Raw genomic sequence first — 57,671 nt, forward strand, 5'->3', positions numbered from 1 at the left:
ATGCCGGGCAGCCAGGCCGGATGCGCCGGCGGAAAGGCGCGATCCTGACCGACTCAAGTTCTCCCCCAGCTTGGCGGAGCCCGATTACTCGATCACGAGACTTTCGTCGATGCCGTTCCTAAAACCATAGACAACCGTTCCCCTACCAGGGAAGATCGTCCACGACGTCGGCCGAACAGTGCTGCCGACGATTCGCGTGCCGGGGTTTCGCCGGCAAAGTCCGGGTAGCGCCCAATGCTCGCGCTTTCGGGAGCAGAGGCGCGGGAGGCAAGCGGTTGCCTCCCGACCGGGCATGCGCTGCATGCGCCGCTTTGAGTCTCTTCCGAACGCCCGCCCAGAACGACCACACATGCTTCGCTCGATTCCTCGCGGGTAGGACGAAGGTGACATAGCCGCCATTGCGGGTCGGCACGACGGCCTCCCGCACGGACGGGCGTTCGGATAGACCCAATCCTCTCCGGGCGATGGCGTAGGCCGCGCCCTGGTGAGAACCGATGCCGTGACGGCGCGCGTGGTTGACCGCGCCAATCACGGAAGTGTAGGCCGGGTTGACTTCGATCACCTCGACTCCGGCACGAAAGGAAGCCGCCTTGAGCATCGCGATCGTCTTGGCGTAGGCGAAAGAAGAGAGCGAGCGAGCCCGGACGGGATCGACCGACTCCGGCTCGGCCCTCCGCTTGCGAAGATCCAATCGCTCGATCACGAGCGGCTTGCCCGATTCGGCGCAGGCCCGGGCGATCTGCCGGCACGCATCGCCGATCGCGGCTTTCGCCTGCTCCTCGCTCTTCCCATAGAGATGCAATCCGATCCGGCGGATTTCCACGAGATTCCCGAAGCGATCCGTTTCGGCCAAGGCAAGATGATCCGGGTTGATGTCAACGCCGATCGCTCCGGCAAGGCGGCGTGTCGCCAGGGCAACCGGTTGCGCCTCGACGCTTGCGAATACCCGCCACCCCTTCCGGTCCCGCACGAAGCGGTAGCTCACGGCGGATCCCTCCCGCTTCCGTGCCAGCTTCCCTGTCTTAGTTGTCCCGGTAACGATGCGGCTCGCGGCCAGCGCCTGGAGGATCGCATCCTGGCCGTAGGCGAAGCGCACGCCCTCGAGCACCAGGTGTTTGCTCGTGCTTCCCAATCCGTTCGGCAGCCGCAACCGCAGCCGCAGGCCGCCGTCCGGAGCGACCGTGGCTTGGCAGGACTGGTTGCCCGATGTCTCGTCCTTCGATCCGAGCAGGAAGAACTGGCTGCTCCGCTCCGCCTGCCAATCCTTCTTCCATGCGGCATGGTCCGCATAGCCGTTCTCTTCCCGGGAAAACTGCTTGCGGAAGAGGCGTCGGGAACCGAAACAGAGCCGGACCCGGCCGGACTCCTGATCGGCCAGAAGCGCCTCGAGCTTCGCCCGCAGGACGGCAAGCCGCCGCTTTTTTTGGTGCACGACATTCGATCCCGGATGCTTCTCCTCCAGCCGGCCGACCGCCTCTTCCGCTTTCCGGATCCGCCATTTGGCTTCCTCGATCAACTCGGGCCGCCTTTCCCGGATCGAGGCGATCTTGCCTTCGAGCTCGACCCGAATGGCGTTGAACTTCCGGGAGGTGAGGCCGAATCGGCGCAGGAACGACCGCTTGAGCTCGTTTATGGAAACGCCCGCCCGCATCTTGGCAAAGAGGCTCCGCTGCGCCCGCCCGTAGAGTTCCGCATAGGCGTCAAGACACGAAGTCTGCTCATGCGTCAACCTCAACCGGGTCTGGTAGGTGAAAACAGGAAGCTTACTCATGGATCGCTTTGAGCGCCTTCTCGGCGCGGTTCCGGGCGGATCGCTTCCCGTAAAGCCTGGCACACATCGAAACGATGACCTCATGCAGGTCGCGCACGATATCGTCGGTCATCTCGTCCGGATCGACCACTAGAACCGATCGGCTCTGCGCGTACAGGAGCCGCTTCCACGTACTCCAAGCCGAAGCGCATCAGCCGGTCGCGATGCTCGACCAGGATGACGCCGATATTGGGATCACGGAGCAGCTCGATCAGGCCCTTCCGATGGCCGTTCATTCCGGAGCCGACCTCCTTGACGGCCTTGACGATCGGCAACCGTTTGCTTGAGCGCAAATTCGGTCAGCCGAGCCAATTGCCGGTCCAGATCCGCTTTCTGATCGGAGCTCGATACCCGTGCGTAAAGGGCGACCCCATTGGGTTGTGAGGGCTCCGCATGCACGATCACCGTTCCGGTCGGCAACTGCTCGGCCGGGACGGGCAAACGCCCTTCCTTCCACATCCGCCAAGCTGTCTTGTAGCAAATGCCCTGCCGCTTGGCCCAGACACTCAACTTCACTCGGACATACTGCCATTAAACTTGCTATGTGTCCATATATTTTTTAGCTGCTGGCAACCCTTCGCGCAGCTTGCGCACAAAGCGTTCGTCAACTGCCGCAACTCGGCTGCCGGTTTGTCGGAGGGAGGCTCCTCCTCGCTCCTCAGCGCTTGGCGGAGAATTTCTCGGTGCTCGGCCTCGGCGGAGCGGCCGTGGCGGGCAGCTCGGCGCTTCAATCGAGCGATCAGCTCCTCATCCGGATTGCGCACATGCAGGTTTCCAGGCATCCAGCCCTCCGTTCCGTGAGAGCAGCGATCTTATTTTAAGGCCTTTGCGTCGAGCACAGGGCTCATGCGGATCGCATGCCAGGGAAGCGGCCGTCGCGATCCGCTCTGCCCTTGCCCGTGCCGACGGCGCTCTCCGGCGGCTTGCGCGATCGAACTGTCGGAACCGGCCAAGGAACGGTGCCGATTCCGAGCGGAAGGGAAAAGAGCGGGAAGGTCGCCGGGGAAGCGCCGAAGGCCGGCAGATTCCTTCGCCGGAGGAGAAGGCTGGGGCGCCGGAGCAAAGCAAGCTGACCGATCCCGAGAGCCGGCTGATGCGCAGGCGGCCGTGGATGATGCGGGCGGGACTGGCTCGGTGCTTTCGGAAGCTCGACGGCGATACGAGTTCGGGCTCGCCGATCGTCGCCGGGAGAAGCCCGTGGAATCTACCGACCCGTGGAGACACAAGATGCGGGAAAAGCTCGCCGGCCCGGAAGGCCGCCGCCTCCACGCGCGACGCAAGCAGACGGTCGAGCCGGTCTTCGGGATCCGCAAATCGGCCATGGGCTTCCGGGCGTTTCGGCTCCGCAGGCAAGCCAAAGTCCGGGGCGAACGGTCGCCGGTCTGCTTGGCGTACGACTTCCAGCGCCTTTGGAAGCTAGCGGCCATTTCTCACAAGCTTTCTCCTACGGCTTGCAAAACGGGCTCCTCTGCTTCGCTCCCGCTTGGTTTTCCATCCTCGCAGTATGTCTTCATACAGCTCCGGTGGAAAACCTGCGCCCGCCTCGCACCCAAGCCCATTTGCGGCGCCTCGGCTACGAAATTTGTGAGAAATGGCCGCTAGTGAGCCCTCGCATTACTAGCTGGATCGAAGGCCGTCCTTCGCTTTCCTCGTGCTGCCACTGCCATGCAGGCGCTTGCGGAAACAGAGAAAGCGATTTGCCGTGCCTGGGCGGCGCCGGGGAACGTAATTAAGCATTTGTCCTGACCGTCGCGCCCGCCAAGGCGCGGCGTGCCGACTCGTTGGAGTCTCGTGCGCGTAGAAGCGATGGGAGATGTAAGGGAGAAAGGATGCCCACCCGGATGCCGCATGGGACGCATGTTCAGGCTCTGCTTCGTCTTCTTCCTCCTGCTCTGGATGGAACCCTGCGCCATTCTCGCAGATCCGGCCTTCTACCCCGGGGAAGAGATCGCCGCGCAAGACCTTGTGGAGACGATGAATGCGCAGGAAGTCGGGAAGGATTGGCTCGGAAGGTGGCGCAGGATGACCATCGAGACCCGCGCGAGGCAGACGCGCTGGCTGACCCCGCTCGTCACGGAAACGCCCCGCTTGGAGCAGCGCATCCGGTACGACATCTACGACGAAACGCTCCCCGACGGGAAGAAAAGGTGGAACTTCGGCAACCAGAAAGGTGTGAACGTGATCGTGGCTCCCACCCTGGAAGTGGCCGCCGCGCTCCCGAACTACCTCTACTATCCGGGAGCGGGCCAGAAAGATGGGTTCGGAGGCCAGGTTTTCATGGTGAAAAACCGGATCATGGCCTCTCCGGAGGCGCAGAAGAACTACGTGCTCAGCGTCATGCTCATCGCACTCACCCCGACGGGCACGCAGCCCGGAGTAGCGGAACACTGGGTTTGGACCCCTTTCGTCACCTTCGGCAAGGGGTGGGGCCGCTTCGACTTCATGGTGAATTTGGGAACTTCGTGGGCCGACGGGGACAACAAGCAGCTCGGGAGCCCGATCATCTGGAACGTGGCGCTCCAATATCGGTTCGGAGTCATCTGCCCGACGATCGAGCTCAACTCGCATCCGTCGATGAGCGAATTTTACTTTTTCGGCCAGCCGGGTCTCTTCGTCACTCCGGAAGTGTTGATCGGCCGTTTCCACTTCCGGGACGACTACAGCCTCTATTTCGGGATCGGTTACCAGATGGCGCTCGATGCGGCGACAGTGCAGGCCGACTACGCGAACGCGTTCGTTGTGAAATTCCACCTTCTTTTTTGAGGCCGTTCGGGGTGCGGCGGGCCCGAAAGGGCAGACTTGTGATTACCGGTACCGGAACGTAAGCTCGACCCAAGTCGGCGGATACTCCAAAAAGCTGTGGTCGAGCCTTCTCCTTCTACCTGCGGCAACAACCGGGAAGGCTCCGAACGGAAGCTCGCGCAGGCATTAAGGCTCCGCTAAGTTTACGGCCCCATGAAGTGGCGAACCCTAATTCATCGCTACGTCGTGGGTTCCCGGGGATATCCTTCCCGACAATCCCTCGATCCCGCAGCCGCGCTTCGGGCTTGCGAGGGACGGCGCCGTCGCCGTCGCGGCCGCCTCCGGAAAGGGGTGCGGGATCAGCCCGGAGTCGGAGGACGCGGAGCGCGGGGCGGGACAGGAGCATCCCGCAAAGCGGGCGGGGCTGCGCGTTCGCCGGCGCGATCCAGGAAACGCCGCCGAGTCCGGCTTGGGGCCTCCCGGGGCTCTATTCGCTGGGTTCTCTTTTTCCTCTTTTTTTTCCCGATCTTCGAAGGAAGCACCGCGCTGCGGGCGGACCCGGTCTTCTACCCGGGCGTGGAAGTCGCGGCCCAGGATCTTGTCGAAGCGATGAACGACCAGAGCCCCGGGAAGGATTGGCTCGGTCGCTGGCGCCGGATGACGATCGAGACGCGCGAAAAGCAGACGCATTGGCTGACGCCGATCGTCACCGAAACCCCCCGCCTGGAGCAGCGGATCCGGTATGATGTCTACGACGAGACATTGCCGACCGGAAACAAGAAGTGGAACATCGGGGCGGGGAAAGGAGTGAACGTAATCATCGCTCCTACGATGGAGGCTGCTATCTCGCTTCCGCAGTATCTCTACTTCCCCGGGCATGGGGCGAACGACGGGTTCCGCGGCGAAAGCTTCATGGTCAAGAACCGCATCATGGCTTCGCCGGAGACGGAGAAGAACTACGTCTTTTCCGTCATGCTCGAGGCTCTTTCGCCGACCGGAACGCAGCCGGGGATCGCCGAGCACTGGATCTGGACGCCGATAGTCACGTTCGGTAAGGGATGGGGAAAGTTCGACTTCATGGTGAACCTCGGGACGTCCTGGGCCGACGGCGATAACCGGCAGCTGGGGAGTCCCATCATTTGGAACCTGGCGCTTCAGTATCGCTTCGGCGTCATCTGCCCGACCATCGAGCTCAATTCGCATCCGTCGGTAACCGAGTTTTATTTTTTCGGCCAGCCGGGCCTCTTCGTGACCCCGGAGGTCTTGATCGGACGCTTCCATTTCCGCGATCACTACAGCCTCTATTTCGGGATCGGCTATCAGATAGCGCTGGACGCGGCGACCGTGCAGTCACAGTATGCCAATGCGGTCGTCGCCAAGTTCCATCTTCTTTTTTGATCTTCGCTCTCGCTCCGCCGCGATCCGAAAAACGCGTGCAACCGTCGATCGGTTCGCGTGTTCATAGCGGCCATGCATGTGCGCAGAGATAATAAAAGCCCGGACTCCTTTCCTGAGTCTCGCTTGCCGGAGCGGTAATCGTTGGAGCGAGGACTCTTGTTCTTCCACCGCTCCCCATCTCCTCCGCACGCGCGGAGGCTCCTCCGGGAAGCTCCCGGGTTGGGGGGGTAGGACTGGCGGCCGCTTGCTTCAGGGTCGTCATTGCATTCCTGTTTTTTGTTTGCTCCCCGCAGGGTCGAGCGGATTCGGTCTTTTATCCGGGCGAGGAGATCGCGGCCCAGGACCTTGTGGAGTCGTTGAACGATCGGGGGCCCGGCGCAAGCGGGTACGACAGCTGACAGCTGGCATCGGATGACCGCGGAGACCGAGGAGCGCCAGCCGAGCTGGATGAACCCGATCGTGACGACCCCATCCCGGATCGGGAACGCCGTCCGGTACGACGTCTACGACCAGACGGTGAGCAACGGGCGTAAGAAGTACGACTTCGGCGCGGGAAAAGGAGTGAGCCTGATCGTAATGCCGACGGATCAATTCAGCTTTCCCTTGCCGAACTATATCTACGAACCGGGAACGGCAGCCGGAACCGGCTGGCGGGGTGCGGCGCTTCAGTGGAGGCACCGGATCATGGCCTCGGCGGAAAATCAGAAGAATTATGTCTTCTCGGTCCAGCTGGCCGCGCTTTCGCCGACCGGCGACATCCCGAGCGTGGAGAACCATTGGGTCTGGACCCCCATGTTGCTCTTCGGAAAGGGGTGGGGAAACTTCGACTTCCTTGTAAACCTCCGGACCCAATGGGCGGATGGGGACGACCGCAAGCTGTCGTCCCCCATTATTTGGAATGCGGCCTTCGAATACCGGATCGGCTGTATCCCCCCCCTGCATCGAGTTCAGTTCCGAGGCCGCCGTGAGCGCATTCGAGGTCTTCGGGCCTCCCGGATTTTTTGTTCTGCCCGAGCTCCTCGTCGGGCTCTTCGACCTCCGGGAGGACCTGTCTTGCTCCTTTGGGCTCGGTTACCAAGTCGGATTGAATAAATCGACAATCGATACCAAGTACGGCAACGCCCTCATCGTTAAATGGAGCCTGTTGTTTTGATTGCCGGCGGGCTCCCTGCGCGCCGATCGAGGACACAGCCCCCGGCGGGCGCCTCTCGCAAAGCGGGAGAGCCGAGCTTATTTGAGCCGGTCGCGCCTCTTCGCCCCAGGAGGCCCGGATCGGGCGCTTTCGCTTCGGCGATCAGCAGAGTCCCTATTCCGGGAGCCACTATCCGATGGCGCCGGACGCCCGGCCGTGGAGGCAGAGCATCCCGATGCGATAGGGGCCGAGTCCCCCTTCTTTTTTACGATCCGCCCTCTCGCGCCGGACCGACCCGGAGAAAATGCATGCAACCATCGATCGGTTCCCGGGTTTATCCCGGAAATACATCCAGCAAACGGGAAAGGGACCCGCATCGTGTCGGAGGGTTCCGGACGAGAAGGCCGTAGCTCCCCGATGCCGCAGGGTGGGGAGACAGGCTGCGGACGGGAAAGCGAAAGACGGTTCGCCGCGATAAGACCCCTCTTGGTCTGGTTCCTGCTTTCCCAGCCGAAATCCTCCGAACAAGGATCCTTCCCGTTGACCTTTCCCGCACGCAACCCCTCTCCGTGGGGCCTTCCCTGGAACCCTGAGGGCCTAAAGGCGGGATTCGGGGTCGCTTTTCTCTGGGCCACGGCGATTGCGTTTTTTGCGTGTCCATGCCGGAGCCGAGCGGACCCGGTTTTCTACCCGGGGGAGGAGATCGCTGCTCAAGACCTTGTGGAGTCGATGAACGATCAGGAGCCCGGCACAAGCTGGTTCGACAAGTGGCACCGGATGACCGCGGAGACCAAGGAGCGTCAGACGAATTGGATGACCCCGCTGGTCACGACGACCTCCCGGCTGGAGCAGCGTATTCGCTATGACGTCTATGACGAGACACTGGGGAACGGCAATAAGAAGTATGACTTCGGCGCGGGAAAAGGGGTGAGCCTGATCGTGATGCCGACCGACCAATTTACTTTTTCCCTGCCGAACTATATCTACGAGCCAGGAGTCGCTGCTTCCACTGGATGGCGCGGCGAGGTCCTTCAGTGGAGGCACCGGATCATGGCCTCGCCGGAAAACCAGAAGAATTACGTCTTCTCGGTTCAGCTGGCCGCGCTTTCGCCTACCGGCGACATCCCGAGCGTGGAAAACCATTGGGTGTGGACCCCCATGCTGCTCTTCGGAAAGGGTTGGGGGAACTTCAACTTCATCGTGAACCTAGGGACCCAGTGGGCGGATGGAGACAACAGCAAGCTGTCGTCACCTATCATTTGGAATGCGGCCTTCGAATACCGGATCGGTCGTTTTACGCCTTGCGTCGAGTTTAATTCCCAGTCTTCCGTTACCCCTTACTTGGTCTTTGGACCGCCGGGGCTCTTCGTGACGCCCGAGCTTTTGATCGGCCGGTTCACCCTCAAGGAGGATCTTCGCTACTACTTCGGGATCGGCTACCAGATCGCCCTGGAGCATTCGACGATCGAGGAGAAATACGCCAATGCGCTCATCGCCAAATTTCACCTGCTTTTCTAGACGAAACCTCTAAGAAAGAAGGATCATGTCTGCGCGGTTGGCAGCGGCGGGGATCGGACTCGCGCTTTTCCTCCTGCCCTGGACGACCCCGGGCGGCGCGGCCGATCGCGCCGCCTTCGACCGCTGCTTGCGCGAGGGCGATCTCCTGGGAGCCTCCCAGGAGGCCCGGAACTTGCCTAAGCGCGATCCGAACGATGCTTTTGCCTGGAAAAAGCTGGGATGGTTCGAGCTCATGGAAAACCGGCTCCCGGAAGCCCGTGTCCACTTGCGGCGCGCGCTTACGCTCGATCCGTCGGACCGGGAGAGCAAAGCGCTCCTCTCGCTTGCCTGGTATCGGACGGGGGAGCTGAGCCAGTCCGCGGCGATTCAGGATGACCTCGGGTTCGCCGCTCTGGCCGAGCTGGTGGCGACGCTCGAGCCGGAAGCCTATGCGCTGGAAGGGTCGACTTCGGTCCGGCTCGGCCTGCTTCCCAACTCGCGGCGGCCGAAGTTCCCGGTGCGCGTCAACGGGAAGGAGGCCCAGTTCTTCCTTGATACGCGGGGAGGCATGAGCGCGGTCAATGACACCGTCGCGCGGGCGGCGAAGGTCGAACGGCTGCGGAACAATTTTCTCCAGTTTTGGTTTTGGGCCGCCGGAAAGTGGTCGGTCAAGAATCGTTTCGGACGGATCGATACGCTGGACTTGGGATCGATGCAGGTCCGCCGGGTCCCCGTGCTTCTGCCCAACTGGAAGGGGTTGGTGGACGGCCTGCTCGGAACCGATTTCCTCTCGCATTTCCAAACGACGATCGACTACCCCCGAAGGGAACTCTTTCTCCGTAGGGCCGACCGGGGACGGGCGGAAGCCCGGCGCGCGGAGGACAACCCGGGAACGCGACGTGTCGTGCTCCCGTTCTTTTGGACTCCCGGGGGGCAGATCGTGCTGCAAGGACGCGTCGACGGCACGGATGCGATCTTCCTGTTGGACACCCTTGCCGTGGGGCGGCCGGTTACCCTCTCACGCCGGCTGATCCACCGAGCGCATCTTCCCGCGCACGGCGGCTACATCATCAGCTTGCGGCGAGCGGGCCTCTTTCCGCGGGTCTACACGGAAGTCCGGGAGCTGCGGATCGGCCCCATCGTCCAAAGCGAGCAGAAGGCGGATATCGGCACGATGTACGATTTCCCCCCTGCCATCGACCATATGCAGGGGTTCCCGATCGACGGCATCCTGGGAGTCGCCTTCTTTCAAGGGTATCGGGTAACCTTGGATTTCCAGCACATGCGTGTCATTCTCGAGCCCTCGGAGAGCAAAGGCGCGACGGAAGGACCGGCGTGCGCTGCGAAGCCCGTCGCGGAGCGGTAGCTCGGAAGCCGAAAGTGGAGGAGGATGGCAGGCGAGGAAGCGGCCGAAACCCGGAATGTCCCATCGCGGGCGGACGCCTGGAAGTGGACGGCGCGAGCGGCGGTTTCCGCGATTCTCCTGGGATGGATCGCCACCCGGGTGGATTGGCGCCAGATCGGCAAGCTGGCGGCGGCCGTGAGGCCCTTCTGGCTCGGGATGTCCATCCTCTTTGCCGGGCTCTCGACTCCGATCACCTCCGTTCGCTGGCGCATCCTGCTTCAGGTGTTGGATCTTCCTCTGTCCTATTCGCAGGCTCTGGCCTTGGGCTTTATCGGGAAATTCTTCAATGCGATTCTGCCGGGCTCCACAAGCGGCGATCTTGTCCGGATCTACTATGCGACGCGGATGTTCCCCGGCAAGGGGGCGATGGCCGGCTTCTCGGTCCTCTACGACCGCTTTCTCGAAGGAGTCGTTCTTCTGGTTCTGGGTTCGTTGCTTGCGGCGGCCTTCTACCCGCAGCTGATGGCGCACGCCGTGCTTCGCAATGCGGCGGTGGCGCTCTTTCTCTTGACGCTTGCCACCCTGGCGGCGATCCCGATGCTCTTGCACGGCTTCGAGCGCGGGCATCTCCGGCTGCCGGGGCATTGGAAGATGGCCGCGCGCGCCCGAAAGGCCTTGGAAGAGATCCTCACGGCCGCCCGCCTCTATCGGATGGCCTCGCGGGCAAATTGGATCGCCGTCGGTCTCTCGGTCCTCTCTCACGGGAGCTCCGCCGCCTTGCTTTGGGCGCTCATGCAAGCGCTGCGCCTGGAGTTGCCTTTCTGGCTCCTGGTGACGACGATGGTGGTCGTGAACGTGGCGGTCGCCTTGCCGGTGAGTATTTCGGGCCTTGGGATCCGGGAGGGGGCGCTACTCTACCTTTTCGGCTCCTTCGGAGTGAGCCGGGAAGAGGCCGTGGCCTTCTCCCTCCTCCTGTTCGCCGTCGGCCTCGTCTGGAGCCTGGTCGGCGGAATCGTTTATCTCTATTATCGGGCGGGCCCTGTGGGCGCGGAATGCAGGAGATTGCACAATCGCTAAGCTTTTTTGGGCGCTAGGGTTGGCGATGGTCCTAGCCGGTTGTTCTTCGAAGGAGCCGCGGAGCGAGCCCGTGATCGGGTTGATCACCGACTTCGGGCTGCGCGATCCCTACGTGGCGGAAGTAAAAGGGGTGATCTATTCGATCCATCCCGGCGCCCGGGTCGTCGATCTGCTCCATCAGATCGAGCCGTTCCAAATCCAGCAGGCCGCCTATCTGGTCGAGGAGGCGGCGCGGGAGTTTCCCAAAGGATCGATCTTCGTCGCCGTCGTCGATCCGGGAGTGGGAACGCCGCGGGCGCCGATCCTGCTCGAGACCCGCTCGGGCAAGTTCTTCTTTGCGCCGGATAACGGACTGCTCTCGCTCGTGACCGAGCGCGAAGGCATGCGACGGGCTTGGAAGCTCGATAAGCCCACATTCCATCGAGCGGGAACGCCTTCCCGCACCTTTCACGGCCGGGATATCTTCGGCCCGGCAGCGGCCCATTTGGCGGCCGGGATCGATCCGGAGCAGCTCGGCTCCCGGATCGAGAAGGTGGAGTCGCTCAATTTGACCCCGGCCAGCGTCCTCGGGCAGGCGGTGCAAGGACAGGTCATCTCGATCGACCACTTCGGAAATGTGATCACCAATATCCCGAGGGATCTCACTCCCCGCCTGCAGGAAGGAATCCTGCTGAGGATCTCCATCGGGGAGCAGACCATTTCGGCGCCGCTCGTCGGCACCTACGCGGACATCCCTTCCGGGAAGATCGGAGCTCTCTTCAACAGCTCGGACTATCTGGAGCTCGGCATGAACAAGGCTTCGGCAGCCCGCCAGCTCAAGATCTCGGAAGGGGCCCGGATCCTCGTGAGGCCATAGCCGGCCGGGGGCGGAGGCGGCGGAACTTGTGCGGGGCGGGAGGCGCTGCTATCTTCCCTCTGCTCATGGCTCTGATAAGAAACATCGCGATCATCGCGCACGTCGATCACGGGAAGACGACTCTCGTCGACCAGCTCCTCCGCCAGTCCGGCACGTTCCGAACCAATCAAGCGGTCGCGGAGCGGGTCATGGACTCGATGGACCTGGAAAGGGAGAAGGGAATTACGATTCGGGCGAAGAACGCCTCCTTCCATTATAAGGGCTGCAAGATCAACTTGGTCGATACGCCCGGCCACGCCGACTTCGGCGGCGAGGTGGAGCGCAGCCTGCGCATGGTGGACGGAGTCCTCTTGCTCGTCGATGCGGTGGAAGGACCGCAGGCGCAGACGAAGTTCGTCCTGAAGAAGGCGCTGGCCGCCGGCCTGGCGCCGATCGTCCTGCTCAACAAGGTCGACCGGGAGAATGCCCGGCCCCACGAGGTCCTCGACCAAGTGTTCGAGCTTTTCCTCGAGCTCGAAGCGACCGACGAGCAGCTCGATTTCCCCGCTCTCTACGCCTCGGGCAAAGTCGGCTTCGCTACCCGCGAATGGCGCGGGATCGAGGAGGCGCAAAAGCACGGAATGGAGCCGCTCTTCGAAACGATCGTCGAAAAGGTTCCTCCGCCCAAAGCCGATGCCGGCGCCCACTTCTCGCTCCTGGTTGCCAATCTCGATTACAGCGATTATCTGGGCCAGCTGGCCATCGGGAAGATCTACGGAGGACGAATCCGGGTAGGGGATCCCGTCGTCTGCCTGTCGCGGGACGCCGGACCGCGGAAAGGACGCGTGACCCGGCTTCTGGGCTATCATGGCCTGGAACGCCGGGAGCTTCCCGAAGCCGCCGCCGGGGATATCGTGGCGGTGGCCGGGATCGAAGAGGTGGACATCGGGGATACCCTCTGCGACCAGGAGGATCGGCAACCGTTGCCGCGGATCGAGGTGGACCCGCCGACGGTGCGGATGCGCCTCCTCGTCAACAATTCCCCCTTGTCGGGCCGCGAGGGAAAGTTCCTTACGGCCCGCCATCTTCGGGAGCGCCTCTTCCGGGAAATCCGTACGAACGTGGGACTCCGGGTGGCGGACAACGGCACGGGCTCCTTTGAAGTGAGCGGCCGGGGACAGATGCAGATCGCCGTTCTGGTGGAGCAGATGCGCCGGGAAGGCTTCGAGCTCATGGTCTCGCGGCCCGAGGTGATCTACCGCAAGGACGAAAGCGGCCGCGTGCTCGAACCGCTGGAGACCTTGTATGTCGATCTCCCGCAGGCGTGCTTGGGCGCCCTCCTGGAGTCTCTGGCCCGGCGGGGTGCCGAGGTCCAAAACATGCGCCATCTGCGGGACACGGTTTTCGTGGAGGCGGTCATTCCCACCCGCGGACTGCTCGGCTTCGAGACGGAGCTGGTCAACCTGACCCGGGGGGAGGGGGTCGCCAGCCATCTTTTTTGCGGGTACGGTCCCAAGAAAGGGGAGATCGTCCTTCGCGGCAACGGGGTCCTGGTCTCCATGGAGAAAGGGACGACGACCGCGTTCGCCCTGGAAAACCTGCAGGAACGGGGCGTGCTTTTCGTGGGCCCCGGGGAAGAGGTCTATGAGGGGATGATCGTCGGCGAGAACGCGCGTCCGGGCGATCTACCCGTGAATCCCTGCAAAGCCAAGCATCTGACGAACATGCGCTCGCAGGGCGAGGGCAAGGGGATCCTTTTGGAGACGCCGAGGAAGCTGACCTTGGAGCAGGCGATCGAATTCATCGGTCCGGACGAGTATGTCGAAGTGACCCCGAGGAAGCTTCGCTTGCGGAAGAAGATCTTGAACGCCACCGAAAGACGGAGAGCCGAGGCGGTCGCTGGCGCATAGCCGCCGGCCTTCGGAGGGAAGTATGGAGGCCGTGATCGTGGTCGACATGCTCGTCGACTTCGTTCACGGAAAGCTGGCCGCCGCCCGGGCGGCCGCCCTGATCGATCCGTTGGCGCGCCTCTTGGGCGCGGCACGGGCGGCGGCCAAGCCCGTGATCTACGTGGGCGACGCCCATCTTCCCCACGATTTCGAGCTGCGGCTCTGGGGCGAGCACGCGATGCGCGGGAGCGACGGAGCCCGCGTCATCCCGGAACTGACGCCCCACAAGGACGACTATCTTTTCGAGAAGCGAAGCTACAGCGCCTTCTTCGAAACCGGGCTCGATTCGCTGCTCCGCTCCCGCAGCGTGGACACGCTTGTGCTTACCGGCCTCCACACGCATATCTGCGTCCGGCACACCGCCGCCGACGCGTTTTTCCGGGGTTACCGGATCGTCGTGCCCACCGATTGCGTTACCGCTTTTGCGGAGGCCGAACACGAATCGGGCTTGGAGTATCTGCATCGGATCTACGGGGCGGAATTGACCACGGGAAGGGACTTGGCGGACCGCTGGAGCCGGCGGATCTGAATCCGCCCGCCGGCGTGCCCCGCCCGACAATCCCGCTATTTCCCTACTTCCAGCAGAGAACGAGAAGCCCCAGGATCAGTGGCAGATAGGCGATCGAGGCGAAGAAGAGGGCGCGGGCCGTGGATCGATCGGGACGGTTATGGAACCGTATCGCTGCCCAGATGAAGAGGGCTCCGAGCCCCGCCGCTCCCGGACCGTAGGCAAGCGCAGCCGTTCCTGCCGCCGACGGCCAGAGGCTGACGAGAAGGAGCGCGATAGTGAAGAAAACCGTCTGCGAGGTCAGTTTCCGCCCGGTTGCATCGACTACGACCAGCATTCGGAAGCCGGCGCGTTCGTAATCGTTGCGGTAGAGCCAGGCGATGGCGAAAAAATGGGGCATCTGCCACAAAAAGAGCAGGGCCAGGAGAAAGAGGGCGGTTTGATCCACTTCGTTCCTGGCGCCCACATATCCGATGACGGGAGGCAGAGCCCCGGAGACCGCCCCTACCCAGGTGTTCCAGGGGCTGATCCGCTTGAGCGGAGTATAAATGCTAACATAGATGCCCAGAGTCACGGCGGCGACCAGCGCGGCGAGGACGTTCGCGAAGAACCCGAGATACGCGACTCCGGCCATGGCGGCGGCGACCGCGGCCGCCGCAGCCTGCGGTCCGGCCACGCGGCCTGCGGCAATCGGTCGGTTTTGCGTGCGGGTCATCCGGGCGTCCTGCTGCCGTTCGATCACCTCGTTGAGGATCGCAGCGGCGGCCGCCACGAGTGCGGTTCCTAGGACGGTGTGCAGAGCCTGTAGGCCGTCGATCGGACGGGCGGAGCCGAGGCAGAAGCCGACCAGGGTGGTCAGGAGAACGAGGAGGGTCAGCCGGAACTTGATGAGTTCCGAAAGCTCTTGCCACCAGCGAATAGGCGCCGGCGACCGCCGCAGCCCCGATGCGACGGCCGCGGACCGACCGCCGGTCGGGAGCCGGGAAGCGGAGGAATCGCGGAAGACGTGCTTCATCGGGTTGGAAACGCAATTCGCTTACCCGTGACATTCCCTTTCCGCGTCGCCCATGGGAGTCCTTCCGGGAGCCGGAGCCTCCCTGCCGGCAAGCCAGCGGTATCGGTAGGCGAACCCGGTGCTCAGGACCGCCAGGAGGAAGAGGATGGCGCCCAGCAGAACATGGAGCGACGTCGGGACGACGGATTTTCCGCTCCAGATTACAAACGCGCCTAATACAATCTGCGCACCGGTCAGAAGCAAGAACCAGACCGTCATGCGGCGCAGGGGAGCCGGCTTATCCTCGCCCCAGAGGCGGGAAGCGAGTACCAGGGCGAAGAAGAAGATCAGAAGCGCCAACCCACGATGGATGAGCTGCAAGTGGATTTGGAAGAGGGAAGTAGGCGCGATGCTCCGGGCCGCCCGCTGCGCATTGATTTGCGCGAGATCGGATTCGGTGAGGCGCGGCCACAATTGGCCGTAGGCCGTCGGGAAGTCGGGGATGGAGAGCCAGGCATGGGCGTGGCGCATGGCGGCGGCGACGAGAAGCTGCATATAGAGAATTAGGCAGAGGGTCAGAAAGGCGCCCGGAATCCAGGAAGGCAGGGTCGAGGAGCCGACGCTTCTCCCCGAGAAGCCCCCGCCGGCAGGAAGCCACAAGCGAGCCGAGGTGCCCAGCCAGACGATCGCGACCAGGGCGAGAAAGCCTTGGGCCAGAGCGGCATGGAGAATGCCCAGCCGATCGGCCACCCAGATGACGCGCAGCCCGCCGACCACTCCTTGGAGAATAACGAGAAGCAGAGCCGCAGCCGCGGCCCACCGCATCCAGGACCTGCGCTCCCGCAACCAGACCCAAACCGCCAACGCGATGGTCAGAAAGCCGACCGCGGACGCGGCCAAGCGGTGGCTGTGCTCGTAAAGCACCCCTCCCGCCCACCGGGCGAAGGGAAGAGAGAACATGTTGTAGCCGAAGCTCGTCGGCCAATCGGGAACGGACATGCCCGACTCGGTGCTTGTTACGAGCGCACCGACCCCGATCAGCACAAGGGTAGCCGCGACCAGAACGCCGGCAAACCGGTGCAGGGCCTTCGAGGGGAGAAGACGTGGCGTTTCCAAGGAAAGCGGTCCCAACCGGACAAACTAGCCTCATTTCCGGGGGCTGTCACGTCGCATTTCCTCGAGCGCTACCTTGCGGGAATGCCCGAAGCGGGAGACGGACATTCCCCGAAAGAGCAAACGCCCCGGGACGCCGGATGGGGATGGTTTCCGTGCCCCGGCTCTTAAAAAGAGCCTCGCGTTGGCGAAGGGGCTGCTGGCTATACTGACGGAGGTACGGATCATGATCGACGGACCGGAGTGGAGGCGCCGCATTTTCGAGGAAGTGCACAAGACCGTGCTCGGCCAGGATAGGATCATCGAGAGGCTCCTGATCGCTCTTCTTTGCGGTGGACATGTCCTGATCGAGGGCATGCCGGGATTGGCCAAGACGCTACTGGTCAAGAGCCTCTCGGCGGCGGTGGGGGTGCAGTTCGAGCGGATCCAGTTTACTCCGGATCTTCTCCCCAGCGACGTGGTCGGCACGATGGTTTTCCACCCGCAGGAGAGCCGGTTCTATCCTCATCTCGGCCCGATTTTCGCCAACATCGTCCTGGCCGACGAAATCAATCGCGCTCCGGCCAAGGTCCAGAGCGCGCTGCTGGAGGCGATGCAGGAAAGGCAGGTGACGCTGGGGGGCACCGCCCATCGACTCCCCGATCCGTTTCTTGTGCTGGCGACGCAGAACCCGATCGAGCAAGAGGGAACCTACCCGCTGCCGGAGGCGCAGGCGGACCGGTTCCTCTTCAAGGTCCTGGTGGATTATCCGTCGGAGGAGGAAGAGCGCTCGATGTTGCGCCTGTGGGGCAGGCTGACCGAAACGCCGCAGATTTCCGGAGTCTCCTCCGCGGAGGAGATCCGCCGGCTCCGTTCCCAGATCGATCAAGTCTACGTGAGCCCGGCGATCGAGCGCTACATCCTCGAGCTCGTGCGGGCGAGCCGCAGGGAGAAATTCCTCGGAGGACCGAAGCTGCTGGCCTATGGCGCTTCGCCGCGCGCGTCCTTGGCGCTCCTTCTGGCAGGCCGCACGCTGGCTTGGCTGCGGGGCTTGGATTACGTAACCCCCGCGCTCATCCGGGAAATCGTTCCCGATGTCCTCCGCCATCGGGTTGGATTGAGCTACGAAGCGGAGGCGCAGGGAATCGAGATCGGCCGGGTCCTGGAACAACTGGTGGAATCCACCGCGGTCCCTGAGCCCGATCAGGCGGGCGCGTAATGGGAGGAGCTTTCGCCGTGGATCCCAAGGATCTTTCCCGAATCGTCGCCGGCTGCGCGCTCTTGCGCGGCCTGCAGTGGCGGGTGCGCCGATCCTCGCGATCCCTCCGCGAAGGAGGCTACCGTTCGACCTTTCGCGGAAAGGGGATGGAGTTCGAGCAGACCGTTCGTTACGAGTTCGGCGATGACGTGCGGGACATCGATTGGAACGTCACGGCCCGCAAGGGGGAGCCATATCGCAAAAAGTACGTCGAAGAGCGGGAACTTTCTCTTCTCCTCCTGGTGGAGGACAGCCCCTCGCTCTGTTTCGGTTCCCAGGGCAGAACCAAGCGGGAGACGGCCTTGGAAGCAGCGGGCTTCCTGGCGGTCCTCTCCGCCGAGAATCGTGATCGCGTGGCGATCCTGCACGTCTATCCGGGCGGTTACAGGCTCTACCCCTCGAAGCGGCATCGCCGCGGAATCCTTGGTTCGCTCTTGCAGCTTTTGACGAGCCGCCCGCCGGACCGCTGGCCGCTGCCCCCCCTGGAGATTCCCTGGCGGGTGGTGCATTCGGCGCTGGTGCGCGGCGGGGTTCTGGTCTGGCTCGGAGACTTCGCCGGCGAGACCAAGCCGGCGGACTGGGAGCGATTGCGGTCGAGATTCGAATTGGTGGGGATTCGGATCGACGATCCTTGGGAGCAGCGGTTGCCGGAGATAGGCGTGATCGATGTTTTGGATCCTACCTCCGGAGAATTTCTCACCCTGGACACGTCGTCTCCGGGCGTCCGCCGGCGCCAGGAGGAGTGGGTCCGCGACCGCGAGCGGAGATGGAAGGAGCTCTTCCCATCTTCTCGATCGGCATGCGTGCTGAGGACCGACCTGCCGGTTGCCTCAGGACTCGCGCAATTCCTGCTTGCGCGCCGGCGGCAAATGTCCGTTGCTTAGCCTGGGCGTCTCGGACTCCGGCGGCGGTCGGAAACCTCCTCGCCCCAATGGACCATGGGTCATCTGCGACTAGGGCACCCTTTCTTCCTATTTCTCCTCGCTCTGGTCCCGCTCTTGATTTGGGCCAGACGCCGAAAGAAGCCCTCCGCTTGGCTGCTCCCCTTCGCCGGGCGATGGCAAAGCAAGGGCGGGAACCAGTGGGAGAAGATGGCGGTCGCTTGCGCGTACGGGGGACTCCTGCTGGCGATTCTTGCCTTGGCGCGGCCGCTCAGGGAGGCGGGATTCTTCCGGATTCCGCGCGAGGGCTACGACATCATGCTCGTTCTCGATCTCTCCGGAAGCATGCTGGCCGAGGATTATGAGCAGGGCGGCCGGACGGTGAGCCGGTTCGAAGCGGTGCAGAGCGTGGTGAAGTCGTTTTTGGAGAAGCGCGCCGGCGATCGGATCGGCTTGGTGGCTTTTTCCGGGAGGGCCTATACCGTGAGTCCCTTGACCTTCGACCACCGGTGGCTCGGTCGGCAGATCGATCGCTTAGAGGTGGGAATGATCGAGGATGGGACCGCGATCGGCGATGCGATCGGGCTGGCCTTGGTGCGCCTGACCGGAAAAGCCGCGGACGAAACGGGGAAAAGAAAGGGAAAATTTCTCATTCTGCTGACCGACGGAGGGAACAACTGCGGTACCCTCTCTCCGGACGAGGCGATCGAACTGGCGGCCAGGAAGAAGATTCCGATTTTCACGATCGGGGCCGGACGCCAGGCCGACGCCGCCTCTCTCCTAGGCGAAACGAGGCCGGGCGCGGGGGCGGAAACGGCGCCGTCGGATCTCGACGAAGCCCTGCTGCGCCGCATGGCGGAGCAGACCGGGGGACGCTACTTCCGGGCGATGGATGAGGGAACGATTCGGGAGGCCTTCGCGGCGATCGATGCCGAAAAGAAGATCTCCTTCTCCGATCGGCCCGGTCTGCTGACCGAAGACCTTTATCCCTATTTCCTGGCCCCCGCCGTCCTCTTGTGCGGCATGGCGCTCTTCCTGGCCCGCCGCCGCCTGCTGGCGTGACCGCGCCGCGCCGGGCTCTTCGGGCTACCGGACTGCGCCGGGAACTTCGGCGACGACCGGCCGCACCGCCGCCTTGGCGACCGCTCCTTCCGGGAGATAACCGCTCCAAACGACCCCCGGATGGACGAGGGATCCTCGGCCGAGGATGGATCCCGGATTGAGCACCGCGTTGCAGCCGACTTGGACGCCGTCGCCCAGGATCGCGCCGAACTTGCGCAGGCCGGTGGGAAAGACGGTCTGCCCGAAGCGGACGCGCACCTCGTCGCCGCGGAGACGGAGGTTCGAAAGGATCGCGCCGGCGCCCAAGTGGGCATGAGCTCCCAGGATGGAATCGCCTACGTAATTGAAATGGGGCACCTGGGCGGAATCGAAGAGGAGAGCGTTCTTGAACTCGCAGCAGTGGCCGAGGACACAGCCTCTTCCGGCGATGACGTTCTGCCGCAGATAGGCTCCCGGCCGAATCATGGAGTTTTCCCCGATCCAGGCCGGACCGAGGATGACCGCACCCGCTTCGACGACACAACCCTTTTCGATCCGGACGCGGGGACCTACCGTGGCCAGCGGAGAGACTTCCCCCAGGACAACCGGCTCCAGCCGCTCCTCGAGATAGCGGGCGAGACGCGGCAGCACTTCCCAAACGCGAGAGATCCCCTGAAACAAGGAGGCGTGGCTCGTCCGCGCAAGGTCGAGAAGCTTTTCAGGGGAAAAGGGGGAGATCTGCTCGGGCATGATCGCTCCCTTAAAAAAGATTCCTCCATCGGCTCGCAAGAAGATTCGCCCGGAACTTGCGCGGATCTCGGAAGCTCCCCGACAAAAAAAAACAGGGTGAAAATGGATTGACGGGTGGTAAGGAGTGGAGAAAAGTGGTGCAGAACGGGGGGGCGGATGCCCCGATGAACGCGACCTACACCGATGCCTTCGAGCACGCCTTCGATGACAAGGGGCGGATAACCATCCCCTCGGAGTGGAGGCAGGAGGGCTATGAGAGTCGGCTCTTCGCCTTCCCGTCCCGTTCGAAGTGCCTCAAGGTCTATCCGGAGAGCTGGCTGGGACGGCTCCGGGAGCGGGTTGCCGGCCTTTCCTTCCAAGACCCGTTGCGGCGGCAGCTCGAGGCGTTGGCCCGCATCGCCCAGATGGTGAGCTGGGACCAGCAGGGAAGGATCGGGATCAAAGAGCGCTTGCGCCGCCAGGCCGGCCTCCGCCGCGATGCGGTGCTGGCCGGCTGCTTCGATCATTTTGAGATTTGGAGCACGGAAGCGTGGCGGGCGTTGCAGCTCGGGCCGACGACCTTGGAAGATGTGTTGGAGAAGACGGGGTTTTAAATCAATGGCCGGCGGATCCTGGCTGGGAAGGACGGGAAGTCATGAGAGAGCTTCAGTCGGCGAAGGGAGTGACGGACCGGCGACAGCATGAGCCGGTCCTGCTGCGCGAGCTGCTGGCGGCGGCCGAGCCCGCAGAAGGGGAGCGTTGGATCGACGGCACCTTCGGGTTCGGCGGTCATGCCGCCGCCTTGCTGGAGCGCGGCTGCGTCGTCTTGGCGATTGATCGCGATCCCTCGGCGGCACCGAGGGCGGCGCTCCTTCAAGAGACCTGGAGGGATCGGCTCCGCTTCGTCCCCGGCAATTTCGCGGACATGGCGGAAGCCGCCCGCGCTGCGGGCTGGCAGTCGGTGGATGGCGTGCTCCTCGATCTGGGAATTTCGTCGGGGCAGCTGGACGACCCATCCCGGGGGTTCAGCTTCCGCTGGGACGCCCCGCTCGACATGCGCATGGACCCCTCGGACCCGCGGACCGCCGTCGACCTCCTGCACGAGCTCGACGAGTTGGATCTGGCGCGTCTCTTTGCGGTGACGACCCGCCCGGCCGAGAGCCGCCGCTTGGCCCGCGCCGTGGTGCGGGCCCGTGAACGGGGCCGGCTGCGGACGACCGGAGACCTGGTCGCGGCAATCGGAGCGGCTCGGCCTTCCCGGAGGCGCGTCCATCCGGCGACGAGGGCTTTTCTGGCTCTCCGGATCGCGGTCAACGACGAGCTGGGCTCGCTGGAGCGGGCCTTGCCGGCGGCCCTGCGTTTGTTGGCTCCCGGCGGGAGGCTTGCCGTGATCAGCTTCCAGTCGGAGGAGGACCGCCGCGTCAAACATTTCCTTCGGGAGCATCGGCAGCGGGGGTCCGGAGCCGAAAAGATCTCCGGGGCGCCGGGGGGGTTCGCGCGGGAGGCCCGGTTTCTCCCGTCCGGCGAGGAGATTGCGCGGAATCCGCGCTCGCGGAGCGCCCGCCTGCGCATCGGTTGGAAGGAAAGGACGGAGGAATTATGAGAGGAAGAAATCAAATGCGGCATCTCGAGCCGTTCCCGTTGACTACGCTGGGCGGGTGGCTGCTCGCGCTTCTGTTTCTAGCGGGAGTGGGCATCTGCTTTCTTTCTGTCAAGAATCGTGTCGCGCGGCTCTCCCTGGAAGTGGCGCGCGCCGAAAAGGATCTCAACCAGTGGAAAAAGCGGAACATGCGCGTGGCGGTGGGGATTGCGCGGGCGAGCTCCGCCGCGGAGCTGGAACGGAGGATCGCTGCCTGGCATCTGGGTCTGATCAAGACGAGCGAGCTCGAAGTGGTTCGCATGGAAGAAAACAAGCGCCCTGACGCCCTTGCGGAAACAACAGGGAAGGCGAGCCCGCCATTACCATGAAAACCCGTCAGCGCTCGCTTTGGGTCCTGGTCCTGCTCGCCTTCGGATTCACGGTGGTCTCGCACCGGCTCATCCAGCTCCAGCTCGTCGAGCACCCGAAGTACGCGCGCCTGGCGATGCTTAACCACTGCGCCCGTGTCGAACTGCCGGCGCATCGGGGGATGATCGTCGACGTTCATGGCACCCCGCTCGCCCAGAGTCAGGCTGTTTACGAGGTGCGGCTCGACGGAAAGAACCTTCTCGATCCGGAACGGGTCCTTCCGAGGCTCGAAAGCTTGCTCGGCCTGGAGCTGGGCACGCTTTCCCGCTCTTTCCGGCCGAGCGAGAGATATCGGCTGCTTGCCAAGCGGGTGGGCGAGGATGTCGTTCAGAAGCTGAACAGCTTCGAGCAAGAAAAGCTGCGGGAGTGGCGGGCGCAGGGCAAGAATCCGGAGCCCTTCCTCCTTTTCCACGAGGATTTTATCCGCGTTTATCCCAACGGGCGGGAGGCCGCGGCCGTCGTCGGACTGGTGGACGCGGAAGGAAAGGGAGTATCGGGTGTGGAGCGCGCCTTCGACCGGCAGCTTCGCGGCTCTCCGGGGGAGCGCTGGATCGAAAAGGATGTCCTCGGTAGGGAAATTCCGGTGTATCGTCGCTTCAACGTCAATCCCGTCGACGGTGCGACGGTTCGGCTGACCATCGATTTGACGATCCAGCACATTCTGGAACAAGGATTGGACGAGCTGGATCGCGAATACCGGCCCAAGGCGATCTGCTCGGTCGTGATGCGGCCGTCGACGGGCGAAGTGCTGGCCATGGGTGTCCGGCCGACCTTCGACCCGAACGACGGAGAGCACGTGCGGCCCGAGCTTTTGCGCAACCGGTGCTTGACCGACCCGGTGGAGCCCGGGTCGATCTTCAAGATCGTCACGCTCGCCGGGGTCCTCGAGGAAAAGCAGGTGACCCTCAACACGCTGATCGACTGCGAGAACGGAGCCTTTTCCTATGCCGGCTACCTCCTGCATGACAGCCATCCCTGCGGGACGCTCACCGTCCGTGAGGTGACAGCCAAGTCGAGCAACATCGGTTTCGCCAAGTTGGGAATCGCCCTGGGCCCGGCTCGGCTCTACCGCTTCGCGCGCGCCTTCGGAATCGGCTCCCCGACGGGGATATTGCCGTTGCAGGGCGAGTCGGCGGGCCTGCTCCGTCCTCCGTGGCAGTGGTCGAAGCTCTCGATCAGCCGCATCCCCATGGGACAGGAGGTGATGGTCACCCCGATCCAGATGGCGCAAGCGATGTCGGTGATCGCCAACGGCGGGATCTTCATGAAACCGATGCTCGTCCGCGGGTGGATTTCTCCCGAGGGAAAGCCGATCTCCTACGTCGCCCCCCAGCAGGTGCGGCGCGTCATCTCGGAAAGGACGGCGCGCTGGGTGTCGCTGGCGCTGGCCAGCGTGGTAGCAAAAGGGGGTACCGGAACGAAGGCGGCCGTGCCCGGATACACGGTGGCGGGAAAGACGGGGACCGCGCAGAAGGCGGTCGGCGGGAGCTACGGGCACAACCGGTACGTCTCTTCCTTCGTCGGCTACATGCCGGAGGAGGATCCCCAGTTCGTGCTGCTGATCATGGTAGATGAACCCAAAGGGAGCCACTACTATGGCGGCGAGGTCGCCGCGCCGGCGTTCCGTTCGATGGCCTCGCAAATCGCCGAAGCCTTGGGCATGGTGCCGAGGAGCGCCCCGGCAAGGGCGGCACACGGAGGATCGTTGTGAAGCTCTGGAATCTGCTGGCCGCCGTCGAGGCCCGTGAGGTGTCGGGGGAAGGAGACCCCTTGGTGCTCGGGCTCTGCTACGATTCGCGGCTTGTAAAGCCGGGGGATCTCTTCTTCGCCTGGCACGGCGCCAAAGTCGACGGGCATCGGTTCGTGCCGGAGGCCGTCGGCAAGGGAGCCGTCGCGGTCGTAGGCGAGAAGGAACCAAAGCGGGTCTCGGCCCCGGTCCCTTATGTCCGCGTGGATAACGCCCGCGCGGCGCTGGCTAGGATGGCCGACCGGTTCTTCGACCACCCGAGCGGCTCGATGGACATCGTCGGGGTCACGGGGACCAATGGGAAGACGACGACCTCTTTCCTCCTCCACCACATTCTCGAGCGGTCGGGCCGGAAGTGCGGCCTCGTCGGCACGGTGCGCTATTCGCTCGGGGGGCGGACACTTCCCGCGTCCCGCACGACCCCCGAGGGGAGCGATCTGCAAAAGCTGCTCTCCGAAATGCGGGAAGGCGGCTGCCGCGCCGCCGTCCTGGAGGTCTCTTCGCACGCGCTGGCTCAGGGGAGAGTGGAGGGAATCGATTTCACGGTCGGAGTCTTCACCAACTTGACCTCGGATCATCTCGATTTCCATGGAAGCCGGGAACGTTATGCGGCCGCCAAGGCGTTGCTTTTCGAGCGCGTCGCCTCTTCGGAGAAGCGCGAGGGCGGGGCCGCGGTGCTCAATGCGGACGACTCCGCCTGGCGGGCTCTCGACGCGGTTCCACGACGGCCGAAGACGGTCCTCCTCTACAGCGCGCAGGGAGTGCCCGGCGCCGATTTTCGAGCCGAGGAAGTCCGCAAGGACGCTTCCGGAAGCTCGTTCCGCTTGCGGTATCCCGGCGGATCCCTGCCTGTCCGCGTCCCTCTGCTGGGATCCTTCAACGTGGAAAACGTGCTGGCCGCCTTCGCCGCCGCCTCCGCTCTCGGCATCTCCCCTCCGGAGACCGCCGGGGCCCTTGCGGACTTTCCCGGGGTGCCGGGTAGGATGGAACGCTTCGGCTCCCGCGACGGGGTTATCGCGGTGGTCGACTACGCCCACACGGAGGATGCTCTGCGGAAGACACTGGAGGCCCTGCGGGAGCTGGCGCCGAAAAGGCTCGCTGTGGTCGTCGGCTGCGGAGGGGACCGCGACCGGACTAAGAGGCCGAAGATGGCCGCGGCGGCCTGCGAGCTGGCCGACCGGGTCGTTTTCACCTCCGACAATCCCCGAAGCGAATCGATCGAACGGATCTTCGCGGACATGGCCGAAGGCGTGCCTGCGGACCGGCGGCCCGCGTGGATTCCGGATCGCCGGCTCGCGATCGAGCTGGCTTTGCGGGATGCCCAGCCGGGGGAGCTGATCTGCATCGCCGGGAAGGGACATGAAACGACGCAGGAAGTCCATGGCGTCTTTCACCCCTTCGACGACCGAACCATCGTAAGCCGGATCCTGGCGGAGAGGCACTAGAAGAATATGGAGCCGTGTTCTCTCGAGAGAATCGAGGAGTGGAGCGGAGGACGTCGCGAGCGCGGAGACCCCGGAATCCGGATTTCCCGGGTCCATACCGATTCACGGACCGTCCAGCCCGGCGACTGCTTCTGGGCCCTTTCGGGACCGAACTTCGACGGCCACGATTTCCTCGAGGAGGCGTTCCGGCGCGGCGCCCGGGCGGCGGTCGTCGCCCGGTCCCCGGACCGGCTTTCCTTGCCCGCTGACGCGGGTATGGTGGTCGTCGCCGACACGCTCGCCGCCCTGCAGGAATTCGCCCGTCACTACCGCCGCACGCTTCCTGCAAAAATCGTGGCGGTGACGGGGAGCAGCGGAAAGACGACGACCAAGGAGTTGATCCTGGCGGTCCTGCGGAGCCGCTTTCCGGTTCTCGGGAATGCGGGCAATCGGAACAATCAGATCGGATTGCCTCTGGCGATTCTGGATTTCTCCGCGGGGATCGCCTTCGGAGTCCTCGAGATGGGAACCAACCATCCCGGCGAGATCGCGCGTCTTGCCGCCGTCGCCTCTCCCGATATCGGTGTCCTCACCAATATCGGGCTAGCCCATGTCGGTTACTTCGGAAGCCAAAAAGCGATCGCCGAGGAAAAGGCGGCCCTTTTGGCCGCGCTCCCCCCGGACGGTTGGGCCGTTCTTCCGGACGAGGACGAATGGATTCGTCGGGTGGCCGATCGCTGCCGGGGTAGAATAGCCTGGGTCGGCTCCGGTTCCGAAGCGCTCTGGCGGGCACGGCGGATCGAGATGCGGGAAGGCGGGATCCACTTTCTGCTCCAAGGGGAAGAGGGAGAGCTGCCGGTCCAGCTGCGGACGGCCTCGCGAGCGGTCGTCACCGACGCCTTGCTGGCCGCGGGAGTGGGCAAGCTTGCCGGAGTGCCCGCGCGGGAGATTGTTGCGGCGCTGGAGCGGGCCGCCTATCCGGCGCACCGGATGGAGATCCACTCCCTGGCGGACGGATGGGTCATCGACGACAGCTACAACGCCAACCCGGATTCGGCGCTGGCGGCGCTGCGTGCCCTTCTCGAGTTCCCCAAGGGCGGAAGGAGAGGGGTCGTGCTCGGTTCGATGGGGGAGCTCGGGGAACAATCTCAGGCCCTGCATGAACGCTTGGGACGGAGCGCCGGTGCGTTGCCGATCGGCTTTTTGATCGTCGTAGGTCCGGAAGCGGATAGCTTGGCCCGGGGAGCGGCGGCCGGCGGCCTTCCGGAGGAAAGGATACGCCGGTGCGCCACCGCCGACGAGGCGATGCGCGCGTTGGACGGCTTGCGGCGATCCGGAGATGTGATCCTGGTAAAAGGCTCCCGATTTCTCGGGCTGGACCGCTTGGTGCGCGCTCTGAGGTAGCGGCGGCGAGCAAAACGATGGCGAGGCGCAGGGAGAAGGCCGGGAAGAGGTGAAAGGAGTTGCACGGTGCTCTACTACCTACATTGGCTCTCAGGAAGCTTTATCGGATTTAACGTATTCCGCTACATCACGTTCCGATCGACGGCGGCGGCGCTGACCGCTCTCTTCATCTCTTGGATCTTCGGGCCGCCCATGATCGCCATGCTGCGGCGCCTGAAGATGGGCCAGCCGATTCGCGGCAAGGAAGAGGTGAGACATCTGGCCGACCTCCACGGGGGCAAGGCCGGCACGCCCACGATGGGGGGGCTGTTGATTCTTTCGGCCCTCGTCGGCAGTTGCCTGCTGTGGGCGGTGCCGACGAACCGGTTTCTCTGGATCTGCCTGGGCGGGACCCTGGCGCTCGGAGCCCTCGGCTTCTGGGATGATTATCTCAAGGTTGTGCAGAAAAAATCGGCGGGCATTCCGGGGCGCATCAAACTGCTGGTCCAGGCCGCGGTCGCCCTGATCGCCGGAGTGCTTCTCCTCGGAAATTCCGAAAGCGGAAGGGAAGCGAGCAAGGTGGCGGTGCCGTTTTTAAAATCGATCTCCCGGATCGAGCTCGGATGGGCGGCCCTTCCGTTCTTTCTGCTGGTGGTGATGGGCTCGTCGAACGCGGTCAACCTCACCGACGGCCTCGACGGATTGGCGATCGGCTGCTCGATCGGCGTGGCGCTGGTTTTCGCGATTTTCGCGTACGTGGCGGGCCGTCCCGATTGGAGCGCCTATCTGTACGTGCCGCACGTGCGGGGCGCGGACGAACTGGCCGTCTTTTGCGCGGCGCTTCTTGGGGCCAGCATCGGCTTTCTCTGGTACAATTGCCATCCGGCCGAAGTGTTCATGGGAGATACCGGATCCTTGGCCCTCGGGGGGGCTTTCGGCCTGGTCTCGATTTCCATCGGTCAGGAGCTCCTCCTGGTCGTCGCGGGAGGCATCTTCGTCGTCGAAGCCCTTTCGGTCATGATCCAAGTCGCCTCGTTTCGGCTGACGGGAAAGAGGGTGTTCGCCATGGCGCCCCTGCACCACCATTTCGAGCTGAAGGGCTGGGGGGAATCGAGAGTGACGGTCCGTTTCTGGATCTTGAGCCTGCTTTGCGGCCTCTTGGCTCTTTCGAGCCTCAAGCTCCGATGAGGACGTGCGAAGAAAAAAAGGGCAGCGGATGAGAAGAAAAATACGGTCGTCGGCGAAAGTGCTGCGCTGGAAGCCATCCGGTGCCCCTGTCCCGAGCGGAGCGACGGATTCCTCTCCGAGTTCTACGGACCTCGTGCAGCAAGAGCTCCCGCTGAAGGAAGGAACGGCCGGGCTGCGGGTGATCACGGTCATCCTGGCCGTAATGCTCCTTCACGTGCTCTTCATCGGCGGCGTCGCGCTCTATCACCTTTTGCGCGGCGAAGGGAAACTGGCTGCGGGCGGGAGCGCGGCAGCCAAGGCCCCGGCGGCGGTCGCCGCCGATGCCTCCCGGGCTCGCCCGGGAGGGAGGCCGGAAGAAGGATCGCCGAAAGCGGCCTCGGCCGCGCCCGCTTCAGCTTTGGCCCGGGAAGCGGCGAAGGGGCAGACCGATGCCCCGGCGCTGTCGATTGCCCGGGATTCGGAAAGAAAAAAGGGGGGCGGGAAGCGGCTTCGGCGGGCCTCCTTCCAAGGAAACGGAGAGGCCGATACTTCGGCGGCGGCTTCCGCCAACGGGCTGCGGGCCGAAGCGGCCGCGCCCCGGGTCTATCGGGTTGTGCGGGGTGACAGCCTCTGGCGGATCGCTCGTCGATTCCACGTCGGACTCGACGACCTGATGAAGGCGAATCAACTGACTCCGGCGAGCAAGCTGCAGATCGGACAGGAGCTTCGGATTCCTGCGGAGAAGGCAAATCGCGGCCGCCGGAGCGGCGGCCTGGCCGGGGGATAAGCCGGATCGGGAAGCGAAGGAAAGGGTTGCAAGGGTGAGGGAAAGGCAGCTTCACCGCTGGGCCGCTTACGCGCTCGTTTTCATCGCGTTCGCGCTCATAGGGTTGGGATTGATCGCGCTCTACAGCGTGGCCGGCCGGTTCGTGGGCGAGAAGGATGCTTCTCTTCTTCCGCTGGTCGAGCGGCAGCTCTGCTGGATCGGGATCGGCATCGGAGCGGGTGTGGCTCTGGCGCGCATCGACTATCACTGGTTCCTGCGGCGTTCCACGGCGCTGCTCGGCTTGGGACTCTTCCTGCTCCTGCTCTGCTTCCTTCCCGGAATCGGCCACCGGGTGCACGGTTCTGCGCGCTGGATCGGCCTCGGGCCGTTGGTTTTGCAACCCTCGGAGCCCCTCAAGTGGTGCCTCTGCCTCTTCGCCGCATCCCAGTTGGGAAGCCCGCCAACCCGGCGGGCGGAGCAATGGCGGCGGTACGCGACGGTTCTCGCCGTGACGCTCGTCCTCGCCGGCATTCTGGTTTTTGCTCGCGATCTCGGAAGCGCCGCCCTCTACCTGACCCTGGCCGCCGTCATCCTGGTGATCGCCGGAGTGCCGCTCTGGCTGATCGGACCGGGCTGCTTGGCGGCCGCCGGCGGTATTCTCGGAGTGGCTCTGAGCATTCCCGAGCGTAGGGCCAGGTTGCTCGCCTTTTGGGACATGGAAAGCGATAAGCAGGGCAAGGCCTATCAGGTCTGGCAGGCTCTTGTCGCCCTCGGTTCCGGAGGAGTCACCGGCCTGGGATTGGGGAACAGCCGGCAGAAGATGTACTATCTGCCTGAAGCCACGACCGATTTCATCTTTCCCATCCTTGGGGAGGAGCTCGGTCTTTGGGTGACCTTGGGCGTGGTGTTGGCCTATCTGGCGTTCACCCTATGCGGCGGCTGGATCGCGCTTTTCGCTCCCGACGCAGAGGGATTGCTGCTCGGCATGGCACTGATCGTCCTCATCTCGATCCAGGCCATCGCCAACCTGGGAGTGGTCACGGGTCTCCTGCCGAACAAAGGATTGCCTTTGCCTTTCATCAGCTATGGAGGCTCGAATATGTTGTTCTGCCTGATGGCCCTAGGCACTCTTCTCAACATCCATCGGCAGGGAGGCAAGGGGTCGGCGTTTTCTGTCGAGTCCCGCGGCGCGCAGCGCAGCGTGCGGCTATGAGCGAGCGGAGCGTCGTCATCGCCTGCGGAGGCACGGGCGGGCATTTGCTGCCCGGAATCGCCGTCGCCGAGGAGCTGCGGCGGAGAGGCAAAGAGATTCTCCTGCTCCTTTCCGAGAAGCAGATCGACCGGACGGCATTGGAGGGAGAGGAGAAGTTCCCGTGGGAAACCCTCCCCGCCATCGGCTGGCCTGGGGGCCTTTCCGGGAAGACCCCGGCATTTTTCTGGAGGCTCGGATCCAGCTGGCGGAAGTGCGGGAGCCTCTTCCGCCGCTTGGCTCCCGGGGCGGTTCTCGGGATGGGGGGGTTTATCAGCGCCGCACCGCTTCTCGTCGCCAAGAGACGGCAAATTCCGACGCTGCTTCACGAGTCGAATGCCGTCCCCGGCCTGGTGACGCGCATCCTGAGCCACAAGGTCGATCGCGTCCTTCTCGGCTTCCCGGAATGCAAGAAGCGTCTGCCGGGAATTCCGTCGATCGTGACAGGGACTCCGCTCCGCGCCCGGCTTCGGAGGGTCCCGCGCGACGAGGCGGCCAAGGCGCTCGGTGCGGCCCCCGATCGCTCGACGATACTGGTCCTGGGCGGCAGCCAGGGGGCGCATGCCTTGAACCGGCTTTTAGGGGACGCCGCGCCCGCGCTCGCGCGAGGGGGGAGCCCGGTCCAAGTGCTCCATCTATCCGGTCCGGCGGATCGGGAGGCTTGCGCGGCCGCCTATCGGGCGCAGGGAATTCCCGCCGTGGTCGAGAGCTTTTCCCATAGGATGGATCTCTTCTACAGCCTGGCCGATGTGGCGGTCGCCCGCGCCGGGGCCGCCACCCTGGCGGAAGTCGCCTTCTATGCATTGCCGGCTATCCTGGTCCCTTTTCCGTTTGCCGCCGACGACCATCAGCGTATCAATGCGAAAGCTTTCGTGGCGGCGGGAGCGGGCCTGGCCTACGATCAGGCTGCCTTGTCCGGAGAAATCCTGGCGGAAAGGCTTCTGGAAATCCTGCGCGACGAGAGGCGGCGGCGGGCGATGGCTGCAGCGGCGGCCGGCTTGGCTCGGCCGGAGGCGGCGAAGGCGGTCGCGGATGAGGTGGAAAAATGCATGCAACATTGACCGGTTCCTGGAACGGCCTTCTCAGTCGGCCCTGTCGCATCCACCTTGTCGGAGTAGCAGGCTCCGGTGTCGGTCCCCTCGCCCGCCTCCTGCTGCTCCAAGGGCATCAGGTATCCGGATCGGACCTGCGCCGGACACCCGCCGTCGCCGAGCTCGAGCGGATGGGGCTGCGCTTCTTTCTCGGACACGACGGCGATCTGCCCGAAGGGGTGGAGCTTCTGGTCTATTCGTCAGCCGTCCGCGAGGACAACCCGGAGCGCCGGATCGCCGCGGCACGGGGGATTCCGAGCGTGCGGAGGGCCGACTTGCTCCGGGAGCTTTGCCGGACCAAGAAGTCGGTCGTCGTCGCGGGGATGCACGGAAAGACGACGACGACGGCCCTCCTCGCCCATATCCTCCGGCGGAGCGGTTGGGAGCCTTCCTACTACGTCGGTGGGGATGCGCCGGTGCTCGGCGCGAGCGCGGACTGGGGCAAAGGGGACTACATGGTTGTCGAAGGCGACGAGAGCGACGGCACGCTGGCTTTGTTTGAACCCTCCCACGCGGTCCTCTTGAACGTGGAGGAGGAGCATCTGGATTTCTATCCGGGCATGGAGGCGATCCTCGAGGTCTTTGCCGCCTTTCTGGACCGGTGCACGGGCAAGATCGTCTATTGCGCGGATGATCGGCATGCCTCGCTGCTCAATGCGGGGCGAAGCAATGCGGTAGGCTATGGATTTGGCCCGGCGGGCCGGTACCGAGCCGAGCGGGTCGAGCTGGGGCCGTTCGAGAGCACGTTTCTGCTGGTTGCCGGGGGAGAGCCCCTCGGGAAGGTTCGAGTACCGCTGCCCGGAAGGCAAAACGTCCAGAATGCCTTGGCCGGAATCGCCATGAGCCTGGAGCTGGGGCTGCCTTTCGCCGATGTCGCTCCGGCCACGGCGAGCTTCCGGGCGGTCAAGCGACGCTTCGAGGTACTCTTTTCCGGGCCGTCTTTCCTGATCATCGACGACTACGCGCATCATCCCACCGAGATTCGGGCGACCTTGGCCACCGCCGCGATAGCGCGCCGGGAGCGGGTTGTGGCACTTTTCCAGCCGCATCGCTATTCGCGCGCCCGCGGGCTGGAAAAGGACTTCGCAACGGCCTTCGGCGAAGCGGATCTGGTGTTGGTGACGGACATCTACGGAGCGGGTGAGTGTCCCATCGAGGGCGTGAGCCCGGAACGGCTGGCGCAAAAGATCGCCGAAGGGAGCGGGGTCAAAACCCTTTTCGCCCGCAGCATCGCGGAAGCGAAGAAGCTGGCGGCTGCCAACTTGCGGCCGGGAGATCTTTTGCTGGCGCTGGGGGCCGGAGACGTGCACCGTGTCGCCCGGGCGCTGGCTGCGCAATGCGCCCTCTACGAGGAGCTGCGCCGATCTCTGTCGTCCTCGGCGGTTCTCTCCCTTGAGGAAAACCTGGGGTCCCATACCTCGTCCGGCCTGGGGGGCGCGGCGGAATTCTGGTGCGAGCCCGCCTGCCGGGAGGACCTCCGCCGGCTGATCGAAATCGCCGCTCGCGAGAAGCTGCCTCTGACGGTTCTCGGCAGCGGCGCGGGCAGCTTGATCCGGGACGGAGGCGTCCGCGGCGTCTGTGTGAGCCTCCGCCATCCCGCCTTTTGCCGGGTGGAGTCGGACGGCGGTCGAATCGCCGCCGGCGGCGGAGTGCTTCTTGACCGGCTGGCCGCAGAAACCGCCCGCTGCGGAATCGACGGGTTTTCTTTCCTTTCCGGTCTTCCCGGCACGCTCGGTGCATGGCTGGCGGCCGGCACGGGAGCCGGGAGGCGGCGGCTCGTCAACAGGCTGGAAGAGGTGGTCCTGATCGATCGAACCGGCAGGTGGCACACCCTCGACCGGGCGGAGATCGAATCCTGGCCGGATGAGGGGCCCGGGTGCCCGCCCGGCATCATTGTCGGCGTACGCTTGCGGAGCACTCCCTTCCGGGCGGACGAAGCTTTTTGGTCGCCGGCGGCGGATGGCGCCGGGGACGGAGGCTCCCCGCGGAACGGTCGGCGGCTCGACGGGGTTTTGCGGTTTCCGCCGGGGGCGGACGTCCGGCGGCTTTGGAAAGGATTGGGCCCGGATTCCCTTGCCGTCGGGGGAGCTTGGATCGATCCCCGGTTCCCGAATCGGATCTGGTTGCGGGAGGGAGCTAGATCGGCGGACGTGGTCGCGCTCCTGGAAACAATCCGGAAGCGGCTGGGTGAGGAAATGGGTGTCGAGCCGGCTTTCGGCCTCGTCCTTGTCGGAGAAGAGGAGAGTTCGTGAACGGGAAGCTACGGGTGGTTGTTCTTGCGGGAGGCCCTTCGCGGGAAAGGGACGTTTCGGTGCAAACGGGACGGGCGGTGACGGCGGCTCTGCGGGGATTGGGCTATCCGGTCGAAGAGGTCGATCCGAAAGACGGCGACGTCTCGATTCCCGACGGAACCGACATCGTGTTTCTCTGCCTGCATGGAACCTTCGGGGAGGACGGGCAGATCCAGAGGCTGCTTCTGCGGAGGGGAGTCCCGTTCACGGGGAGCGGAGCCGACGCGAGCGAGCGGGCTTTCGACAAGTCGTGGAGCAAGGAGATTTTCCGTAAAGCGGGCGTGCCGACCCCGAGCTGGACGCTGGTACGGTCCGCCGAGAAGCTCCCGCTTCCGCTTCCCTTCGTGCTCAAGCCCGCGCGGCAGGGCTCGAGCATCGGAATCAGCTGCGTCTTCGACGAGAAGGACTTTCCGGAAGCCTTCGCCCGGGCGGCGAGGGAAGATCATCTCGTCGTGGCGGAAGCCTATGTCGAAGGAAGAGAGCTGACCGTGGGGATCTTGGGGGAAGACATCCTGCCGATCGTGGAGATCCGCCCGAAGGCCGGCTTTTATGACTACCGCAACAAATACACCGCGGGGGCCAGCGAATATCTCTGCCCGGCGCCGCTTCCGGCCGGCCTGTCCGCATCGGTTGCCGCCGTCGCCCGCTCCGCGTATCGATCGCTCGGTTGCACGGTCTACGGGAGAGTCGATTTGCTTCTGGATCGTTCCGGGAATCCCTGGGTTCTGGAGGTGAACACGATTCCGGGCATGACGGAAACAAGCCTACTCCCGAAAGCTGCTCAGGCGGCCGGGATCGCCTTCCCGCAGCTCTGCGAACAGATCCTCCTGCTTTCGTGGAACGGCTGGAATCGGGAGTGAGATGAACCGCATCCGCAAGCCCAACCGGAGAAAGCGCCGACCGGCCCGAACCGTGCTCCAGGCCCGATTGGGGCCGAAGCAGCGGAAGCGGCTCATCCTGCGGCGGATCGCTTCCGTTCTGCTGATCCTCGCGGGCATTGGCGCGGTGGGAGGCGCGGGCTACTATGCAGGGACGCGGCTGGCTCTCCCGTTTTTGTCTGCGGATTCGCGCTATGCGTTGCGGGACATTGTGGTCGATGGAACCGGGCGCCTTCCTCGCAAGGAGATCATAACGGCCTCCGGACTACGCGTGGGTCAAAACCTACTGGGGGTCTCGCTTCCGGAGGTCTACAAGGCGGTTTCGTCGTTGCCTTATGTGCAGCGGGCTTCGGTCCGCCGCGTGCTTCCCGATCGCATCGAGATCCGCGTGGAGGAGCGGGTTCCGCTCGCCAGGGTCGTGACCAAGGCGAAACGGTTTTCCGGCCGGAACTTGTGCGTCGACTACCAGGGAGTCGTCTTCGTGGCGCGCAAGGGTGAAGTCCTCTCCCTTCTGCCGGAGCTCGAGGGGGTGCCGTCCGATGATCTGGAGATCGGGAACCGGTTAGCCACCCCGGAATGCCGGGCGGCCCTCCGGCTGCTCGGCTTGCTGCAGGAGAACCCTTCCATGCGCAATCTCTTGGATCCGGCGGTCGTCGACGTGTCCGGCCGCTTATGCCTCAAGGTCGTCAGCCGCGACGGGGTAGGCATCGTCTTGCGCCTGGACCACTTGGAGAGGCAAATGAGGAGGCTGCAGAAGATCTACGCTTTTTCCCAGAGCCGGGGCCGCAAGGTCGCCTCCGTGGATCTGACCCCGGAACAGAACGTGCCGGTGATCTTCGAATACTAGGGAATGCCAGGGGACACAAGGTGAACTTCGATGTTCGGCAGCAAATCTAGGACGATCCTTGTCGGGTTGGAGGCGGGAACCAGCAAGATCAAAGTAGCCGTTGCCGAGCTCGACGCCCAAGGATCGCTGATCCTTCTCGGAGTAGCCGAGAGCCCTTCGACGCATATCCGCAAATGCGAGATCACCGACTTCGAGATGGCCCAGAAGGCGATTCATCAAGCGATCCTGGACGCGGAAGCGAAAATGGACGTTTCGATCGGGGAGGTCTACCTGGCCATTTCGGGCGCGCACATTCGATCGTTCCATAGCCGTCTCGCTCTCGACCTGGGAGAGGAAGGGGCGATGATCGAGGAGGGCCACCTGCGGGAGCTGCGGAATCTGGTCCGGCAGCAGGCCCTACCGCCGGGCCAGATCCTCCTTCACGATCTTCTGCAAACCTATATTCTCGATGACGGAACGGCGACTGCAAATCCCGTCGGGCTCTTCTCCCGCCGGCTCACGGCCGATTATCACTTGATTTCCGGGATCGCCACACGTCTCCAGACCACCGTTCACTGCGTGAAGGAGCTCTCTCTGCAAGTGAAGGGATACGCCTTGTCGAGCTATGCGACCGCCCAGGCTGTCCTCACTCCGGAGCAGAAGAGCTTCGGAGCGGTCGTCATCAATTGCGGAGCCGGGATCACCGATTATATCGTCTACCGGAGCGGCTTCGTAGCCCATTCGGGGACCCTCGGGGTCGGGGGGGACCACCTTACGAACGATTTGGCCTTCGCCGTGAAGATTCCCTTCCCCAGGGCGGAGGATCTCAAGAAGACCTATGGCGCGGTGGACTCGCGGAAAGAGGCGGCATACCGCCGCGTGGAATTGGCGGCCGAGGGGACTTACGAGCCGCGGTTCATTCCGATGTCGTTAATCGTGGAGGTGCTCCAAGCGCGGCAGGCGGAGATTTTCGAGATCATCCGGGAACAGTTGGAGGAGCAGCCGTTCTGGAGCGAGTTTTCCGGCACGATTTTTTTGACGGGCGGAGGGTCCCGGCTCGAGGGCATCCAGAAACTGGCGGAGAAGATTTTTGATCGGCCGGTGGAACCGGCCAGGCTGATCCCCTTCGACGGAGAGGTGTCCTGCGAGGGGAGGCAGGATTGGATGACCGTATTGGGGCTGCTCCGGTATGCGCGGATCCTGGAGATGCAGGAGCACGGAAGAGGGCGCTGGGACCGCGTGGGCCGGTCGCTGCGGCGCTTCTTTTCCGGGTTCCGGTTCGTTTGTTAGCCGAGAGGCCTCGCACGGGAAACCAGACAGGCGGCATGAGCATTCGCATCGTGGGGGCGGGAGGAGCAGGAATTCAGGTCCTCGACGAATGGATCCTTCTCTCGGATCGCCAGCAGGGGAGCGTCGCCTGCGACGGAGAGGCCTGTGCGGTCGAAGGGTCGCTGGCGTCCGAAAAGCTCCTCCTCGCCCCCGACCTCGCCGGAGGCCTCGGCTGCTTCGGCAGCCGCGACCTCGCGTGGCGGATGGTAGGACAGGAGAACCGGCGGCTGGATGCGCTTCTGAAGGATTGCTCCGGTTTGTTGATCGTGATCGGGCTTGCGGGCGCGACGGGCGCGACCGTCGCGGAAGCTCTTTCCCTCAAGGCGGTGGAACGCGAGATTCCGACCACCGTTTTTGCTTTTCCTCCCTTTCCTTTCGAGCCGGCGCAGCGGCGGGAGTCGGCGGAAGCGACCCGTGCTGCTCTTCCGGCCGAAGTCTCTCTCTTTCTTTTTCCGCCCCCGGCCTTTTTTGAAGATCCGCTTCCGGGTGTAGCCGCGGTTCGCCGCGGGTTGCGCGAGTTCCACGGCGCTCTCGCACAATGGATCGGAGTCTGGGAGGGCGTGGCGAACGGTGCGGTCCGCCCAATCCTTCGTGGCGGCGGAGCGGAAGATTCCCCGTTTGCCCGGGGCGGAAGGATCGACGGTTGCCGCCTCTTCGGAGTGGCGGCTGCGCACCTCGACTTCGCGTCGCCTGGGTTGCTGGACGGGGCCGAGTTCCGGGAAGCGGCCGAGAAAGCCGATCGATGCCTCGCCTACGTGGAGGGTGGCGACGGCCTTTCCGGGTCGTGCGGGGAGCTGGGGCGGAAGCTGCAGGAGCAGCTCGCCCAGGGAACGGACCTCTGGCTTCTGCAGCGGACGGAGGAAGCTCCGGCGGAAAACCGGCTCTTGCTTCTCGTAGGTCGGGCCGCCTCCCGGCATCATCGCGTATCGGAATGCCCGGAGGAGGGCCGGGGCAAGCCGGAGGAGCCGGCCGCCCCCGCCCGCGCCGCTCCGGAACCGGAAGGGGTGGCCGCCTTTCCTGCTTTGGAGGCCACCCCGTTTGCGAAAACCGCAGCTACCATGTACAAAGGGGTCAATCTCGATATTCCGGCCTTTCGGCGGAGGAGAGGAAGCCGGTTTGCAAAGGAGAGGCCGGCCGAGCCGGGAGAAGCCTAAAGGGAGTCGCGGGCCGCCGGGGACGCGGCTTGCCGCGGATCGGATATGGCGAGCGATCGTCGGCAGGAGGAAGGGAGGCAAGCGCGAATGCCGGCCTGGGATAGGCCCGTCCGCCGGAGGCGGATCGAGAAGGGTCTCTCGCAAAAGGAAGTGGCCAGCCGGGTGGGAATCACCCGACAGGCTCTCCATGCCATAGAGACCGGGCGGTACATTCCGAACACTCTGGTTGCGATCCGCCTTGCCCGGGCGCTCGGCAGCCGTGTCGAAGAGCTCTTCCCCTGTTGGGAAGAAGTCGATCCTCCTCTGTCGCCCGGTCCGTTCCCCTGGGTGCGAGGCAGCAGGCGCCTGATCTTGGCGGACGTGCGCGGCCGCCTGATCCCCTACCCGGTGGAGCGGTTGGAAGAGGGCTCCGGCGTCTTCGCGGCAGCCGACGCCCTCCTCCCGGCCGGCGATCGGCGCGGAGAGTGGACCCTCCTCTCCTCGGCGGCCGTCATTCAACGCAGCGCGTTCTTTCTCGGCTGCGATCCGGGCATCGGCCTGCTGGTCGAAAGAATCGCGGCCTTAAGCCCGAACCGGCTCCGTTGGATCTCCTGCTCGAGCGAAAAGGCGGCGGCTGCGCTCCGCGCAGGCCAGACACACCTGGCCGGCTGTCATCTGCCGACCGGGGAGCCGCGCAACAACCGCGTGCTCGCCCGAGAGGCGTTGCAGGGAGTCGGTGGAGCCTTGATCCGCTTCGCGCAGTGGGAGGAGGGAGTGGCCGTCGCGCGGGGAAATCCGTTCGGCATCCGCTCGGTGGAAGATCTGGCCAATCCGGGCCTCCGGTTCCTGAATCGGGACCCGGGATCCGGAAGCCGTGCGCTTCTCGACGAGCTGCTTCGCAGGCAAGGGATTCCGGCAGAACGGATCCCGGGGTACGAGAGAACGGCGGGCAGCCCGGTTGCCGCCGCACGGGCCGTGGCTTTCGGGATAGCCGACGCCGCATGGACGAACCGCCCTTGCGCGCAGGCGCAGGACGTCGAGTTCCTCCCCTTGGGCGTCAGTGAGTTCGATTGGATCGTTCCCCGAGACCTCCTCGATCATCCAACCGTCGCCCTCGTGCTCGATCTCCTCTCCGATGCGCGGATGCGGGCCGAATTCGACGCGCTTCCCGGATATGAGGTCAGCCGGATGGGAACGGTCGCGGCGAGATTCGGCCCGAAGGGCGAGATCTCCGGCTAGAGATCCCCCCCGCCCTCTTGCGCTCTCCAAAGCATCCAGTAGATCCCTTTGCGGGCCAGGAGATCGCCGTGCCGGCCGGATTCGCAAATGCGCCCTTGCCGCAATACGTAGATCCAATCCATCCGGCTGGCTAAACGAAGCCTATGGGTGACCAGCAGAGTCGTCCGGCGGGCGGAGAGAAGCAGCAGGCTCTTGAGGATTTCCTCCTCGGCCGAGGGGTCGAGGGATCCGGTCGGCTCGTCGAGCAGGAGAATCGGGGCCTGCCGCAGGAACGCGCGGGCGATGCCGATGCGTTGCCGCTGCCCGCCGCTCAAGCTCAGTCCATGCTCTCCGACGAGCGTCTGATACTGCTGCGGCAGCCGCTCGATGAACTCGTGGGCTTGCGCCGCCCGCGCTGCGTTCTGGATTTCCGCAAACGAGGCGGATGGCCGCCCCAAGGCGATGTTTTCCAGAATCGTGCCTTGGAAGAGAGCGGTATCCTGGAGGACGATCGCAAGATTATCCCGGAGAGACTTCTTCTTTACCGTCCGGATGTCGATGCCGTCGATCCGGATCGTGCCGCTGGAAGGCTCGAAGAAGCGCGGGATCAGGGCGAGTACGGTGCTTTTGCCGCTGCCGGTCGGACCGACGATGGCGACGCGCCGGCCCGGAGCGATGTGGAAGGAGAGGTCTTGGAGGACGGGCGAGCCGCGCTCATACGAAAAACAGACCTGTTGGAAGACGATCTCTCCTCGCAGGCGCGGGAGGTCGACGGCCTGCGGCGGGTCCGGGATCGGGTCGCCCGTTTGGAGCACCTCGAAGACACGGGCCAGGCGCGCCGCGGCGTCCTCCAGAGCCCACGCCGTGTACGAGAGCTGTTCGAGCGGTTGGTAGAGAAGGGCGAGATAGCTCAGGAAAATCCAGAGCTCGCCCACCGTCAGGCGGCCCAGAGGGACTTGCTGCGCGCCGACGAAGAGAACCAGCGCGGCTCCGAGGGCGGTGATCACGGTCGCCACCAAGGCGGAGAGGCTGTTGGTCCAAAGAAACCGGAGGTTTGCTTCGCAGCTTGCCTCGACATGCCGGCGGAAGGTCGCCAGGGCGTTCTCTTCGCTGCCGTAGGCTTGGAGCAGCTGAATGTTCGCCAGGCCCTCCGACACCTGGCCGAGGACCCGGCTCTCCCTGTCTTGGAGCTCTCCGCTTTGCCGGCGGATCTGCTCCGCGAAACGGCCGACGACGAGCCAGAGGAAGGGAAGGACCCCGAGAGAGCAGGATGCCAAGAGAGGGTTCATCCGGAAGAGGACGACCGCGGCGCCGATCAGCGTGGCGCTCGATCCGAGGATGGTGCCGATCCCCCTTTGGAAGAGGGTCTGAATCGCCTGGGCGTCATAGGCGACCCGGTAGGCCAAGTCCGCTTGGACGCGGCTCCGGTGGTAGGGAAGAGGAAGGCTTTGCAGGTAGCCAAAAAGATCGGTGCGCAGAAGCGCCAGGGCACGGAGTCCGCAACGGTGCAAGAGGAAGTTGGCCCAGAGGTTGAGCCCTCCGTGAAGGAAGGCGAATCCGACGAGGGCCGCGGCGGCGCCGAGCGCGGCTTCCGGCGGCGAAACCGTCCTTCCGAGGAGACGGCTCCCCCCGGGCCGGGGAAGGAGGACGTGGTCGATGAGCCACTGCACGGGCCAAGGCCGCAGGAGGCTTGCCGCGACGGTAAGAAGAACCAGGCAGGAAGCGAGCAGGGCCTGTCCGGTGACTCCGGAGAAGTAGGGGAGGCAGCTGCGGTAGGTCGACCAACGTCCCTTCTTTTTCTCTTGGGGTCGGCTGGGGATCTCCGGATCCTGTGAGGACGAGCCCGGGTCGGCCGGAATAGGGATCATGAGCTATTCGTCCCGGGGTGGAAGGATAGAGGAGGAGGGGATTCGCGAGCCGAAGGGCCTCCAGGAAACCGGATGGAGGTCGAGCCGCCGGCCCGCATCGGCCACGAGCTCGGCGAGCCTGCGCTGCAGGCAAAGGCCGTGTCGGGCCCAGGCGACGCCCGCCGCCGCTCCGGCGGCCGGCAGCACCAGAGCCGACGGGCCGAAGGCGGCGCAAGCCGCCGCCAAGGCGAGGCAGCTGCCGATCGCGCAAAGAACGGCAAGCGGGCTCGGACAGAGCAAAACGGCGGTCCGGATCAGCCTCCTTTGTTGCGGGTAGACCTCCGTCAAGGTGCGAAGCCGTACATTCCACCAGGCTCCCGCGAAGACGTGGATATCCCAGCGGCTCCAGCCGGTGTCGAGGGCATACGAGAAGCCGTTCTCCGTCAGGACGGACTGGATCCGGCCGAGCAGCTCCATGCGTTCGACCCCGGAATCGCTCCAGAGCGCGACCCCCTCCCGGCAGAAGGTCGTGCCGAGCGCAGATGGGGCATGCGAGGAGCGGGGGGAACGGGGAATCGGCTTCCCCCGCAGCCAGACCAGCCACCGGGGAATGCCGCGGGCGAGCGGTTGGAGGAAGGCCAGGACGGAGACAAGGAGCCGATTGGTACAGGTGGCGAAAGGTCGTGGGATCTCCCTGTGCAGCCCGTAGGCTGCGGCGGGGACCAGGCTGGCCGAAAACAGGAGAGCCGGGAGGAGAAACGCGGGCCAGGTGTGGCAGAAAGGCAGCGTGGAAAGCACCAGAACCATCCATTCGACGCTGGAGACGACGGCCGCCCAAGAAGGCTCCGCACGGGGATAGAGGCACTGGAAGAGCCCGCCGGCGAAGGGGCCGCGATAAATCGGCGGGGAGGAAAGGGCAAGGGATGGTGCTCCCGGAGAATAGATCCGCCCCCGCCAGGATGCGGCGCCGCCGGAGCGGAAGCGGTCGAGGTGGCGGAAGCGCAGGAGGGCTTCGGCCTTTCCGTAGCCGGCCTGCTGCCGCAGGTAGTCCGAGAAGGTCGAGCGCCGGTGGTGCCAGACGAGGGCGCCGGGCGCAAAGCCCAGACGGTCTCCGCGGTCGAGGAGCCTCCAGCAGAGGTCGACGTCATCGCCGGCCACACGGAATTCCGGAAGAAACCCTCCCACTGCTTCCAAGGCGGCCCGCCGAAAGGCCATGTTGCATCCGGGAAGATGCTCGGCGAGCTTGTCCGCGAGCAGGACATGGGTCGGGGCACCGGGGGCCGCCGCGACGGCGGCTTCGATCGCCGCGGTCGGCGGAGGGGCGACGTTGGGGCCTCCGACACCGGCCAACTCGCCGCATTGAAAGGCGGCGGCCAGAAAGTAGAGCCAGTCCTGGTCGGCGACGCAGTCCGCGTCGGTGAAGGCGACGATCTCTCCATCGGCGGCGGCGATGCCCCGGTTTCGGGCGGCCGCCAAGCCGAGATTCTCCTGGTAAAGGATGCGGATCCTTCCCTGAAAGGATTCGAGCACCCGGCGGGAGCCGTCGGTGGAGCCGTCGTCAACCACGATGATCTCGAAGGCCGGATAGTGGAGCCGCTGGAGCGAGCGGAGGCAGCTGCCGAGGAATCGCCCGCCGTTGAAGTTGCAGACCACGACGGAGAACTTAGGGGCGTAGGGAAGCGGAAAGCGCCGGAACAAGGGCTCTTTCCGGGACTGGAAGAGAGCCTGCACTCGGTGGAAGCTCAGCTTCGGGCTCCGGTCCCTCCGGACCAATCCGAACGCCCAGTCGCTGATCTCCGAGCCTCCCGTGAACCACTCATCGGTCCAGGAGAAGAGGACGGTTCCGGCCGCGCCGGACCGGAAAACCGTTTCCACGTGGGCGGCGAGAAGATCGGCCTGCTCGGTCTCCGAATGTCGTAGGGTATCCATGCCGAACTCGGTGATCAGCAGCGGCTTCTCGCCTGAAAGATTCTGGAGGCGCGCCAGATAGGAGCTCAGATCCGCGGGCCGGTGAAGATACAGGTTGAAGGCGAGGAAGTCGACGGAAGGCGGGTGGAGATATTCGGTCGGGGGATAGTTCGCATAGCTGACCAGAACTCCAGGGTCCTCCTCCCGGACGATCTCGATCAAGCTGCCGATATGACGCTCGATCCTCCCGGTCCCGGCCCACCGGACGAGATCCGGAGGGATCTCGTTGTCGACCAGATAGGCGAAGATTGCCGGATGCCGGGCTCTCTCCCGAACCGAGCGGCGGACATGGTCGCGGATTTTCCGGAGAAGCCGCCGGTCTTTCCAGAAAAGCGTGCGCTCGACCCACGGGATCGTGATCAGAACCCGCAGCCCGTGATCGAGGGCGGCGTCGAGCAGGTCGAGAGGAGGAATATGGTAGACCCGGAGAAGATTGCAGCCGCACTCCTTCATCCGTGCGAGGTCGTCCCGGATCCCCGCCGGGTCGGGAAAAGGGGCTCCATCGAGCGGACGCGGAGAGAACGGGCCGTAGGTCACCCCTTGGATGGGAAATTTCTCTTCCTCTTCGAAAAAAAACTTCCCACGGATCTGGATACGGGCGACCCCCATACGAGGCAGGAACGGCGCACCATGAATGCGCAGGGCCGGAAGCCGGCTCCGGCGCGGATCCTAGCGGTTCGGCGGGAAGCTTGGCAAGGCCGCGGAGCTCCGCCCGGGAACGATGCCCCTCCTTTACGAGAGGAATCCCGACAGAGTAAACAGGGAGGATGCCGAACGAAAGCGACATGGCCCGGTTGGGGCTCCGGCTCGTACACCGAGGCAAGGTGCGGGATCTCTATTCCTGGCGGGACGAGCTTTGGCTCGTCGCCTCGGACCGGATCTCGGCCTTCGACTGCATCTTGCCCACGCCGATACCCGGCAAGGGGAGGATCCTTACCCAGATGAGCCGCGGCTGGTTTTCTCTCCTGGCCTCTCTTTGCCCTCATCATGTCTTGGGGTACGACCTCCCGCCGGAAATTCCCTTTCGGGAATGGCGGGGACGCCTGACCCGGGCCAAGCCCTGCCGCCCGCTTCCGATCGAGTGCATCGTCCGCGGCTACCTGGCGGGCTCCGCCTGGAAGGAGTACGCAAGTACCGGAAAGGTAGCCGGCTGTCCGCTTCCTCCAGGGCTGCGCGAGGGGGATCCCCTTCCGGAAGTGCTCTTTACGCCGACCACGAAGGCGGAGGCCGGCCATGATCTGCCGCTATCTCCTTCCGAAGCGGAGCAGCGGATCGGAGCGGAGCTTTACGCCCGGGTCTCCCGGCTCTCCCTTTCGCTCTACGAGGCGGGTAGGAAATATGCGGCGGAGCGGGGGATCCTCGTCGCCGACACGAAGTTCGAGTTCGGGATGCGAGGAGAAGAGCTTCTCTTGATCGATGAGGTGCTGACCCCCGACAGCTCGCGGTTTTGGCCCCTTTCGGAATACCGCCCCGGAGGGAAGCAGCCCAGCTTCGACAAGCAGTTTGTCCGCGACTACCTCGACTCCCTGCCTTGGGATCGCCGCCCGCCCGCCCCGCCGCTGCCGGAAGCGATCGTCGCCCGGACCCAGGAGAAGTACCGGGAAGCGCTGCGGCGGCTTTTCCCGGAGATCGAAAAGGAGCTCGATGCGACGTGCGCGGATCTTGGATAGGGCGGCCGGGAAGCCGGTCGGTTGCGCACCGCCGGCCCCGGCGTGCCGGAAACGGATCCATTCCTTCCGAATCCCGACGAGCCCTGCTGCGCTTTCGTTGACACCGGGTGGCGCATCGAGAGAATAGCGGCCGGAGCGCAACAATTCGGCAGCCGGCCGGTTGAATCCATTGACCGGCTTCCTGGGGCGAAGTGCCGGCTGTGACGGGCGGGAATCCTTCCGGGCGGTCTAGAGAGAGTGAAAAACATCAAGGCGGCTTCCAGACGGTCGCGCCGGGGTGCCGCGGCGCTCGCCGGGATGGTGCTTTTTGCGATTCCGGCGGCCGGGGCGGTGCGCGCGCAGATCGAGCCGAAGGCGGAAAAGGCGGATTCCGCTCACCCCTCCCGGGCGCTGCCGCCCTATGAGCAGCCCGTGCAGGGGCGTCCGGCGCCGAGCAATGCCCCTGCACTCGAAACGCTTTTGGCGGCGGTATCGCCGATCGCCGCGAAACGATCCGATCCGACAGCCCTCGATCTGGCCGCCTGCTACCGGATGGCCGCCATCCGCTGGGATCAGCTCAAGATCGACTACCAGACCCTCCGTGCCCAACAGGCGGTCGTGACACAAACCTTGTCGGCCTTCTTTCCGCAATTTTCCTGGGAAAATTTTCAGAGCTTTCAGAACACGACGGGGGTCATCCCCACCGTAAGTGGCGTGGCTGTGGGGACCTCCAGCGGCTACTTCTCGTTCAACTCGATCAACACCACCTGGCTTCTCTTCGACAGCCTCCGACAGCAGAACCGCGTCGCCGCGGCCCGGGCGGACGCCGCTGCCCAGTCCTATCGGCTCCAGCGGGATTACCAGCTGCTCTACCTCAACGTGGCGCAGGCGTTTTACCAGGAGCTCAACTATGAAGGGAGTGTCTCGATCCTCGAAGATCAGATCGCCGCTCTCCAAGGGCTCGTGAGCGAGCTCGAATATCGCCTTAAGATCGGGAGATCCCGCCCGGCCGACGTCTTCCAAGGGCAGGCGAATCTCGCTGCGGCCGTCGCGCAGCGGGAAGGGTATATCGGCCTGATGAATCAGTACAAGGCGACGCTCAACTACTACCTGGGCATCGGTCCAGAGAGGATCAACCTGAAGGAGACGCAGCCTTTTCCCGGTTCCCAGGCCCTGGAAGACTACCTGGTTCACGTCGGCACTCGGCCGGATATCCTGGCGCAGCTCCAGCTCCTGCGCGCGCAGAAGGCGCAGCTGGCCGTCGCCATCGGGAATTTCGGTCCGCGCGCGGGAATTTCGGGTAGCTACTTCCTGAGCCACCAGCCGGATTCGCCGATCTTCTGGACCGTCAACATCGTCACTACGATGCCCCTCTTCACCGGGGGCCTTCTCACCGCGACGGTCCGGGAGGAGCAAGCGCTTGTCCACGTCGCCGAACTCCAAGTGGAGAACTTGAAGCGCACGGCCGACCAGACCCTGCGCATCGCCTTCGCCCTCTTCAATGCCGCCGTGGCCCAGGTCCTCCAGTACCGGGAGCAGGTCGAGGTTTCGGCGCTCTACTACGCAGCGCAGCGGGACGACTTCCAGCGCGGGGTCGCCCAGCTCCTCGACGTCCTGGTGGCCCTGAACACCTACCAGCAGGCGCGCCTCGCGCTGCATCAGAATGAGATGAACGCCCGCTACCAGCTGGTTAATCTTTTCGTCCAGGCAGGCTTGACCCCCACGAATATCGAGGCCACGGGCCTTCCCGTGTCGAACGTCCTTCGCGCCGGTCCCCCGGTCGGGCCGGGCAATCCGCCGGCGCTCAAGGCTTTGATTCCGTAACGGTGTGCCGAGGGGAGGGAGGATGGACCTTAGGAAGCGCCGGAGGAGGAAGCGGCAGGGTGGGGCCCGCCGGCGGGCGGCTTTCGCGGTCGGAGCCCTTTGCCTGCTGGCTCTCTCTCCCCGGCCGGGTGCGGCTCAGCCGCCGGGAAAGGCCGAAGAGCCTCATGCCTCGCGGCCCCTGCGCGCCCTGCCGGCCCAGGCGCAACCGGTGCCCGCCCGCCCCGCTCCGTCGAGCCTGCCTTCCTTGGACGCTCTGCTGCAAACGGCTTCACCGATCGCCGTCAAGCGATCGGATCCCCAGGCGATCGACCTGGCGGAATGCTACCGGTTGGCGGCGATCCGTTGGGATCAGCTGAAAATCGATTATCAGACCGTGCGGGCGCAGCAGGCGGTGGTGGCGCAAGCGCAATCCGCGTTCCTGCCGCAATTTTCCTGGGAGAACATGCAGAGCTTTCAGAACACGACGGGAGTCATTCCGACCGTCGGCGGCGTCGCGGTGGGAACTTCCGCTCCCAACGGCTACTTTTCCTTCAACGCGATCAACTCGACCTGGCTCCTCTTCGACAGCCTGCGGCAACAGAACCGGATCGCAGCGGCCAGGGCGACTGCGGGCGCGCAGGCCTACACCATGGCATGGGATTATCAGAATCTCTATTTGAACGTCGCCCAGGCCTTCTATCAGGTGCTCAACTACGAGGGCAGCGTCTTCATCCTCGATGACCAGATCGCGGCCCTCCGAGGCCTGGTGAACGAGCTGCAGTATCGGTGGAAGGTCGGCCGATCCCGGCCGGCCGACGTCTATCAAGGGCAGGCGAACCTTGCGGCCGCCGTTGCCGCGCGGGAAGGCTACATCGGCTTGATGAACCAGTACAAGGCGACGCTCAATTACTACTTGGGCATCGGCCCGGAGAACATCGATCTTAAGGAGACCCAACCGTTTCCGGGCCCCCAAGCCCTGGAAGAGTACCTGGTGCACGTCGGAAGCCGGCCCGACGTGCTTGCCCAGGTGCAGCTCTTGCGCGCCCAGAAAGCGTCGCTTGCAGTCGCCATCGGGGAGTTCGGCCCGCGCACGGCGCTCACCGGCACCTATTTTCTCAGCCATCAACCGGATTCCCCTGTTCTTTGGAACACCAATATCGTCACCACCATGCCGCTCTTTACCGGCGGCCTCAACACCGGGTACGTCCGCCAGGAGCAGGCGCTGGTGCATTCGGCCGAGCTCCAGGTGGAAAATCTGAAGCGCACCGCAGACCAGAACCTGCGCATCGCCTTTGCGCTCTTCAACGCCGCCGTGGGACAGGTTCTCCAGTATCGCGAGCAGGTCGAGGTTTCGGCGCTCTACTATGAGGCGCAGCGAAACGATTTTCAGCGCGGGGTGGCGCAGCTCCTCGATGTGCTCACCGCGTTAAACGTCTACCAGCAGGCGAGGCTTTCGCTCCATCAGACCGAGATGAACGCCCGCTATCAACTGGTGAATCTCTTCGTCCAGGCGGGCCTGGCCGACGGAAACTTGAAACACACGGGCCTTCCGCTTCAGGATATGCTGCAAACCAGTTCACCCTCCGGCCCGGGGACTCCTCCGGCGATGCCGGTCTCGGCTCGGCCGTGAGCGTCTTCCCTGTTTGGGGAAGACGGAAGAACCAGCGGATGCCGCTGTTTTGCGGGGCGGCCTGAGCCGCTGCCGATCCAGGAAGGGAGTCCGAAACGAAACGTGGCGGCGGAAGAATCGGAAGATGCCGAGCTCATGGCGCAGATCGCCAGGGGCGACGATAATGCCTTCCGGCGATTGATCGAGCGGCATCAGCTCGCGGTTTTCGGCACGGCGGTCAAGATGCTGCAGGACCGCTTCGTCGCGGAAGAGATCACGCAAAAGGCATTCCTACGCGTGTATTGGGCGGCCAAGCGGTACCGGCCGACGGCGAAGTTCCGCACTTGGCTCTTCACGATCCTGCGGCGGCTGGTCTTGAACGAGCTGCGCCGCCGGTCTTCTGCCGACGCATTCGTTCCCGCCGGCGACGATCCTTGGGAGGGGACCCCGTCGGCTTCCGCCCGTTCTCCGGCGGATTCGCTGATCGACAAGGAACGGCTCGAGCTGGTTGAGCGCGCCCTCGCCTCGCTTCCTCCGAACCAGAGGCTCGCGGTGGTGCTCAAGAGCTACGACGACCTCTCCTACGAGGAGATCGCGCGGGTCCTCGGCCTCTCGCTCAGCGCCACCCGCGCCCTGCTCTTTCGCGCGCGCGAAAGCTTGCGCAAGAGCTTGTCGTCTCTCAAGGACATCCGATGATCGAGCGAAGGCCGGGAGCGGATCGGTCTTTTCCCTCCTTTCCGTCGGGGGAGGAACCGAGTAGATTCCTTTCCATGCTGGCCGAACGACGCTTTCGTCCCTTCCCGATTCTCTTCGCCGTCTTTTGCTTCAGCCTCTCTCCGTCTTTCTCGAACGCACACGCTGCGAGCCGGCCGGAGGTTCTTTCGGGGGATGCTCCGCCGGGGGTGGTCCTATGGAAGAGATTTCCCGAGGGAGGCGGCTATTTCCAGCAGCGAGCGGATGCGCCGATCATCGTCATTCCGGCCCCTCCTCGGCTACCGGTTCCTTCGGCTCTCGAGGGTGGGATGAGAGCCGCACATGGGAGAATACCGCAACAGAAGATCGTGCCTTCCTTCCTGCCGGACGAAGCGGTCGAGGTCGGGGCCTTTTCGGGCGGCCTGTAGCCGGCGGGGGAAGCCGGTCGGCCTTCCGCAGGAGCCTCGCGACATTCGGCGGTCCGGGTGGTTTAATTATTGGAGAGCCCCGGGTAAACGGCCGTGGGCTCGCTGGAACGGCCCTTCCCGGGAAGCGGCAAGGGAAAGGGCGGCCCGATGACACTCTCCGATCTCTCGATCCGCCGGCCGGTCTTCGCCTGGATGCTGATGGCCGGGCTTATCCTCTTCGGAGCGATCTCTCTGGGCAGGCTGGGGGTCAGCGACCTACCGGAAATCGACTTTCCGGTATTGACCATCAACCTCCAGTGGGCGGGCGCCGCGCCCGAAATCCTGGAGACGTCGATCGTCGATCCGATCGAGGAAGCGGTGATCTCCGCGCAGGGGCTGCGGAACATCACCTCTTTTATCGAGCAGGGGCAAGCGTCGATCATCCTCGAGTTCGAGCTCGGGCGGCCGATCGACGCGGCCTTGACCGAGGTCCAGTCGAAGGTCAGCTCGGTCAAGCTCCCCTACGACACGACGACTCAGGTGGCGACGCAGACCGTGCAGCCGGTCGCGCAGCCGATTCTCACCAAGGATAACCCGGAAGAACAGCCGATCCTGATTCTTGCGCTTTCGGGGAAGGACAAGACCCTCCACGACCTGGTTACCTACGTCGACCTGGTGCTCCACGATGAGTTCCAGATCGTCCCCGGCGTCGGCCAGATCGTATTGGCCGGCTACAACGTCCGCAACCTGCGCGTCTGGGTCGACAACGAGAAGCTCAAGCCGCTGCAGCTCACCGTGCTCGACGTGCAGACCGCCCTCCAGCAGGAGCAGGTCGAAGTGGCGGCCGGCTATCTCGAAAACGCGAAACGGGAGATGAACGTCCGGGCGATGGGAGAAGGGCTGACTCCGGAGCAAGTGGGCAACATCCAGATCAAGAGGCGAGGGACCGAGCTCATCTATCGGTCTCCGATTCACATCAAGGACGTCGCCCGTGTCGAGGACGGGCTCGACGACATCCGGCGGATCGCGGTCCGGGGCGGACATCCGGTGATCGGCTTAGGGATCAAGAAGCAGCCGGGAGCCAACTCGGTAGCGGTCGCCCGGTCGGTCAAGCAAAAGCTGGAGGAGGTCAAGCGCCACTTGCCTCCCGGCTTCGACCTCCAAGTGGTGTATGACCGGACGCAGCATATCGAAGAGGCGATCCAGGAAACGCTCTTCACCCTGCTGCTCTCGGCCCTGGTGACCGCTGTCGTCTGCTATCTTTTCCTCGGAACTTGGAGCTCTACCGTCAACGTTCTCCTCTCGATTCCTACATCGGTGCTCGGAACCTTCATCATCCTCTACTTTTTAGGCTTCACGCTCAACTTCTTCACCCTCCTCGGACTGTCCCTGGCGATCGGCATCATCGTCGATGACGCAATCATGGTGCTGGAGAACATCGTCCGGCATCGAGAGATGGGCCAGGGAAGGGTGCTGGCCGCCCAGATCGGAGCGCGGGAAATCACCTTTGCGGCCGTGGCGGCCACGGTCGCAATCCTGGCGATCTTCCTCCCGGTCGCCTTCATGCGCGGGATTGTCGGCAAGTATTTCTACCAGTTCGGCACGACGATCACGGCGGCCGTCGCGCTTTCGCTCCTCGAGGCGATCACCTTGACCCCCATGCGCTGCTCCCAGCTTCTCGAGGATCCGAAACGGCGCCGAGGGCTGGCGTGGCTCATGGACCGGCTCTTCCGCGAGCTTTCGCGGGCCTACCGGCTCATCCTGCGCCTCTGCGTCGACCACCCCTGGCTGATCCTCTTCACGGCTGCGATCCTCTTCGCGTTCTCGCTGCGCTTCTTGGCGCTCCTTCCCAAGGAGCTGATCCCCGCGCAAGACGAGTCTTCCTTCTTGGTGCGCATCCAAACACCGGTCGGCTCCTCCATTCACTTGACCCGGAGGAAGCTGGAGGAGTGCGAGGCGATCATCGCGACCCACCCGGAGGTCGCGCGCCTCTTTGGCGAGGTCGGAGGCTTCATTCAGCGGACGGGGGCCAGCGACGGCAACTTGATCGACGCCCAGGTCAACATGGGCACGATTTACGTGACGCTCAAGCCCAAGAAGGAGCGGAAGCTTACCCAGCAGGAGCTGGGAGACCGGCTCCGATCCGAGCTCGCCAAGATCGGGGGAGTCCAGGTGGGCCTGCAAGACTTGTCGATCCGGGGATTTACCACCGGGCGCGGATTCCCGATCGAATTTTCGGTGCGCGGCCGGGACTACAAGGTGCTCCGGGAGCAGGTCGCCAAGATCACGGGCGAGATGAAGCGATCCGGCTACTTCGTCGACCTTGACACCGACTTCCGGGATGGGATGCCCGAGGTCCGCGTCTTCCCCGACCGGTTCGCCGCCAATGCCTGCGCGATGCCGATCCAAAATATCGCCAACACGGTGGCGGTCGCCATCGGCGGCGTGGCCCAGAGCCAGTTCACCAACGGGGATCGGCGCTACGATATTCGGATTCGGCTCGAGGGGGGAGAGCGGGTCAAGCCCGAGGATATCCAGAAGCTCTTCGTCCGGACCAACTCCAACGAATACATGCCGATCACCTCGGTCGCCCATTTTGAAACCGTACCGACCTTCCAGACGATCGGCCGGCGGATGCGGGAGCGGGCGATCACGGTCTTCGCCAACGTCGCCCCGGGAAAATCCCAGGCAGCGGCGCTGGCCGTTGCCCGGAAGATCGCCGAACGGAACGTCCTCCATGGTTACCGGGTCTACTGGAGCGGCGGTGCCGCCGCCTTCGAAGAGACCTTCGGCAGCCTCGAATTCGCTCTTTGGGTGGGAGTCGTCGTCGCCTACATGGTGCTCGCCTCCCAGTTCAACAGCTTCGTCCATCCCTTCACCGTCCTGCTGGCTCTTCCGTTCAGCTTGAGCGGAGCTCTTTTCGCTCTCTGGCTGACGCATCAGTCGATCAACCTCTACAGCATGATCGGCCTGGTGCTCCTCATGGGAATCGCCAAGAAGAATTCGATCCTGCTCGTCGAGTTCGCCAACCAGAAGCGGCAGCTCGACGGGCTGCCCGTCCGCGAAGCGCTGCTGGAAGCGGGGCCGATCCGGCTCCGCCCGATTCTGATGACCTCGGTTGCGACGCTGGCGGCGGCACTTCCGCCGGCCCTGGCGATCGGCCCCGGCTCCGAGAGCCGGATTCCGATGGCGATCACGATTCTCGGAGGCGTGACGGTTTCCACCTTCTTCACTCTCCTTGTCGTGCCGGCGGCCTACCGCGTGCTCGCCCGGCTGGAGAGAAAGCCGCGTTCCCCTGCCGCTCCGGCCGGCCGGGCGCCGGCTTCGATGGTTTGGGAGCATGCGGAGGCCCGGCAGAGCCCGGACGGAATCCCGTGAACCTGCCCGAGCTGGCCATCCGAAGACCCGTCGCCGCGTGGATGCTCATGGCAGCCCTGGTCTTTTTCGGCATCCTCTGCCTTTTTTCCCTCGGGATCAGCCGGCTTCCGGATGTGACCTACCCGGTGTTGACCGTCGTCGCCCAGTGGCCCGGCGCCTCGCCCGAGGTGATGGAGGCGGAGGTCGTCGATCCGTTGGAAGAGGTGCTCATGTCGGTCCAGGGGATCCGGGACGTGACGAGCACGATCATGCAGGGCGTGGCGCGGATCCAGCTCGACTTCCGCTTGGACCGGGACATCGACGCGGCCCTACAGGAGACCAATGCCAAGATCCGGTCGGTGCGGCTCCCCTACAATGTCGATCCCCCCGTCATCTACAAGGTGAACCAGAACGACTCCCCGATCCTCTGGCTCGCGGTTACCTGGGACCGGCCCTTGAAGGACATCATCCGGTACGTCGACACGCGGATCCGCGACAAGTTCTCCCTGGTGCGGGGCGTCGGCGACATCCAGCTCGGCGGATGGACGGATCGGAACTTTCGCGTCTGGCTCGACCGGAACAAGCTGGCGCAATATCAAGTCGCTCCCAACGACGTGCTCAATCTTTTCCGGGCCGAATACCAGGAGACCGCTTCCGGCTACCTGGAAAGCGCCGATAACGAGATCAACGTTAGGGTGATGGGTGAAGTCGGGTCTCCCGAGGAGATGGGCGGCTTGGCGCTCAACCATCGGGGGGGGGCGGGCGGCGCCAATCTTCCGCCGTTGACCGGCATCGCTTCCGCGCAAGGGGGGATGGCCGGAACCGCGGGGGCGACCAGCTTTGCGACAAACACGCTTAGCAACGTGCGGGGCCCGGCGGACTCCTTTACACCTCTGGCCCAGATCGCACGGCCGGAGGACGGAATCATGGACCCGCGCCGCTTCGCCCGGAGCGACGGAGTTCCCTCGGTCGGCTTGGGCCTGCAAAAGCTGCGCGGATACAACGAGATCGAGGTGGCCAAATCCGCGAAGCGGATCATGGCGGAGCTTGAGCCCGACTTGCCGCCCGGGATGCACATCGGCACTCGCTACGATTCTTCGGTATTCACGGAGGAGGCGATTCGGGAGACCGCCTTTACACTCCTCTTCTCGATCGGGGTCACCACCCTGGTCTGCCTCGTATTCCTGGGCTCCTTCCGCACTACGGTGAACGTCCTCTTCTCGATCCCGATCTCGATCCTGGGAAGCTTCATCTTCTGCAAGGCGATGGGCTTTACGCTCAACTTCTTCACACTTCTGGCCCTCTCCATGGCGGTCGGCATCGTGATCGACGATTCGATCATGGTCCTGGAGAACATCACCCGCCACCACCGCATGGGGAAGAGCCCGGAGCGATCCGCGCTCGAGGGAACCCGCGAGATCTTTTTTGCGGCCGCCGCGGCCACACTGACCATCGTTTCGGTCTTCGCCCCGATCGCCTTCTTGGGGGGTGTCGTAGGGAAGTTCCTCTTCCAGTTCGGGGCGATGATCTCCTGCGCGGTCCTCATCTCTCTCTTGGAGGCGCTCACGCTCGCCCCGATGCGCTGCGCCGAGTTCGTGAGCGGCTCCCGCGGCCCGGGACCGGTGGAAGACCGGCTCGAGCTTCTCTACCAGGAAATGAGCGCGCGCTATCGGAGCTTCCTCGGCGTCGCTCTCCGCCACCGGTGGCTTGTCGTCCTTGCTTCCCTCGGCCTCTTCTTGCTCTCGCTCCGCGTTTTCCCCCAGCTCCACCGGGAGCTTTCCCCTTCCGAAGATCTCGGCATGGCCCTGCTCCGGATCGAGACGCCGGTGGGGAGCTCGCTCGAGTACACCAGCAATCGGGTCCAGGAGCTGGAGACTTTTCTCCAGAGCCAGCCGACGGTCGCCCACTTCTTCACCACCGTGGGCGGGTATTCGGGAGGCGAGGTGAACCGCGGAGCGATCTTTGTGACCCTCAAGCCGCGGAAAGAGAGGAAGGAGCGGCTTCAGGAGATTATCCGCGTGTGGCGGAAGGAGTTCCGGAAGCCTGTCTACAGCGACCTGCACATCAAGGTGATCGACATCAGCCAGAGCGCCTTCAGCAGCAAGCGCGGCACCAACATCGAGCTTTCGCTGCGCGGTTCGGATTTCGGCGTGTTGCAAGCGAAGGCGGACGCCATCGTCCATCAGATGGAGGCGACGGGGTATTACACGGACCTGGACACCGACTACCGGGCGGGGATGCCCGAGCTTGAGGTGGTGCCGGACCGGCAAAAAGCGGCCGATTCCAACGTCAGCATGCAGACGTTGGCCGATGTTATCGCCAGCTCGATCGGCGGAATGCGCCAGGGGCAGTATACCAACAGGGAGGACAACCGCCGCTACGATGTCCGGATCCGCCTCGAGCCCCACCAGTGGCGGGAGCCGGAGGACGTGGCCGACGTGCCCCTCTGGTCCGGCTACGGAGGGGAGATGATCCGGATCAAGGATATCGCGGAGTTGCGGGTCGTGCCGAAGCTGCTCGATATCACCCGGGAAAATCGGCGGCGGGCGATCACGCTCTTCGCCAACGTGAAGCCCGAGGTCTCCCAGGCGAAGGCGCTGGATGCCGCCCTGGCAATCTGCCGCAAGGAGCTCCCGCCCGGCTATGACGTGGAACCAACCGGCAGCAGCCAGACCGCCAAGGAGACCTTCGCTTCTTTCCCGGTCTCCTTCGCCCTGGGAATCCTGCTGGCCTACATGCTCCTGGGCGCCCAGTTCAACAGCTTCCTCTATCCCCTCGTGGTGCTGGTGGCGATCCCCTTTTCCCTGACGGGGGCCCTTCAGGGCCTCTACCTCACCGGGATGTCCCTGAATATCTACAGCGGGATCGGGATCATCCTCCTGATGGGCCTGGCGATGAAGAACTCGATCCTCCTGGTCGAGTTCTTCAACAAGAAGCGCTTTGAGGAGGCGCTGCCCCTCCCGGAGGCGCTTCTGGATGCGGCTGCGATCCGGCTCCGGCCCATCTTGATGACCTCCTTAGCCACCATTGCGGCGGCACTACCCGCCGCCTTGGGCGTCGGCCCGGGAGCCGAGGTCCGAAAGCCGCTTGCGATCGCCGTGATCGGCGGGATTCTCGTTTCGACGCTTTTCACTCTCTTCGTCGTGCCCTGCGTCTATTCGCTCCTGGCTCCCTTAAGCCGGCGCAAGCGTCTCGAAGAAGTCGAGGCCGAGCTGGCGAAGTCGGGCGATCTAGCGTAGGGACCGCCGCGGCCCATAGGAGCGATCCGCCGCCTGCAACGGGCGTGCGCGATTCCGCTTACACAAGAAGTCTATTTATCACAGTGTTCGTAAACGACATGCACGATGTCGATACAAGCAGGAGTTAATAAAAGCATGCCTATTTGCTATAAAAATGTCACAAACTTGTCACAATGTTTTTTCGCGTGACCGTGCTACAAATAGTCTGTTCCGAAATCTTCTCTTCCGGAGGGCAAAAGCGGGCGGTCCCGGCAGTCGCCGTCCTTTCGCAGCCAAGAGGAAGAGCGGAGGAAGGTCCGTGGAGCCGAGTCCGGAAAGGGATGGGAGGAATGGAATCCATGCTGGCACTTTCGTCGCTGACCGTGAGACAGGCACTTGGATGGCGACCGGCAGGAACCCGTTTTTTCCCGGCACCGAAGTTTTTCTAAGAAATGGGTGACCGGATTCGTTCCTTTCATTGGGCCTTGGGCCACTTTTTTTCGAAGCGATCCTCGATCAAAAGAAAGGAAATCAGCAAAACACGGAGCATGCGATGAAACAGCGGAATCGATGGAACCGGAACCGGTGGCTGATCACCGGGCTCTCTTGGCTCTGCGCAACTCCTCTTGCGGTTCTTCATGCGGAGGGAACAGCGGCGGACGCCGCCGCGGGCCAGGCGCAGAGCGCGTCCCGGCTGAGGGAACAAGCGCAGGTTTTGCAGGATCAAGCCAGCGGCAATCAAGGCCTCGCTCAAGGCTACGAAACGGCGGCCGCCCTGGAAAAGGCGGAGGGTCATCCGCAACAGGCCGAAATCGATCGGATGCGGGCCGCCCACCTGGAAAACAAGGCGAAGGCCGAGGATGCCCAGGCGCTGAAGGATATGCGGGAGGCTAACAACAAGCGGGAAACCAAGGAGTCCAAGGATCACCGGGCAACGGGTAGCCAAGGGAGCGCGCCGGGAGGAAAAGCAACGAGCGCGAGCGAAAGCGGCAGGGTCGGGAGCGGCGCCGGCGGCGGAAAGGGCTCCGTGGCGTCCGGAAGGGGTCAGACCGCAGCCCAGCTGAGGAGCCAGGCTGCGGCTTTGCAGCAACAGGCGGCAGGCCTCGAGAAGCGGGCGCAATACTGGCAACAAAGAGGATGGCTAGAGGGAGTATTTTATTATCATGGCGACGTCTCGGACAATCCCGCCGACAAGTGGGCTGCCCACCTGGAGAAGAAGGCGAAAGCCGATGAGGCTCAGGCGCAGAAGGACATGCGGGAAGCCGAGGCCTCCCAAGGTCGTTCGGCGGCTGGCGGCCGGGGCGGCGCCGGCGGCGGAAAGGGCTCCGTGGCGTCCGGAAGCGGGCAAGCCGGAAGCGGCACGGAACGTGGGAAGTCCGGAGGGAACACCGGACACGCGGGCGGAGCGGGAAGCGGCGGCGGCCGGGGAGGTAGTGCGCCGAGCTGGGCGCTGCGGGACCGTGCCGAAGGGTTGCAGCAGGAGGCGCAGATTCGCGAGGCGCGGGCGCAGTGGGACAACGCGATGGCCCGGTACGAGGCGTCCCAGGGGCACATGAACCAGGCGGAGCTCTACCGGGATGAAGCCCGGCGGCAGGATCAGCTGGCGCACCGGGAGGACCGGCAGGCGCTTCGGGACTGGAACCGGTCGGAAGGCGAGGGGAGCCGTGGTGGTATCACCGGGAGCGGAGCGGGAAGCGGCGGCGGCCGGGGAGGTAGTGCGCCGAGCTGGGCGCTGCGGGACCGTGCCGAAGGGTTGCAGCAGGAGGCGCAGATTCGCGAGGCGCGGGCGCAGTGGGACAACGCGATGGCCCGGTACGAGGCGTCCCAGGGGCACATGAACCAGGCGGAGCTCTACCGGGATGAAGCCCGGCGGCAGGATCAGCTGGCGCACCGGGAGGACCGGCAGGCGCTTCGGGACTGGAACCGGTCGGAAGGCGAGGGGAGCCGTGGTGGTATCACCGGGAGCGGAGCGGGAAGCGGCGGCGGCCGGGGAGGTAGTGCGCCGAGCTGGGCGCTGCGGGACCGTGCCGAAGGGTTGCAGCAGGAGGCGCAGATTCGCGAGGCGCGGGCGCAGTGGGACAACGCGATGGCCCGGTACGAGGCGTCCCAGGGGCACATGAACCAGGCGGAGCTCTACCGGGATGAAGCCCGGCGGCAGGATCAGCTGGCGCACCGGGAGGACCGGCAGGCGCTTCAGGACTGGAACCGGTCGGAGCATCCCCACTTGGGGAGCGAGAGCCGAGGCGGTGAGCTAGGGTCGGAGTCCGGTCACCCCCATCTTTCGCGGGTTGCGGCGGAGCATCCCCATTTGGGCTCGGCAGC

General features: G+C 64.4%; 44 protein-coding genes, 1 tRNA gene and 1 pseudogene (2 of these 46 only partly in view). 38 read left to right on the plus strand and 8 right to left on the minus strand.

Annotated features, from left to right (window positions below; all coding sequences use genetic code 11):
- Window positions 1–14, plus strand: a tRNA-Gln gene (locus MTHMO_RS02535); it begins 60 nt to the left of the window's first position.
- A 128-nt stretch (window positions 15–142) separates the two neighbouring features.
- On the opposite strand, the gene MTHMO_RS02540 is transcribed toward MTHMO_RS02535, so the two are convergent.
- The 3 genes and pseudogenes from MTHMO_RS02540 to MTHMO_RS10820 all read right to left on the minus strand — a co-directional run bounded on the left by MTHMO_RS02540 (window position 143) and on the right by MTHMO_RS10820 (window position 2,592).
- A complete protein-coding gene (locus MTHMO_RS02540; protein WP_202213387.1) occupies window positions 143–1,771 on the minus strand; it encodes an IS200/IS605 family accessory protein TnpB-related protein in 1,629 nt (542 codons plus the stop codon).
- Window positions 1,764–2,326: pseudogene (locus MTHMO_RS02545) on the minus strand (IS607 family transposase). Before MTHMO_RS02545 ends, MTHMO_RS02540 begins: the two are co-directional and overlap by 8 nt.
- Window positions 2,323–2,592 carry a hypothetical protein gene (locus tag MTHMO_RS10820; protein WP_237394718.1) on the minus strand — a complete coding sequence of 90 codons (270 nt, stop codon included), beginning with the start codon at window positions 2,590–2,592 and terminating at the stop codon, window positions 2,323–2,325. Before MTHMO_RS10820 ends, MTHMO_RS02545 begins: the two are co-directional and overlap by 4 nt.
- Before the next feature lie 445 nt (window positions 2,593–3,037).
- Here MTHMO_RS10820 and MTHMO_RS10825 point away from each other — a divergent pair, with 445 nt between their 5' ends.
- From MTHMO_RS10825 to MTHMO_RS02595, 10 genes are all read left to right on the plus strand, one after another.
- On the plus strand, window positions 3,038–3,412 hold the full coding sequence (locus MTHMO_RS10825; RefSeq protein WP_237394911.1) for a transposase: 375 nt from the start codon (window positions 3,038–3,040) through the stop codon (window positions 3,410–3,412).
- 246 nt (window positions 3,413–3,658) lie between these two features.
- Entirely contained in the window at window positions 3,659–4,573 is a 915-nt protein-coding gene (locus tag MTHMO_RS02555) for a hypothetical protein (RefSeq protein ID WP_237394719.1), read from the plus strand.
- Between the two features lie 192 nt (window positions 4,574–4,765).
- Entirely contained in the window at window positions 4,766–5,950 is a 1,185-nt protein-coding gene (locus MTHMO_RS02560) for a hypothetical protein (RefSeq protein ID WP_202213389.1), read from the plus strand.
- 411 nt (window positions 5,951–6,361) lie between these two features.
- Window positions 6,362–7,042, plus strand: coding sequence for a hypothetical protein (locus MTHMO_RS02565; protein WP_237394720.1), 681 nt, complete (start codon window positions 6,362–6,364; stop codon window positions 7,040–7,042).
- 526 nt (window positions 7,043–7,568) lie between these two features.
- Window positions 7,569–8,600, plus strand: coding sequence for a hypothetical protein (locus MTHMO_RS02570; protein WP_237394721.1), 1,032 nt, complete (start codon window positions 7,569–7,571; stop codon window positions 8,598–8,600).
- A 25-nt stretch (window positions 8,601–8,625) separates the two neighbouring features.
- Window positions 8,626–9,945, plus strand: coding sequence for an aspartyl protease family protein (locus MTHMO_RS02575; RefSeq protein ID WP_202213390.1), 1,320 nt, complete (start codon window positions 8,626–8,628; stop codon window positions 9,943–9,945).
- A gap of 24 nt (window positions 9,946–9,969) precedes the next feature.
- Window positions 9,970–11,001, plus strand: a complete 1,032-nt coding sequence (locus MTHMO_RS02580) for a lysylphosphatidylglycerol synthase transmembrane domain-containing protein (RefSeq protein ID WP_202213391.1) — start codon at window positions 9,970–9,972, stop codon at window positions 10,999–11,001.
- 25 nt (window positions 11,002–11,026) lie between these two features.
- Window positions 11,027–11,857 carry an S-adenosyl-l-methionine hydroxide adenosyltransferase family protein gene (locus tag MTHMO_RS02585; protein ID WP_202213392.1) on the plus strand — a complete coding sequence of 277 codons (831 nt, stop codon included), beginning with the start codon at window positions 11,027–11,029 and terminating at the stop codon, window positions 11,855–11,857.
- A gap of 65 nt (window positions 11,858–11,922) precedes the next feature.
- A complete protein-coding gene (gene typA / locus MTHMO_RS02590; RefSeq protein ID WP_202213393.1) occupies window positions 11,923–13,746 on the plus strand; it encodes a translational GTPase TypA in 1,824 nt (607 codons plus the stop codon).
- A 22-nt stretch (window positions 13,747–13,768) separates the two neighbouring features.
- Window positions 13,769–14,314: a cysteine hydrolase family protein gene (locus tag MTHMO_RS02595; protein WP_202213394.1), complete on the plus strand. Its 546-nt coding sequence runs from the start codon at window positions 13,769–13,771 to the stop codon at window positions 14,312–14,314.
- Between the two features lie 43 nt (window positions 14,315–14,357).
- Here the strand turns inward: MTHMO_RS02595 and cyoE are convergent, their stop codons facing one another.
- Together cyoE and MTHMO_RS02605 are read right to left on the minus strand one after the other, a co-directional pair.
- On the minus strand, window positions 14,358–15,308 hold the full coding sequence (gene cyoE, locus MTHMO_RS02600) for a heme o synthase (protein ID WP_202213395.1): 951 nt from the start codon (window positions 15,306–15,308) through the stop codon (window positions 14,358–14,360).
- Window positions 15,309–15,329: 21 nt separating this feature from the next.
- Window positions 15,330–16,418: a heme A synthase gene (locus MTHMO_RS02605; RefSeq protein ID WP_202213396.1), complete on the minus strand. Its 1,089-nt coding sequence runs from the start codon at window positions 16,416–16,418 to the stop codon at window positions 15,330–15,332.
- A gap of 208 nt (window positions 16,419–16,626) precedes the next feature.
- On the opposite strand from MTHMO_RS02605, the gene MTHMO_RS02610 reads away from it, so the two are divergent.
- From MTHMO_RS02610 to MTHMO_RS02620, 3 genes are read left to right on the plus strand one after another with little or no spacing between them, the layout of a single operon-like run.
- A complete protein-coding gene (locus tag MTHMO_RS02610; protein ID WP_202213397.1) occupies window positions 16,627–17,598 on the plus strand; it encodes a MoxR family ATPase in 972 nt (323 codons plus the stop codon).
- 17 nt (window positions 17,599–17,615) lie between these two features.
- Entirely contained in the window at window positions 17,616–18,521 is a 906-nt protein-coding gene (locus MTHMO_RS02615; RefSeq protein ID WP_237394722.1) for a DUF58 domain-containing protein, read from the plus strand.
- A gap of 54 nt (window positions 18,522–18,575) precedes the next feature.
- On the plus strand, window positions 18,576–19,580 hold the full coding sequence (locus MTHMO_RS02620) for a VWA domain-containing protein (protein ID WP_202213399.1): 1,005 nt from the start codon (window positions 18,576–18,578) through the stop codon (window positions 19,578–19,580).
- A 24-nt stretch (window positions 19,581–19,604) separates the two neighbouring features.
- Here the strand turns inward: MTHMO_RS02620 and MTHMO_RS02625 are convergent, their stop codons facing one another.
- Window positions 19,605–20,309 (minus strand): UDP-N-acetylglucosamine diphosphorylase, encoded by a 705-nt coding sequence (locus MTHMO_RS02625; protein WP_202213400.1) that lies wholly within the window; start codon window positions 20,307–20,309, stop codon window positions 19,605–19,607.
- Window positions 20,310–20,443: 134 nt separating this feature from the next.
- Here MTHMO_RS02625 and MTHMO_RS02630 point away from each other — a divergent pair, with 134 nt between their 5' ends.
- The 16 genes from MTHMO_RS02630 to MTHMO_RS02705 all read left to right on the plus strand — a co-directional run bounded on the left by MTHMO_RS02630 (window position 20,444) and on the right by MTHMO_RS02705 (window position 38,819).
- The gene (locus MTHMO_RS02630) at window positions 20,444–20,902 is read left to right on the plus strand and encodes a division/cell wall cluster transcriptional repressor MraZ (RefSeq protein ID WP_237394723.1); all 459 of its coding nucleotides are present in this window, start codon (window positions 20,444–20,446) and stop codon (window positions 20,900–20,902) included.
- Window positions 20,903–20,943: 41 nt separating this feature from the next.
- Window positions 20,944–21,891 (plus strand): 16S rRNA (cytosine(1402)-N(4))-methyltransferase RsmH, encoded by a 948-nt coding sequence (gene rsmH / locus MTHMO_RS02635; protein ID WP_202213401.1) that lies wholly within the window; start codon window positions 20,944–20,946, stop codon window positions 21,889–21,891.
- 14 nt (window positions 21,892–21,905) lie between these two features.
- Complete coding sequence (locus MTHMO_RS02640; protein WP_202213402.1) at window positions 21,906–22,256, plus strand: hypothetical protein; 351 nt, start codon at window positions 21,906–21,908, stop codon at window positions 22,254–22,256.
- Window positions 22,253–24,007 carry a penicillin-binding protein 2 gene (locus MTHMO_RS02645; RefSeq protein WP_202213403.1) on the plus strand — a complete coding sequence of 585 codons (1,755 nt, stop codon included), beginning with the start codon at window positions 22,253–22,255 and terminating at the stop codon, window positions 24,005–24,007. The genes MTHMO_RS02640 and MTHMO_RS02645 overlap by 4 nt, the downstream gene beginning before the upstream one ends.
- On the plus strand, window positions 24,004–25,488 hold the full coding sequence (locus MTHMO_RS02650) for a UDP-N-acetylmuramoyl-L-alanyl-D-glutamate--2,6-diaminopimelate ligase (RefSeq protein WP_202213404.1): 1,485 nt from the start codon (window positions 24,004–24,006) through the stop codon (window positions 25,486–25,488). Before MTHMO_RS02645 ends, MTHMO_RS02650 begins: the two co-directional genes overlap by 4 nt.
- Before the next feature lie 6 nt (window positions 25,489–25,494).
- On the plus strand, window positions 25,495–26,871 hold the full coding sequence (murF, locus tag MTHMO_RS02655) for a UDP-N-acetylmuramoyl-tripeptide--D-alanyl-D-alanine ligase (protein WP_202213405.1): 1,377 nt from the start codon (window positions 25,495–25,497) through the stop codon (window positions 26,869–26,871).
- A 66-nt stretch (window positions 26,872–26,937) separates the two neighbouring features.
- A complete protein-coding gene (mraY, locus tag MTHMO_RS02660; RefSeq protein WP_202213406.1) occupies window positions 26,938–28,038 on the plus strand; it encodes a phospho-N-acetylmuramoyl-pentapeptide-transferase in 1,101 nt (366 codons plus the stop codon).
- Window positions 28,039–28,171: 133 nt separating this feature from the next.
- The gene (locus MTHMO_RS02665; RefSeq protein ID WP_202213407.1) at window positions 28,172–28,804 is read left to right on the plus strand and encodes a LysM domain-containing protein; all 633 of its coding nucleotides are present in this window, start codon (window positions 28,172–28,174) and stop codon (window positions 28,802–28,804) included.
- Between the two features lie 34 nt (window positions 28,805–28,838).
- Window positions 28,839–29,996, plus strand: coding sequence for an FtsW/RodA/SpoVE family cell cycle protein (locus MTHMO_RS02670; protein ID WP_202213408.1), 1,158 nt, complete (start codon window positions 28,839–28,841; stop codon window positions 29,994–29,996).
- Window positions 29,993–31,093: an undecaprenyldiphospho-muramoylpentapeptide beta-N-acetylglucosaminyltransferase gene (gene murG / locus MTHMO_RS02675; RefSeq protein WP_202213409.1), complete on the plus strand. Its 1,101-nt coding sequence runs from the start codon at window positions 29,993–29,995 to the stop codon at window positions 31,091–31,093. The genes MTHMO_RS02670 and murG overlap by 4 nt, the downstream gene beginning before the upstream one ends.
- A complete protein-coding gene (murC, locus tag MTHMO_RS02680) occupies window positions 31,078–33,375 on the plus strand; it encodes a UDP-N-acetylmuramate--L-alanine ligase (protein ID WP_202213410.1) in 2,298 nt (765 codons plus the stop codon). The genes murG and murC overlap by 16 nt, the downstream gene beginning before the upstream one ends.
- Window positions 33,372–34,274 (plus strand): D-alanine--D-alanine ligase, encoded by a 903-nt coding sequence (locus MTHMO_RS02685; RefSeq protein ID WP_202213411.1) that lies wholly within the window; start codon window positions 33,372–33,374, stop codon window positions 34,272–34,274. Before murC ends, MTHMO_RS02685 begins: the two co-directional genes overlap by 4 nt.
- A gap of 1 nt (window position 34,275) precedes the next feature.
- Window positions 34,276–35,139 (plus strand): cell division protein FtsQ/DivIB, encoded by an 864-nt coding sequence (locus MTHMO_RS02690; RefSeq protein ID WP_202213412.1) that lies wholly within the window; start codon window positions 34,276–34,278, stop codon window positions 35,137–35,139.
- 30 nt (window positions 35,140–35,169) lie between these two features.
- Window positions 35,170–36,408: a cell division protein FtsA gene (gene ftsA / locus MTHMO_RS02695; protein ID WP_202213413.1), complete on the plus strand. Its 1,239-nt coding sequence runs from the start codon at window positions 35,170–35,172 to the stop codon at window positions 36,406–36,408.
- Between the two features lie 35 nt (window positions 36,409–36,443).
- Window positions 36,444–37,601 (plus strand): hypothetical protein, encoded by a 1,158-nt coding sequence (locus MTHMO_RS02700; RefSeq protein WP_202213414.1) that lies wholly within the window; start codon window positions 36,444–36,446, stop codon window positions 37,599–37,601.
- Between the two features lie 87 nt (window positions 37,602–37,688).
- Window positions 37,689–38,819, plus strand: coding sequence for a substrate-binding domain-containing protein (locus tag MTHMO_RS02705; RefSeq protein WP_202213415.1), 1,131 nt, complete (start codon window positions 37,689–37,691; stop codon window positions 38,817–38,819).
- Here the strand turns inward: MTHMO_RS02705 and MTHMO_RS02710 are convergent.
- Window positions 38,816–40,666: an ABC transporter ATP-binding protein gene (locus MTHMO_RS02710; protein WP_202213416.1), complete on the minus strand. Its 1,851-nt coding sequence runs from the start codon at window positions 40,664–40,666 to the stop codon at window positions 38,816–38,818. The genes MTHMO_RS02705 and MTHMO_RS02710 overlap by 4 nt on opposite strands.
- A gap of 3 nt (window positions 40,667–40,669) precedes the next feature.
- On the minus strand, window positions 40,670–43,222 hold the full coding sequence (locus MTHMO_RS02715; RefSeq protein WP_202213417.1) for a glycosyltransferase: 2,553 nt from the start codon (window positions 43,220–43,222) through the stop codon (window positions 40,670–40,672).
- 158 nt (window positions 43,223–43,380) lie between these two features.
- Between MTHMO_RS02715 and MTHMO_RS02720 the strand changes: the two genes are divergently transcribed.
- The 8 genes from MTHMO_RS02720 to MTHMO_RS02755 form a co-directional block, all read left to right on the plus strand.
- The gene (locus MTHMO_RS02720) at window positions 43,381–44,283 is read left to right on the plus strand and encodes a phosphoribosylaminoimidazolesuccinocarboxamide synthase (protein WP_202213418.1); all 903 of its coding nucleotides are present in this window, start codon (window positions 43,381–43,383) and stop codon (window positions 44,281–44,283) included.
- Window positions 44,284–44,520: 237 nt separating this feature from the next.
- Complete coding sequence (locus tag MTHMO_RS02725) at window positions 44,521–46,086, plus strand: TolC family protein (RefSeq protein WP_237394724.1); 1,566 nt, start codon at window positions 44,521–44,523, stop codon at window positions 46,084–46,086.
- A 22-nt stretch (window positions 46,087–46,108) separates the two neighbouring features.
- Window positions 46,109–47,695 carry a TolC family protein gene (locus tag MTHMO_RS02730; RefSeq protein ID WP_202213419.1) on the plus strand — a complete coding sequence of 529 codons (1,587 nt, stop codon included), beginning with the start codon at window positions 46,109–46,111 and terminating at the stop codon, window positions 47,693–47,695.
- 102 nt (window positions 47,696–47,797) lie between these two features.
- A complete protein-coding gene (locus MTHMO_RS02735; RefSeq protein ID WP_237394725.1) occupies window positions 47,798–48,370 on the plus strand; it encodes an RNA polymerase sigma factor in 573 nt (190 codons plus the stop codon).
- Window positions 48,371–48,444: 74 nt separating this feature from the next.
- The gene (locus MTHMO_RS02740) at window positions 48,445–48,795 is read left to right on the plus strand and encodes a hypothetical protein (RefSeq protein ID WP_202213420.1); all 351 of its coding nucleotides are present in this window, start codon (window positions 48,445–48,447) and stop codon (window positions 48,793–48,795) included.
- A 147-nt stretch (window positions 48,796–48,942) separates the two neighbouring features.
- Window positions 48,943–52,152 carry an efflux RND transporter permease subunit gene (locus tag MTHMO_RS02745; protein ID WP_202213421.1) on the plus strand — a complete coding sequence of 1,070 codons (3,210 nt, stop codon included), beginning with the start codon at window positions 48,943–48,945 and terminating at the stop codon, window positions 52,150–52,152.
- Window positions 52,149–55,370: an efflux RND transporter permease subunit gene (locus MTHMO_RS02750; RefSeq protein ID WP_202213422.1), complete on the plus strand. Its 3,222-nt coding sequence runs from the start codon at window positions 52,149–52,151 to the stop codon at window positions 55,368–55,370. Before MTHMO_RS02745 ends, MTHMO_RS02750 begins: the two co-directional genes overlap by 4 nt.
- A gap of 532 nt (window positions 55,371–55,902) precedes the next feature.
- Window positions 55,903–57,671, plus strand: partial view of a hypothetical protein gene (locus MTHMO_RS02755; RefSeq protein ID WP_202213423.1) — the 5' portion only. It continues 142 nt past the right edge of the window; the window shows 1,769 of its 1,911 coding nt (coding positions 1–1,769); the start codon lies at window positions 55,903–55,905; the stop codon falls past the right edge of the window.

This window comes from Methylacidimicrobium sp. AP8, from assembly GCF_903064525.1.
GTDB lineage: Bacteria > Verrucomicrobiota > Verrucomicrobiia > Methylacidiphilales > Methylacidiphilaceae > Methylacidimicrobium.

Excerpts from the sequence above, each read along its gene's own strand:
- MTHMO_RS02540 (WP_202213387.1), bottom strand. The coding sequence starts at position 1,771 with ATGAGTAAGCTTCCTGTTTTCACCTACCAGACCCGGTTGAGGTTGACG.
- MTHMO_RS02580 (WP_202213391.1), top strand. The coding sequence starts at position 9,970 with ATGGCAGGCGAGGAAGCGGCCGAAACCCGGAATGTCCCATCGCGGGCG.
- MTHMO_RS02585 (WP_202213392.1), top strand. The coding sequence starts at position 11,027 with ATGGTCCTAGCCGGTTGTTCTTCGAAGGAGCCGCGGAGCGAGCCCGTG.
- MTHMO_RS02575 (WP_202213390.1), top strand. The coding sequence starts at position 8,626 with ATGTCTGCGCGGTTGGCAGCGGCGGGGATCGGACTCGCGCTTTTCCTC.
- typA (WP_202213393.1), top strand. The coding sequence starts at position 11,923 with ATGGCTCTGATAAGAAACATCGCGATCATCGCGCACGTCGATCACGGG.
- cyoE (WP_202213395.1), bottom strand. The coding sequence starts at position 15,308 with ATGAAGCACGTCTTCCGCGATTCCTCCGCTTCCCGGCTCCCGACCGGC.
- MTHMO_RS02690 (WP_202213412.1), top strand. The coding sequence starts at position 34,276 with ATGAACCGCATCCGCAAGCCCAACCGGAGAAAGCGCCGACCGGCCCGA.
- murC (WP_202213410.1), top strand. The coding sequence starts at position 31,078 with ATGCATGCAACATTGACCGGTTCCTGGAACGGCCTTCTCAGTCGGCCC.
- murF (WP_202213405.1), top strand. The coding sequence starts at position 25,495 with ATGGAGCCGTGTTCTCTCGAGAGAATCGAGGAGTGGAGCGGAGGACGT.
- MTHMO_RS02720 (WP_202213418.1), top strand. The coding sequence starts at position 43,381 with ATGCCGAACGAAAGCGACATGGCCCGGTTGGGGCTCCGGCTCGTACAC.
- MTHMO_RS02560 (WP_202213389.1), top strand. The coding sequence starts at position 4,766 with ATGAAGTGGCGAACCCTAATTCATCGCTACGTCGTGGGTTCCCGGGGA.
- MTHMO_RS02610 (WP_202213397.1), top strand. The coding sequence starts at position 16,627 with ATGATCGACGGACCGGAGTGGAGGCGCCGCATTTTCGAGGAAGTGCAC.
- MTHMO_RS02565 (WP_237394720.1), top strand. The coding sequence starts at position 6,362 with ATGACCGCGGAGACCGAGGAGCGCCAGCCGAGCTGGATGAACCCGATC.
- MTHMO_RS10825 (WP_237394911.1), top strand. The coding sequence starts at position 3,038 with ATGCGGGAAAAGCTCGCCGGCCCGGAAGGCCGCCGCCTCCACGCGCGA.
- ftsA (WP_202213413.1), top strand. The coding sequence starts at position 35,170 with ATGTTCGGCAGCAAATCTAGGACGATCCTTGTCGGGTTGGAGGCGGGA.
- MTHMO_RS02700 (WP_202213414.1), top strand. The coding sequence starts at position 36,444 with ATGAGCATTCGCATCGTGGGGGCGGGAGGAGCAGGAATTCAGGTCCTC.
- MTHMO_RS02710 (WP_202213416.1), bottom strand. The coding sequence starts at position 40,666 with ATGATCCCTATTCCGGCCGACCCGGGCTCGTCCTCACAGGATCCGGAG.
- murG (WP_202213409.1), top strand. The coding sequence starts at position 29,993 with ATGAGCGAGCGGAGCGTCGTCATCGCCTGCGGAGGCACGGGCGGGCAT.
- MTHMO_RS02730 (WP_202213419.1), top strand. The coding sequence starts at position 46,109 with ATGGACCTTAGGAAGCGCCGGAGGAGGAAGCGGCAGGGTGGGGCCCGC.
- MTHMO_RS10820 (WP_237394718.1), bottom strand. The coding sequence starts at position 2,592 with ATGCCTGGAAACCTGCATGTGCGCAATCCGGATGAGGAGCTGATCGCT.
- MTHMO_RS02625 (WP_202213400.1), bottom strand. The coding sequence starts at position 20,309 with ATGCCCGAGCAGATCTCCCCCTTTTCCCCTGAAAAGCTTCTCGACCTT.
- MTHMO_RS02640 (WP_202213402.1), top strand. The coding sequence starts at position 21,906 with ATGCGGCATCTCGAGCCGTTCCCGTTGACTACGCTGGGCGGGTGGCTG.
- MTHMO_RS02715 (WP_202213417.1), bottom strand. The coding sequence starts at position 43,222 with ATGGGGGTCGCCCGTATCCAGATCCGTGGGAAGTTTTTTTTCGAAGAG.
- MTHMO_RS02740 (WP_202213420.1), top strand. The coding sequence starts at position 48,445 with ATGCTGGCCGAACGACGCTTTCGTCCCTTCCCGATTCTCTTCGCCGTC.
- MTHMO_RS02705 (WP_202213415.1), top strand. The coding sequence starts at position 37,689 with ATGCCGGCCTGGGATAGGCCCGTCCGCCGGAGGCGGATCGAGAAGGGT.
- rsmH (WP_202213401.1), top strand. The coding sequence starts at position 20,944 with ATGAGAGAGCTTCAGTCGGCGAAGGGAGTGACGGACCGGCGACAGCAT.
- MTHMO_RS02620 (WP_202213399.1), top strand. The coding sequence starts at position 18,576 with ATGGGTCATCTGCGACTAGGGCACCCTTTCTTCCTATTTCTCCTCGCT.
- MTHMO_RS02745 (WP_202213421.1), top strand. The coding sequence starts at position 48,943 with ATGACACTCTCCGATCTCTCGATCCGCCGGCCGGTCTTCGCCTGGATG.
- MTHMO_RS02595 (WP_202213394.1), top strand. The coding sequence starts at position 13,769 with ATGGAGGCCGTGATCGTGGTCGACATGCTCGTCGACTTCGTTCACGGA.
- MTHMO_RS02645 (WP_202213403.1), top strand. The coding sequence starts at position 22,253 with ATGAAAACCCGTCAGCGCTCGCTTTGGGTCCTGGTCCTGCTCGCCTTC.
- MTHMO_RS02555 (WP_237394719.1), top strand. The coding sequence starts at position 3,659 with ATGGGACGCATGTTCAGGCTCTGCTTCGTCTTCTTCCTCCTGCTCTGG.